The sequence below is a fragment of the Arthrobacter sp. Y3223166 genome, from assembly GCF_059090935.1.
Genome location: NZ_JBNHGE010000010.1, coordinates 1 through 57,671 on the forward strand (window position 1 = coordinate 1; position 57,671 = coordinate 57,671).

Here is a 57,671-nt window from a genome sequence, read left to right on the forward strand (position 1 = left end):
TGCCCACTGGCTGGCTCCAGGCCGTTCGGCAGCCGGTTCCGGCCCGTTAACGAGGGGAAGCCCCATCAGCGTTTCGCCGTTGGTGGGGCTTCGACTCTTTGATCCAAAGGTGACGCTTTGGGTCTCGCGAACTCCGCCGATCTTCAGGTCTTCCGAGCCTCGTCACAGGCTGGCAGTTTGTGGAACTGGTCCACTACTTGTCACTGAATCTTTGGTGTTCGGTCCCGCATCTTTTGGGGGATGCGTATAGATATTTATACTCCTGCGCAAGCCGACACGCCATAGTTTCGCGGATTGTTTTCCGAAACCAGGGCGCGCCGGCCGGCGGCGTCTGGGTCCCGCGGACGACGCCCGCTTGAGGCGTTCGCTCCAGGCCCGAACGGTTAGTCGAACTCGGGGCTGGTGGTCCGGGAGCGCTTGATCTCGTAGAAGTACGGGAACTCGGCCAGGGCCACGGCGCCGTCGAAAATCTTTCCGGCGGTTTCGCCGCGCGGGATGCGGGTCAGCACCGGCCCGAAGAAGGCGGTGCCGTTGAAGGCCACGACCGGGGTGCCGACTTCGTCGCCCACCTTGGAGATGCCTTCTTCGTGGCTGGCGCGCAGCTGCTCGTCATATTCGTCGGACGTGGCGAAACGGGCCAGGTCGGCGGGCAGGCCGACCTCTTCCAGCGCGGCGGCAGTCACGGCCTCATAGTCCTTGTTGCCCTCGTTGTGGATGCGGGTGCCCATGGCGTCGTAGAGCTTCCCCACGTAGGCCTCGCCGTGCAGTTCACGGGCGGCGATGATCACGCGGACCGGGCCCCACGCCTTCTTTAGGAATTCCTTGTACTCCTCCGGCAGCTCGTCGCGACCGTCGTTGAGCACGGCCAGGCTCATCACGTGCCAGTCGACCTTGACGTCGCGGACCTTCTCCACCTCCAGCATCCAGCGGGAGGTGATCCAGGCGAACGGACAGGCCGGATCGAACCAGAAGTCAACGGTGGACGGCGCAGCGCTTTCAGACATACGGCAAGAACTCCTTCTTGAGGACTGGTTATACGTACTGTTGTGGGTAACTGCCGCGCCGGCAGTTTTGTTCCGCCGACCCGGCAGGTGCCCGTGCAACTGCGCCCCCGATACGGGCGGTCAGGCGGAATCGCGGCGGCGGATGGCTTCGACGTCGTGCGGGATGAAGGTGGGGTCCGCCCCGGTCAGGACCGTCTCGGCCGTAATCACGGCGGTGGCGATGTCGTCGCGGCCGGGCAGGTCGAACATGATCGGCTGCAGAGTTTCTTCCATGATGGCCCGGAGGCCCCGCGCGCCGGTTCCGCGTTCCAGCGCCAGGTCGGCAACCGCTTCCAGGGCGTCCTGCTCGAAGGACAGCTCTACGCCGTCCAGTTGGAACATCTTCTGGTACTGGCGGATCAGCGCGTTCTTCGGCTCGGTGAGGATCCGGATCAGCGCAGGCCTGTCGAGCTCGGCCACGGTGGTGATCACCGGCAGGCGGCCGATGAACTCCGGGATCAGCCCGAACTTGAGCAGGTCTTCGGGCATGACTTCGCCGTAGTTGTCCTGCTGGGCGACGGCGTCCTTGAGCGGCGCGCCGAAGCCGATGCCCTTGCGTCCGGCCCGCGAGCCGATGATTTCTTCCAGGCCGGCGAAGGCCCCGGCGACGATGAAGAGGATGTTGGTGGTGTCGATCTGGAGGAACTCCTGCTGCGGGTTCTTCCGCCCGCCCTGCGGTGGCACCGAAGCGACGGTTCCTTCCAGGATCTTCAGCAGGGCCTGCTGCACGCCTTCACCGGAGACGTCGCGGGTGATCGAGGGGCCCTCGCTCTTGCGGGTCACCTTGTCGATCTCGTCGATGTAGATGATGCCCTGCTCGGCCTTTTTGATGTCGTTGCCGGCGGCCTGGATCAGCTTGAGCAGGATGTTCTCCACATCCTCGCCCACATAACCGGCTTCGGTCAGCGACGTCGCGTCCGCCACCGCGAACGGCACGTTCAGCTGGCGGGCCAGCGTCTGGGCCAAGTAGGTCTTGCCGCAGCCGGTGGGGCCGATCAGCAGGACATTCGACTTGGCGATCTCCACATCCTGGAGCCCGCCGGCGGCAGCCAGGCCGGCGCTGCCCGTAGCGGCGTGGCCGGAGCGGATGCGCTTGTAGTGGTTGTACACGGCCACGGCCAGGGCACGCTTGGCGGGTTCCTGGCCGATCACGTACTCCTGCAGGAAGCCGTAGATTTCCCGGGGCTTGGGCAGCTCCAGCAGCTCGGAGGCGGCACCGGCGCCGAATTCTTCCTCCAGCAGTTCGTTGCACAGCCCGACGCATTCGTCGCAAATGTACACGCCGCCGCCGGCGATCAGCTTCTTCACCTGCTTCTGGCTCTTGCCGCAAAACGAGCACGTGAGCAGCTCTGCGCTTCCGCCGGTCCGGGCCATAGTGTGTCCCCTTGTCTGGTCCTCGATCGATCGTCCGGTGGTCCGGAGCAGTGCAGTGTCAGGCCGACTTGTTCCGACGCTTGGCGACCACGTCGTGGGAGATCAGCGCCGGTTCCGCCTTGTTCAGCACCACCTCCGCGGTGATCACGACGGAGGCGATGTCCTCGCGGCTGGGCAGGTCGAACATGACCGGCTGCAGGGTCTCTTCGATGATCGCGCGCAGCCCGCGGGCGCCGGTGCCCCGTTCCAGCGCGAGGTCTGCCACGGCCTCCAGCGCTTCCTGCTCGAAGCTCAGTTCCACGCCGTCCAGCTGGAACATCTTCTGGTACTGGCGCAGCAGGGCGTTCTTCGGTTCGGTCAGGATCTTGATCAAGGCCGGGCGGTCCAGGTTGGACACCGTGGTGATCACCGGCAGGCGGCCGATGAACTCCGGGATCAGGCCGAACTTCAGCAGGTCTTCGGGCATGACCTCGCCGTAGCTGTCCTTCTCCCCCGCCGCGTCCTTGAGCGGGGCGCCGAAGCCGATGCCCTTGCGGCCGGCCCGTGAGCCAATAATCTCCTCCAGCCCGGCGAAGGCGCCGGCGACGATGAACAGCACGTTGGTGGTGTCGATCTGGATGAATTCCTGGTGCGGATGCTTCCGGCCGCCCTGGGGCGGCACGGACGCGACCGTGCCCTCGAGGATCTTCAGCAGCGCCTGCTGGACGCCCTCCCCGGAGACGTCACGGGTGATGGACGGGTTCTCGCTCTTGCGCGAGATCTTGTCGATTTCATCGATGTAGATGATGCCCTGCTCGGCCTTTTTCACGTCGTAATCGGCGGCCTGGATGAGCTTGAGCAGGATGTTCTCCACGTCTTCGCCCACGTAGCCGGCTTCGGTCAGCGCCGTGGCGTCCGCAACGGCGAACGGGACGTTCAGCCGGCGGGCCAGCGTCTGGGCCAAGTAGGTCTTGCCGCAGCCGGTGGGCCCGATCAGCAGGATGTTGGACTTGGAAACTTCCACGTCCTCCAGCGGGCTGGCATCGGAGAGGTTGGCGGTCCCCTTGGGCGCATGCCCGGACTGGATCCGCTTGTAGTGGTTGTAGACCGCCACGGCCAGCGCACGCTTGGCGGGCTCCTGGCCGATCACGTATTCCTGCAGGAAGTCGAAGATCTCCCGCGGCTTGGGCAGTTCGAAGCTGCCCAGGTCCGACACCTCGGCCAGCTCCTCTTCGATGATCTCGTTGCAGAGCTCAATGCATTCGTCGCAGATGTACACGCCGGGGCCGGCGATCAGCTTGCGGACCTGTTTCTGGCTCTTGCCGCAGAAAGAGCACTTGAGCAGGTCAGCGCTCTCACCTATGCGAGCCATATCCGTCCCCTTACTTGGTCTACGTCGGCAGCTGTGCCGCGGCCGCTGCGCCGCCCGAACAATTGCCGGACAGTCGCCGCGCCGCCGAGGCCAGCTGACAACAACTCTAATTCACTGCGCCGACAGTTTCAGTAACAACACTGCCCGCGGTGCGATATGACGCGCCACGGGCAGTGCAGGCATTGAGACTATTTTACGGTACTTACTTGGTGATCGCCGGTTTGTGGATCTTGCGGGAGTCGAGCACCTGGTCGATCAGCCCGTATTCCAAGGCACCCGCGGCCGTGAGGATCTTGTCCCGCTCGATGTCCTTGTTGACCTGCGCGGCGTCCTTGCCCGAATGCATGGCCAGCGCGTCTTCCAGCCACTTGCGCATCCGCATGACCTCGTCGGCCTGGATCTGCAGGTCGGAGGCCTGACCGTGTTCGCCGCCGCCCAGCGCCGGCTGGTGGATCAGCACGCGGGCGTTCGGCAGGGCCAGCCGCTTGCCCGGGGTGCCCGCTGCCAGCAGCACGGCCGCGGCACTGGCCGCCTGGCCCAGGCACACGGTCTGGATTTCCGGGCGGATGTACTGCATGGTGTCGTAGATCGCGGTCATCGCGGTGAACGAGCCGCCCGGCGAGTTGATGTAGATGGTGATGTCGCGGTCCGGGTCCGTCGACTCGAGGACCAGCAGCTGGGCCATGACGTCGTCGGCCGAGGCATCGTCGACCTGGACGCCCAGGAAGATGATCCGGTCCTCGAACAGCTTGGTGTAGGGGTCCTGGCGCTTGAAGCCGTAGGGGGTGCGCTCCTCGAACTGGGGCAGCACATAGCGGTTCTGCGGCATGTTGGCGGCGAAACCGCCGGCAGCGGCACCGAAGTTGTAGTCCATGAGATTCTCCTGCTTGTATTCGGGTCGGTGGCGCGTAGGCTCAGGAATCCTGGGAGGCGGAGCCGCCCTGGGTCCCGCCGCCGCCGGAAACGCCGCCGGCGTGGGCCGAAATCTTGTCGAAGAAGCCGTAGGCCAGGCCTTCCTCGGCCGTGAACCACTTGTCGCGGTCGTTGTCGATCAGGATCTGCTCCACCGACTGGCCGGTCTGCTCGGCGGTCAGTTCGGCCATGACCTGCTTCATGTGCAGGATCAGTTCGGCCTGGATCTTGATGTCGGAGGCCGTGCCGCCGATGCCGCCGGAGGGCTGGTGCATCAGGATGCGCGCGTGCGGGGTGGCGTAGCGCTTGCCCTTGGTGCCCGAGGAGAGCAGGAACTGGCCCATGGAGGCCGCGAGGCCGGTGGCCACGGTCACCACGTCGTTCGGGATGAACTTCATGGTGTCGTAGATGGCCATGCCGGCGGTCACCGACCCGCCGGGCGAGTTGATGTAGAGGTAGATGTCCTTCTCCGGGTCCTCGGCCGAGAGCAGCAGCAGCTGCGAGCAGATGGCGTTGGCGTTCTCGTCGCGCACCTCGGAGCCCAGCCAGATGATGCGTTCTTTGAGCAGGCGGTTGTAGATGTAGTCTTCGCGGCTGGCCGCTTCGACCGAAGCCATTCTCGGAGTGGCGGATTCATTCGACATGCTGAAATACCTCTCGCTTCTTCCCCGGGCGGTACCGTCACCGGCGGCCCTAAGGTCGTTTACCTACTTGGACAGTAACGTGTTCCGCTGCCCGATTCCTCCCGCACGGCGCGCTGTTCGCTGACGGCGCATCAGGCCCGTGAGGGCGCGGGAAAGCGCTCTGCCGGCAGCAGAAAATGACGACGGCGGAGCGACCTTTGGGGCACACTCGCCCGAGGCGGGGGCCCGGTTCCACGGGCACGGCCGCCGCCGGTCAGGGAGGGAAAGGGGCCCGGTTCCGCCGGCTCGGCCGCCGCCGATCAGGGAGGGAAGCCCGCGCACCGGAGCGGGGCACCGTCGTCGTGCGCGGGAATTAAAGCGGCGGACCGCCGGTTCCCCGTAAAGGGGATCCGGCGGTCCGACCTGCGGCAGCGCCGCTACTACTTCTTCGGTGCGTCCTCGGCGGCCTCTTCGGCGGCGTCGGTGTCTTCGATCGACTCGGTGTCGGCCGCGTCAGCTTCGGCTTCTCCGGCCTCGGCGTTGGCGGCCTCGGCCTCGGCGGCCTGGATCATGTCTTCGACGTTGGGCTCTTCTTCGCCGGCGGGGCGGACGAAGTCGCTCAGGTCCACCTCGTTGCCGTTCGTGTCGGTGACCTTGGCCAGCTCCAGCACCTTGGCCAGGGCCTTGCGGCGGCGGACCTCGCCCACCATCATGCCGACCTGGCCGGACTGGTCCAGCAGTTGCGCGAACTGGTTCGGGTCCATGCCGTACTGGCCGGCGGAGGACACGATGTAGTCGATCAGCTCGGCCTGGCTGACGCCCAGCTCTTCCTTGTCGGCCACGGCGTCGAGCACGATTTCGTTGCGGAAGGCCTTCTCGGTGTTCTCGCGGACCTCGGCGCGGTGCTCCTCGGTGTCGTGGTCTTCACCGTGGCTGTTCTCCGGGCGGAAGTGCTGTTCCATCTGCTCTTCGACGACGGAGTCCGGAACCGGAACCTCGACCAGTTCCATCAGCTTGTCCAGCACCTTGTCGCGGGCCTCGACGCCCTGCTCCATGATCTTGGCGTCGGCGGCCTGCTTGGCGAGGTCTTCCTTCAGCTCGGCGATGGTGTCGAACTCGCTGGCCAGCTGGGCGAAGTCGTCGTCGGCCTCGGGAAGCTCGCGCTCCTTGACGGCCTTGACCTTCACGGTGACCGTGGCGTCCTTGCCGGCGTGCTCGCCGCCGGCAAGCTTGGTCTCGAAGGTGGCGTCCTCGCCGGCGCTCAGCGCGGTAACGGCCTCGTCCAGGCCCTCCAGCATGGTGCCGGCGCCCACCTGGTAGGACAGGTCCGCGGCGGAGTCCACCTCTTCGCCGTCCACCTTGGCGGACAGGTCCATGGTGATGAAGTCGTCGGCAACGGCCGGACGGTCAACGCTCTTCAGGGTGCCGAAGCGGCCGCGCAGGTCGTCCAGCGCCTTCTGGATGTCTTCCTCGGAAGCCTCGGTAGCTTCGACGGTGACCTCGAGGCCGGCGTACTCGGGCAGCTCGATCTCGGGGCGGACGTCGACCTCGACGTGGAAGGCGAGCTGGCCCTCGGTGGCGGCCGGGTCGGGGACCTCAGTGATTTCAACCTCGGGGCGGCTCAGCGGGCGGATGCCGGTCTCTTCGACGGCGCCCTGGTAGAAGCCGTTCAGCCCCTCGTTAATCGCCGTCTCGATCACGTAGCCGCGGCCCACGCGCTGGTCGATCAGCTTCGCCGGAACCTTGCCCTTGCGGAAGCCCGGAACCTGGATCTGGCTCGCGATGGTCTTGTACGCCGCGTCGATGCTGGGCTTCAGTTCCTCAAAGGGGACCTCAACATTGAGCTTGACCCGGGTAGGGGTGAGGTTTTCGACAGCGCTCTTCACAGCGTTAGAACTCCTGATTGCTATTGGGGTTAAATCTGCACCAAGAATACAGAGTCGGGGCGACAGGACTCGAACCTGCGATCTCCTGCTCCCAAAGCAGGCGCGCTAGCCACTACGCTACGCCCCGTAGTGCACACGCAAGTCTACGGGCATTCCCGGCCTGCGGCACAATCACCGCGCAACCGGACGCCGCCAGCACACGTCGCATGACTGAATCGGCTGCGAACAGAAAAGGCGGCCCGTGCCGGACCGCCTCCCTGACGCGAGGGGATGACGGGAATCGAACCCGCGTAATCAGTTTGGAAGACTGAGGCTCTACCATTGAGCTACATCCCCGAGGACGTTGAAACTTTAGCACGAGGGCGGGCCCGTTCGACAAATCGGAGGGCGCCCCGACGCGGCGGAAACAGTGCGCCGCGACCCGGGGGAACCATGCGCCCCTACCCCGACTCATCCGTTGCAGGGTAAATCGTCGAGAGCAGGGGCTATGGACCCTGCGTTGGCCGATAAACCCTGCAATGACGAAAATTTGGGTGGCCTGTGTGAACCCGTCGGCGGTGTAGGGAAGGCGGGCGCGCCGGCGGCGCAGGGAGGCAGGCTGCGGCCCGAACGCTTCAGGCCCGCTGGCAGGTTGGGCACCAGTACAGCTTGCGGGCGGCCATGTCCGTGACGGCGACCGGCGTCCCGCACAGCCGGCACGGCATCCCCTGCCGCTTGTACACGTAGTGGGCGTTGTCCGGCCAGACCGGCAGCGAGCGGCCGGCGGCCTCGGCGTCGCGGTGTTCGGGGCGGGTGGTGATGATCTTGCCGTCGCGGACTCCGTCGCGCATGACGGCCTCGATGTCTGCCCACAACAGCGCCGCTTCCGCCGGCGGGACACGTTGCCCGGGCAGCCACGGGTTCAGCCCGCGGCGGAACAGCGTCTCCGCGCGGTAGACGTTCCCGACTCCGGCCACCACGTTCTGGTCCATCAGCAACTGCCCCACCGCGGTGCGCTTCGCGGTCAGCCGGCGGACGAACTCGGCGCCGCGGTCCGCCGCGTCCTGCAGCGGGTCCGGCCCCAGTTTGCCGACGACGGCGGACGCCTCCGCGGGCGTGAGCACCTCGCAGGCGGTGGGGCCGCGCAGGTCGGCCCAGCCGTGGGCCGACACCAGCCGGACGCGCACCTGGCCCACCGGCTCCGGCGGGCCGGAGTACGCGGCCGGCGCATCGTCGTCGTACGTTTCCTGCTCCCCCACCCGGCGCGGCGCCCCGATGCTGGAGGCGCCGCGGAAGCTCTCGTCTCCGCCGAAGCTCCACGCCCCGTAGAGGCCCAGGTGCACGCGCAGGACGAGGCCGTTGTCGAACTCCAGGAACAGCTGCTTGCCGTGTGCCCGGGCGGCCAGCAGCCGCGCGCCGTCGAGCCGGGCGGCGCCGGCGGCGAAGCGGCCCTGCGGGCTGGACACGGCGAGGCGCCGGCCGGCGAAAACGTCCTGGAACTGGCGGGCCAGGCGGTGGACGGAATGGCCTTCTGGCATGACCGGCGGCCGCTAGGCCGGGATGTCGCCGGTGGTCTCGTAGGAGGCGATCTTGCCGATCCGGCGGACGTGGCGCTCGGCGTTGGAGAACGGCTCGGCCAGGAATGCCTCGATGATGGCGGTGGCTTCCTCGACGCTGTGCTGGCGGCCGCCGACGGCGACGACGTTGGCGTCGTTGTGTTCGCGGGCCAGCTTCGCGGTGTCCAGGTTCCAGGCCAGCGCGGCCCGGATGCCCTTGACCTTGTTGGCGGCGATCTGCTCGCCGTTGCCCGAGCCGCCGAGCACGATGCCCAGCGACTCCACGCCGGCGGACTGGTCTTCGACGACGGCGAGCGCGGCGCGGATGCAGAACGAGGGGTAGTCGTCCTCCGGGTCGTACGCGGTGGGGCCGTGGTCGGTGACGTCGTGGCCTTGGCCGGTCAGATGCTTGATCAGGTGGTGGCTCAGTTCCAGGCCGGCGTGGTCGGTGGCAATGTGAACGCGCATGGACGGTCCTTCTGTGGCGTGCGGGAGGGCGAATAACGGCTTCCAGCCTACTGGAGCGGTGCCGGCGGAACGGATTCCGGTGCCGCACCCCTGTCGGGCTTCGGCCGCCGTCGATAGTGTGCCCCTATGGAGCCAGTAATCAGCGACTACCTCGAGTCCGTCCTTGCCGGCCTCGCCGGCAACACCGAGGGGTCGCTGGCCGGTGATCCGGAAGAACTCGGGGTCGAGGATCCGGATTTGTTCGCGCTGAGCATGACGATGGCCGACGGATGCACCTATGAGGCCGGCGATACGCGGTCCGAGTTCTCCATCCAGTCGATCTCCAAGCCCTTCACCTATGCCATGGCGCTGGCCGGGCACGGCTTCGAGGACGTGCGCGAGAAGATCGATGTGGAGCCCTCCGGGGACGCGTACAACGAGATCAGCCTGGAAGCGGATACCGGCCGGCCGCGCAACGCGTTGATCAACGCCGGGGCCATCGCCGCCTCGTCCCTGGTGGTCGACCGCTACGGTGACGACGCCTTCGAGCAGCTCCGACTAAATTATTCGGCCTGTGCCGGACGCGACCTGGTTATGAACCAGACGGTGTACGAGTCCGCGCTCCGTACGGGCGACCGCAACCGGGCCCTCGCCTACCTGCTGAAGAGCCAGGGCGTGATCGAGCACGACACCGAGGCCGCCCTGGACCTGTATTTCCGGCAGAACTCCCTCAGCGTCTCCTGCCGCGATCTGGGGATCATGGCAGCCACCCTGGCCAACCGCGGAGTCAACCCGACGACCCGCGAGGAGGTCCTGACGCCCCGGATCGCTGAGCACGTGCTCAGCGTGATGACGACCTGCGGCATGTACAACGACGCCGGGGACTGGGTGGCGGGCATCGGGCTGCCGGCCAAGAGCGGGGTCAGCGGGGGCATCCTGGCGGTGCTGCCCGGCCAGCTGGGGCTCGCCGTGTTTTCGCCGCGGCTCGACCGGCACGGCAACAGCGTCCGCGGCACCGAGGCCTGCCGCCGGCTGTCGGCGGAGCTGGGACTGCACTTCATCCACGCGGCCCGCAGCGCCCGGTCCACGATCCGCGCCGACTACACCCTGGCCGGGAAGCCCTCACCGCGGGTTCGCCCGGCGCGGGAACTGGCCGTGCTGGCCGAATACGGCCACACGGTGCGGTTCCTCGAGGTCCACGGCGACATGCTCTTTCCCGAGGCGGAAACGGTCATCCGGATGGCCGCCGACCTGGCCCCCGCGCACGAGGTTTTGGTGATCGACATCAGCCGGCTGGACGAGCTCGGCAGCCGCACCAAGACCATGTTCCTGCGGCTGCAGGCAACCTCGGATCCCTGCCTGCTGATCTTCGTGGACCCGGCCGGGTTGCTGTCCGCGGAAGAGGACGGCACGGGCGGCCGGCCGACGGCGTTCCCGTCCCTGGACGCTGCCGCCCGGTGGTGCGAAAACCGCCTCCTCGGCCGGCACGGAGGACAGCCGGCGACCGGCGAACGGCTGCAGTTGCAGGACCACCCTGTGACGGCGACCCTGCCCGCCGGCGAGCGCGAGACGCTCGCGGGCTACCTGGAGCGGCGAACGTACGACGACGGCGCGGCCATCGTACCCGCGGGCGGACCACACCCGGGCCTGGTCTTGGTCATGGAGGGGCAGGCACGCACGGCCGCCAACGCCTCCGGGAACGCCAGCGCCTCCAAGGACGATCACGCCGCCCGGTATTTCTCCGCCGGAACCAGCTTCGGGGGCCTCGGCGGCACTCGGTCCCGGATCCACGTGCGAGCCGAGGGGAAGGTCCTCGTGGAGGTCCTCACGCCAGACGGCTATGCGCGCCTGCGCCGGGACGCCCCGGACACGGCGCTGAGCTTGGCCGAACGGCTGCTGGACATCGCGGCCGAGCAACACGACCTCACCGTGGCGGCCGCGCAGGGGTGACCATCGTCCGCCCCTTTACGAGCGCCCGGCGGGCCGCAACAATGGCGGCATCCCTGACGACAGGATGCCATCGTGCCGCTCACCGTCCACTTCCCCGTCAACACGCTGGCGCTCAAGCGCGGCGGCCTGGTCAAGGCGGTGCGCACCCGGGCCAACACGCTGGCCGGGAACGGCGCGGCAGAACGGATCTGGATCGAGGTGCTGGGCCTGCAGCACCGGCTCGCCCGCGACGTGGCCGGTCTCAAGGCGGACGGCCACCTGCATCCGGAGGTCAGGGTCCGCAGCGTCCTGTACGGGCTGGATCCGAGCCCCGGCACGGATACGCGTCAACCCGTGCAGCCGCCGCCCGAGGACGACTACGACATCGTGCCGGTCGGCAACTCCGGGCTGGCCTTCGGGTACTTCCGCGACGGGATCGAGGAATGCTACGTGCGGTTCCACCCCGAAGGCACGGTGGCCGCCGTCGAACGGCTGGCCCCCAACCGCGCGCGGCTGCGCCGGGAGGAAATGGACGAACAGGGCCGCCTGGTGCTGGTCCAGCATTTCCAGGAATCGTCCAAGACGCCCACCGCCCAGCGACTGATCGGCCGCGACGGCCGCTGCTTCCTCACAATCACGCACCATCCCGGCTCGCCCAAGTGGGGGCGCAGCTACCTGTTCGACGGCGTGGCCCGCGACGACGGCGATGCCCTCACCTTCGCGGACCCGGGCGAGCTTTACCGGCACGCCTTCGAACACCTGCTGGCCGGCGAGGACGCACCGGTGCTGACCTCGGAATTCCGCGAGAACCTGAATAACCTGCCCGGCCGAAATTTGGACGATGTGGTCGGCAGCGTCAGGCATCCGACCCTGCGGCGCATAGCGGCGGTGCACAGCAACCACCTGGAGCCCCCGTACGTTGCAGGGTCCGGCGTCAGCCGCAACTGGCGCCGCCTCCTGGACAACCTGGACACCTGGGACGGCGTGGTCCTGCACACCGATGCGCAGCGCGAAGACATCGCCGCCGAGTTCGGCCACGCCGACCGGCTCCACACCATCGGCCAGCTGGCGCCGCCGGAGCAGCCGGACCCGGGCCCCGCCACCGATCCGGACCGGCTGGTGATGGTGGCCCGGCTGCACCCGAAGAAACGGGTGGACGAGGCGATCCGGGTCTTCGCCCTGGTGCGCGAGGGCAACCCGCGGGCGCGGCTGGAGGTCTTCGGCTTCGGCTACGGCGACGAGGAGGAGGGAGCGGTCAAAGCGCTCATCGACGAACTGGGCGTCGGCGCCGCGGTCAGCTTCCCGTCGTTTACCAACAGCCCGTCGGACATCTACGCCTCCGCGTGCGCCACGGTGCTGACGTCGGCGTCGGAGGGCTTCCCGCTGATCCTGCTGGAGAGCATGTCCTACGGCGTGCCGGTCGCCGCCTATGACGCCAACTACGGCCCCCGCGACGTCATCCGGCACGGCGAGAACGGCTTCTTGGTGCCCTTCGGCGAGCGGCAGGCGCTGGCGGACGGCATCCTGGCGCTGATGCGCGACCCGGAACTGCGCTCGCGGTTCGCCCGCTCCAGCCGCGACACCCTGCAGCGCTTCGACGAACCCGGCTATGTCTCGGCGTGGACCAAGGTCCTCGCGGGTGGCTAGGCACCCCGCCGCGGTGAGACAATGGCCACATTGTGCAAGGGTTGTTTCATATCGCGTCCCGCCACGCACACCATCCGGTCCCGCGCAGCCGGGGCACTAAGTACTTCTGGAGGCGAACTTGCCAGGTTTGAATCTCACCCGTGACGAAGCGCGCGCCCGCGCCGAACTGCTCCGCGTGGAGTCGTACGACGTCACGCTGGACCTCACCCGCGGCGACAAGGTGTTCGGCTCGCGCACCGTGGTGACCTTCACCGCCACCCCCGGCGGCTCCACCTTTATCGACGCCGTCACGGACACCGTCCGCTCGATCACGCTCAACGGCAAGTCGCTGGATCCCGCCGAGGTCTCCGACGGCGTCCGCATCCAGCTGCCGGATTTGGCGGAGCACAACGTGCTGGAGATCGACGCCGACGCGCTGTACATGAACACCGGCGAGGGCCTGCACCGGTTCGTGGACCCGGTGGACAACGAGGTCTACCTGTACAGCCAGTTCGAGGTGCCGGATTCGCGGCGCATGTTCGCCGTCTTCGAGCAGCCGGACCTGAAGGCGGCCTTCCGCTTCACCGTCACCGCGCCGTCGCACTGGGATGTCATCTCCAACTCGCCCACCCCGGCGCCCCGGCACGTCGGATCCACGGACGACGGCGGTGCGGCCGCCACCTGGGCGTTCGAGCCCACCCCGCGGATCTCCTCCTACATCACGGCGCTGATCGCCGGCCCGTACCAGTCCGTGCGCAGCGAGCTGACGAGCTCCGACGGCCGCACCATCCCGCTGGGCGTGTTCGCGCGCAAGTCGCTGATGCAGTACATGGACGCGGAAAACATCTTCACCCTCACCCGGCAGGGCTTCGAGTTCTACGAGAAGCAGTTCGGCACCCCGTACCCCTTCGAGAAGTACGACCAGCTGTTTGTGCCGGAGTTCAACGCCGGCGCCATGGAAAACGCCGGCGCGGTCACCTTCCTGGAAAACTACGTGTTCCGCTCCCGCCCCACCAACGCCATGGTGGAGCGCCGGGCCATCACCGTGCTGCACGAACTGGCGCACATGTGGTTCGGCGACCTGGTGACCATGCGCTGGTGGAACGACCTGTGGCTGAACGAGTCCTTCGCCGAATTCATGTCCACGCTCGCCGCCGCCGAGGCCACCGAGTACAAGGGCGCCTGGACCACCTTCGCGTCGATGGAGAAGTCCTGGGCCTACCGGCAGGACCAGCTGCCGTCCACCCACCCGATCACCGCCGAGATCAAGGACCTGGAGGACGTGCAGGTCAACTTCGACGGCATCACCTACGCCAAGGGCGCCTCCGTGCTCCGCCAGCTGGTGGCCTGGGTGGGCCAGGAGGAGTTCATGGCCGGCGTCCGCGAGTACTTCGGCAAGCACGCCTGGGCCAACACCGAGCTGGCCGACCTGCTGGGCGAACTGGAAACCTCCAGCGGCCGGGACCTGAAGGACTGGTCCGCCAAGTGGCTGGAGACCGCCGGCGTGAACACCCTGCGCGCGGAGATCTCCACCGACGACGACGGCGCCATCACCTCGTTCGCGATCCTCCAGACGGCGCCGGACGGCTACCCGACCATCCGGCCGCACCGGCTCGCCGTCGGCTTCTACAACCTGGACGACGCCGGCAAGCTGGTGCGCACCCACCGCGAGGAACTCGATGTTGACGGCGAGCGCACCGAGGTGCCGCAGCTGGCCGGCCTGGCCCGTCCCGCGCTGGTGCTGCTCAACGACGACGACCTGGCCTACGCCAAGATCCGGCTGGACGACGTGTCCCTGGCCACCTCCAAGAGCCACGTGAAGGACTTCACCGCGTCGCTGCCGCGCACCCTGGTGCTCGGCTCGGCCTGGGACGCCACCCGCGACGGCGAGACCCCGGCCCGCGAATACGTGGAGCTTGTGCTGAACAATATCGCCTACGAGACGGACTCCTCGGTGGTGCTGGTGCTGCTGCGGCAGCTGGCCACCACGCTGACCTTCTACGTGAACCCGGACGACCGCAAGCGGTTGGCCATCGCCGCCGCCGACCGGCTCTGGGAACTGGCCGGAGAGGCGGCCGAGGGGTCCGATTCGCAGCTGCAGTTCGCCAAGGCCTTCGCCGTGCACGCGCAGACCGGCGGGCAGTTGGACACCGTGGCCGCGCTGCTCTCCGGCGAGCGCACGCTGGAGGGGCTGACCGTCGACGCCGACCTGCGCTGGGAACTGCTCACCTCGCTCGTAGCCGGCGGCCGCTTCGGCCAGGCCGAAATCGACGCCGAACTCGAGCGGGACCAGACCGCCACCGGCCAGCGCGCCGCCGCCCTTGCGCAGGCCGCCATCCCCACCGCCGAGGCGAAGGCGGCGGCCTGGGAGTCCGTCGTCGTCAAGGGCGAACTGCCCAACGCCACCCAGCAGTCGGTCATCGCCGGCTTCACCCGCGTCCATGACACCACGCTGCTGGAGCCCTATGCCGCGCAGTACTTCGACGCCATCGAAGACATCTGGAACACCCGCACGCACGAACTCTCGCAGCAGATCGTCGTCGGCCTGTACCCGTCGCAGCTGTCCACGCAGGCCACCGTTGACGCCACGGACGCCTGGTCGGAGTCCCTGGCGGACCGCTCCCCCGCCCTGCGCCGGCTGGTGCTGGAAAACAAGGACGGCGTCGTCCGGGCCCTGAAGGCGCAGGCCGCCGACCGGTAGCCAGCCGAGAATCGTCCAAACCGACTGCTGCCCGCCGAAACGCGCGTTTCGGCGGGCAGCGCAGTCTCGGCAAGGCCCGGAACCAGGAGTGCGTTCTCCCGCCGTTCACCGGCGCGACATCTGCCGCCCCTACGGTTCCATGAGCACGCGGCGGGAGTACTGCACGGCCCGCCCCCGGATCTACAATTCCACAACGGTTGGTGGCGCAAGGGAGTCCTCATGGCAGTTGCCGGACAGCTGGCTGTCATGCTCGCCGTCTTCTACCTGCCCGGCTTCCTGGCCCTCCGGGCGCTGCGCCAGCCCGCCATCCGCTCCCTCGTGTTGGCCCCGGCCGCCGGGACGGCGCTGGCGGCTGTCGGCACCATGGTCTGCCTGGCGGCCGGCGTGCGCTGGAACCTGCTCTCGGCCATCGTGCTGGCGGCGCTCGGCATCGGCGGGTGCTGGCTCCTCGGGCGGGCCATCGCTCCTCCACCCGCGGCGCGCCTCGCCGTCCCGCGCTCGGTGAAGTGGTTGCTGGCGGCGTCGCTCGCCCTCGCGGCGCTCGTCCTCGGCCGGGTGATGCTTGAGGCGATGGGCTCGATCCACCGCGTCTCGCAGGGCTGGGACCCGACCTACCACGTGAACGTCCTGCAATGGATTAAGGACAACGGCCAGGCCAGCCCGTGGAGCATCTGGCCGATCTTCGGCGGGGCGCCGCCGTCGTTCTATCCCGCCGGCTGGCATGCGATGGTGTCGCTGGTCCCGTGCGACGTGGTGACGGCGGGGAACCTGGCCTGCCTGATCATCGGCGGCCTGATGTGGCCGGCCGCCCTGGCCCTGCTGGCCCGCGCGCTGTTCCCCGCCCGGCCGCTCGTGTGGGTCCTCGCGCCGGTGATAGCTTCCTCCATGCTGGCCTTCCCTGTTGTCCAGATGTTCCGTGCCGGGCAGTGGCCCAACGGCTTCGCGGCCGCGCTGCTGCCGGCCATCCTCGCGCTCGGCATCGAACTGCAGTACCGGGTGCCCGTGGAGGCAAAGGCGCATGCGGATGCCGCGGGCACCCGGAGCGCCATTGCTGTCCGTCCCGTTTCTCCGGGCGCGGCCGACCCTGGCGCCGAAACCGCTGTCCGTACTGCCGCTCCGGCCGCGGCAGGAGCCGGCGAAAGTCCCCCGTCCCGCAGCGGGCACCGAAGGACGACGGCGGACCTCACCGCGCTGGCGGTGGTCGCGTTGGGCGTGACGTGGATACACCCCTCCGCCGCCGGCAGCCTGCTGGTGCTCGGCGGGTTTTACCTGGCGCGCTTCGTCGTGCTCCGCCTGGCCCGGCTCTGGCGGAGCCGCCGCGCGCTTTTCTACGCTGCGGCGGGGCTGCTGGCGGCCGCCGCTGGTGCCGCCGGATTCGTCCTGACCACCTCCACCCTCCTGGCCGCCGTCCTGTCGTATCCACGCGGGTCCACCGCGGGCTGGGCCGACGCCCTGGCATGGCTGTTCTTCGACCTGCCGCGCCAGCCGGACAGCGACGACGCCACCCCGGAGAGCTACGCCGTCGTCGTCGGGATCCTCATGGCGGCCGGAACCGTATGGGCCTGCTTCATCCCCCGCGCCCGGCCGGCCATAGCGGGCATGGCGGCGGCCATCGTGCTCTTCATCCTCGCGGCCGGCCCGGAAGAGCGCCCCTTCCGCTGGCTCAGCGGCTTCTGGTACACCGACCCGCCCCGGATCGCCCCGCTGGTCCACACTTTCGGCATCGTCTTCGCTGCCCTGGCCCTGGAGCGGCTGTGCACGCTGCTGGCCGGGCTTATCCAAACCCGCAATCAGGCCCGTCGGCGCCGAGCGGTCGCCGCCGCGTTGGCGTTTGCCGTCCTGGCCGCCGTCTTCGTGACCTCCGGCGGCTTCCGGCACGACGTCCGGGTGGAGGCGGCCTCGGTCCGCTACGGCATCACGGAGCACGGCGACGGGCGCGCGCTGATGGGCGGCGAGCAGGAGTTCATCCGCTCCCTGGAACCGCTGCTGCCCGACGACGCGATCGTCATCGGCGATCCCTTTAACGGCCTGCCCTACATCTACTCCCTCACGGGCCACCGAACCGTCTATTTCCAGAACGTCAGCAGCGCCGGCAGCGCGGACAAGGACTACCTGCGGCACCATTTCCGCGATATCGCATCCGATCCGCGGGTCTGCGACGCGCTGCACGGCACCGGTGCCACCCACCTGTACGACGACCAGCCGATCCGCGGCTACCAGCACAGCGAAAAACACCGTTGGCCGGGGTTCCAGGACATCGACTTCTCCCGGGGCTTCCGCCTGATCGCCTCCCACGGCACGGCGTCGCTCTACGAAATCACCGCCTGCCGCTGAAACGTCTGCGCCGGGCAGAGGCGGTCTCCAAGCAGCTGCGGCACGGCCGGTACCGCCGGTCTGCAGGAGCACGGGGTTTAATGGCGGCATGAACCTTTCCGAGCACCGCTACGCAGTTTCCCTCCACTGGACCGGCAACCGCGGCGAAGGCACCGCGAGCTACCGCGGCTACGGGCGGGACCACGTGGTGCGCGCGGCAGGGCTGCCGGAGCTGGCCGGCACCGCCGACCCCACCTTCCACGGCGACAAGGACCGCTGGAACCCGGAACAGCTGCTGCTCACGGCCCTGTCGCAGTGCCACATGCTCTCCTACCTGCACGTCGCGGTGAAGAACGGGCTGGTGGTGACGGCCTATGACGACGACGCCGAGGGCACCTTGCGCCTGAACCGCGACGGCAGCGGCGAATTCACGTCCGTGACGCTGCGGCCCCGCGTGGCCATCGGCGATCCGGGCCAGGCCGAACTCGCCCAGCGGCTCCACACGGATGCCAACAAGGTCTGCTTCATTGCGCGCAGCGTGAACTTCCCCGTCCACCACGAACCCCGGGTCGTCTCGGGCTGAGACAATGGTCATGACAGCATCAGCGAACAGAGACCATCGATGAGCGAAACACCCCAGACCCCCGAACTGCCCGCCGCGCGCCCCGGTTCGGCACAGCCGGCCGACGGCGCGGCCCTTCCGTCCCGTTTCGGCCAGCCGCTGGCCACGCTGACCCCGGCGCCGGCCGCCGCGAACGCGTTCAGGCAGCCCTCGTACACGGACAACTTCTACGACGCCGTCGGCGGGCACGAGACGTTCGTGAAACTCGTGGACGTCTTCTACGACGGAATCGCGGAGGACGACGTGCTGCGCCAGATGTACCCCGAGGAAGACCTCGGGCCGGCCAAGGTCCGGATGCGGATGTTCCTGGAGCAGTACTGGGGCGGCCCCGGCACCTACAGCGAACAGCGCGGCCACCCGCGGCTGCGGATGCGGCACCAGCCGTTCAAGGTGGACTTCGACGCCCGCGACCGTTGGCTCAAGCACATGCGCCGCGCCGTGGATGCCCTGGAACTGCCGCCGCTGCATGAACAGACGCTCTGGGACTACTTCGAGCGCGCCGCCCACTCCATGGTCAACAGCGCCTGACCTGCTCCTGCGACGCGGCCGGCTCCCGCTACAGTGAGGCGCCGCTGCGCACCAGGACGTGGCCGCGGCCGGTGCTGAGCCGCAGCCAGCGGCCGTTCCGGTACACCGCGGCCGGGTTCCCGTCGAGGAAGCCCAGCGTGAGGGCGGCAAACGCCGCCCCGGCCGGGAGCTCCGCCGATTCGGGCAGCCCGCCGGCCGCGGTCAGCGGCCTGCTCCAGACGGTGCTGCGCGCGTTGTTGACGATGAGCTGTCCCGGGTTGTCCGGCAGGGCTTCGGAAATCTCCCGGATGCCCGCCCGGGCAGCCTCCTCCAACACCTCGTCCTGGAGGCCGCCGACGTGTTCCCACCCGGACCGCGGCGGCAGCACACCCGTCCAGGATTCCGTCACGGTCGTGGGCGGAAGGGCAAGGCCGGTTTCCTCGTTCCCCATCCTGGCCAGCCGGTCTCCGACCGAGGCCAGCGTGACGGTCTCCTCGACGGCGGCCGGCGCCGCCAGCGGCATGACCCGCAGCCCCAGGATCGTCGGCGTCGCCTCGCCCAGAATCCGCGGCCGCATCAGGCACACGTAGGCCGCCAGCACGCTGCCGAAGGCCTGCAGGTGGATGGCGCCGTCACCGGCGGCACGGGACCGGCTGACGAAGGTCTTCAAGTCGGCCGCGACCTGGACATCGGACAGCTGCAGGACGGGTGTTCCGGAGGACATCATTTTGCGGCCTCTTCGGTCGTACCGGCCGCGCCCGCACTGTTGCGGAACGGAACCGGCGGCCCGGCCCACAGCTGCAAGGCGGCGCGGTACGCGTCCGGCAGCGGCACCGGCCTTCCCGTCGCCGCAGCAACTAGCACCATGGTCGAGGCGCCCAGGGCATGCACGGTGCCGCATTCCCCGGTGTCGGCATCCACGACGGCGTAGCCCAGGTCGAAGCTCGAAGAACCGATCCTCGTCACCCAGACGCCCACGTGCACCGGCTCGGTCCGGTAGTCCAGCGGTACGCGGTACTCGACTTCCTGCCGTCCCACCAGCGTCTGGTTCCCGTCGCCGCCCAGTTCACGCAGGGTCGCACCCGGGTCGTGGCCGGCGGTAGCCGGCAGCTCCGGCCGAAGCTGGTGCAGCAGCACCCGGGCCGTTTCCAGATAGCCCAGGTAGGTCACGTTGTTCACGTGGCCGTAGGAATCAATGTCGCTGAACCTCAGCTGGATCGGAAACCTCGGGGCATGGTGCGGAACGGTAGGCATGATGCCATCCTCTCAAAGCACGGGAGCCGCAACTAACCCGCTGCTGGCTCACCGGAGTGCCCCGGCTTCCAAGGGCGCCCCGGAGTTGAGCGGTTGAGCGGTGCCAACTACTGTCGGAGGTGTTCGTACCCGCGGGTAATCGGCAAGGAGACTACATGACCGCCATCGAGGAACACGTCGATCCGACGGCGGTGCTGCTGGAGCTGTTGGACCTCTCCGATGCCGACGGCGCGAACACGGACGAGGAGATTTTCGTCGGCGTTTCCGAAAAGCAGCCGCGCGGCCGGGTCTTCGGCGGCCAGGTGCTGGCACAGTCGGTCATCGCGGCCGTACGGACCGTGGAACCGGACCGGCCCATCCACTCCATGCACGGGTACTTCCTGCGTGCCGGCGACGCCGACCTGCCGATTACCTTCGGCGTCGAACGGCTGCGCGACGGCCGTTCGTTCTCCGCCCGCCGCACCCATGCCTACCAGAACGGCGTGCCGATCCTGTCCATGATCGCCTCGTTCCAGACCCCGGCCGAGGGGCTCGAACACCAGGAAGACTTCCCGGACGGAATCCCGGACCCGGAAACCCTGCCGAGCACCGCAGATCTGCTCGGCAAGGTGGACCACCCGGTGGCCCGGCACATGGCCTACCACCGCCCGTTCGACGTCCGCCATGTCCAGGACGCCCTCTATGTCCAGGCCAAAGGCGAACGCCAGGCGGTCAACGCAGTCTGGATGAAGACCAAAGGGCCGCTGCCCGACGACCAGGGTCTGCACCGTGCCGCGCTGGCCTTCGGCAGCGACTACACGCTGCTGGAACCCATCCTGCGCCAGCACGGCGTCAGCTGGGTCACGCCGGGCATGAGCGTCGCCAGCCTGGACCACGCCATGTGGTGGCACCGGCCGGTGCGGGTGGACGACTGGCTGCTCTACGTCCAGTCCTCCCCCAGTGCCTCCGGCGCGCGCGGCCTCGCGGTCGGCAAGATCTTTAACCGGGCCGGCGAACTGGTCGCCACCGTCGCCCAGGAAGGCATGATCCGGATTCCGTAAGCCGGAGTCGCCCGCCCGACGGGCGACAGCGAACCGGCCAAAGAGAACGGCCGGGCTCCGTAGCGGGGCCCGGCCGTTCTCTTTGTCCGTGCTAGTCGCGGGTCAGGCGGCGGTGCGTGACCCGGTGCGGCTTGGCCGCGTCCGGGCCGAGCCGCTCGACCTTGTTCTGCTCGTAGGAGTCGAAGTTGCCCTCGAACCAGTACCAGTTCGCCGGCTCTTCCTCGGTGCCCTCGTAGGCCAGGATGTGCGTGGCCACCCGGTCCAGGAACCAGCGGTCGTGCGAGACCACCACGGCGCAGCCGGGGAATTCCAGCAGCGCGTTTTCCAGGCTGGAGAGCGTTTCCACGTCCAGGTCGTTGGTCGGCTCATCGAGCAGCAGCAGGTTGCCGCCCTGTTTCAGGGTCAGCGCCAGGTTCAGCCGGTTGCGCTCACCGCCGGAAAGCACGCCGGCCTTCTTCTGCTGGTCCGGGCCCTTAAAGCCGAACGCGGAGACGTAGGCGCGGGACGGCATTTCGACCTGGCCGACCTGGATGTGGTCGAGCCCGTCGGAGACGACCTCCCACAGGGTCTTATTCGGGTCGATGCCGCCGCGGGACTGGTCCACGTAGGAGATCTTGACGGAATCGCCGATCTTCAGCTCCCCGCCGTCCAGCGGTTCGAGTCCGACGATCGTCTTGAACAGGGTCGTCTTGCCGACGCCGTTGGGGCCGATCACGCCGACGATGCCGTTGCGCGGCAGCGAGAAGGACAGGTCCTTGATCAGCTCGCGGTCGCCGAAGCCCTTGAACAGGTCCTTGGCCTCGATGACCAGCTGGCCGAGCCGCGGACCCGGCGGGATCTGGATCTCTTCGAAGTCCAGCTTCCGGGTGCGCTCGGCCTCGGCAGCCATTTCCTCGTAGCGGGCCAGACGGGCCTTGGACTTGGTCTGGCGGCCCTTGGCGTTCGACCGCACCCAGTCCAGTTCCTCGGTCAGGCGCTTGGCCTGCTTGGCGTCCTTCTTGCCCTGGATTTCGAGCCGGGCGCGTTTCTTCTCCAGGTACGTGGAGTAGTTGCCCTCGTACGGGTAGAGGTGGCCGCGGTCCACTTCGGCGATCCATTCGGCCACATGGTCGAGGAAATACCGGTCGTGGGTCACGGCGAGGACGGCGCCCGGGTAGGACTTCAGGTGCTGCTCGAGCCACAGCACGCTTTCGGCGTCGAGGTGGTTGGTGGGCTCGTCGAGCAGCAGCAGGTCGGGCTTCTGCAGGAGCAGCTTGCACAGTGCCACGCGGCGCCGCTCACCACCGGAGAGCACGGTCACGTCGGCGTCGCCCGGCGGGCAGCGCAGCGCGTCCATGGCCTGCTCCAGCTGGGAGTCGATATCCCACGCGTCGGCCGCGTCGATGGCCTCCTGCAGCTTGCCCATTTCCTCGAGCAGCGCGTCGTAGTCAGCATCCGGGCTGGCCATCTCTTCGGAAATCTCGTTGAAGCGCTGGATCTTGCCGTAGATTTCGCCGACGCCTTCCTGGACGTTGCCCAGGACGGTCTTCTCCTCGTTCAGCGGCGGCTCTTGCAGCAGGATGCCGACGGTGTAGCCGGGGCTGAGCCTGGCTTCGCCGTTGGAAGGGGTGTCCAGGCCGGCCATGATTTTGAGGATCGTGGACTTGCCCGCACCGTTGGGGCCGACGACGCCGATCTTGGCGCCGGGGAAGAACGACATGCTTACGTCGTCCAGAATGACTTTGTCGCCAACGGCCTTGCGGGCCTTGGACATCGTATAAATGAATTCCGCCATGCCCTCAAGGCTAGTCGCTGCGCGCCACGATCACATACTCTGCCGCACCGCATCCCCCCTGTCCCGGCGGCTCGGACCCCCTGGCAACACATCAACTCGCCCGGGGTAGCTGTGCCTCCTCCTGCCGGTCCTCGTCGGCGTGTCCGCCGCTGCCGCCCAGGCCTGGCTCGAGGCCGAACTCTCCGTCCGTTGGACCCCCGGCGCCGGCACCGGCCAAGGCCATCGCGCGGTAGTCGGCGCCGCCCTGCCCGGCGTCAGCGGCTTCGCGCGATGCAGCCGGCACAGCGATCTTGGTGAACGAGGCAGAGCCGCGGCGCAGGTCGTGGCCCACCGTGTCGGCGTCGATCTCGGGAGCGGTGCCGCGCCTCCCGTCTTCGGTGGACCACTGCCGCAGCTTGAGCTTGCCGCTGACCACCACCGGATCGCCCTTGGCCAGGCTGCGCCACAGGTTCTCCGCCAGGCCCCGGAACGCTTGAACGGTGTACCAGTTGGTCTGCCCTTTGACCCATTCGCCGGTCTCCCGGTTCAGCCAGTCCCCCGAGCAAGCCAGCCGGAACTCCGCCACGGCATCACCTCCGTGCGTGCGCCGCTGCTGCACCTCGGTACCGACCGTCCCGCGCACCGTAATGTAGTCGCTCATGCTCTTCTCCCGTCCGCTGTAGCGCCGGCGCCCTGCCGACACCATCGAGCCTCGCGGCTCCAGCACCTGCGGTGAAGCGGTCCACGCGGCATGTGCACCGCGGCGCCGGGCGGTGTCCTTGTGGAGGGCGGGTGTGAGCAGCGTCTCCATCAGACGGCGGCCGTGCCGGGAACCGTCCGCGGGCAGGTATCGTTACCTATCCGTAATAATCTCCGACCGGATTAGGTATCAAATGGCTGACGACTCCGCTGCCGACGACAAGCGCACGCCGCTTCTCGGACTAAGTGGCACCCAAACTATTGGCTCGGCGCTGGCCGCGGTAACCTCCGCATTGGTGGGGTCCTTTCTCGGCGTCGCCGGAACGCTGATCGGCGCCGCGGTTGGCTCCGTCGTCGCCACCGTTGGCGCCGCCCTCTATGCCCGGACGCTGAGTTCGGCCGCCACTGTGGCCATGAAGAAAATCCCTAAGGCTCGAATGAGCGCCCTGCGGAACGTCGAAAAGGTGGCCGCCAGCGCCCCGTCCGAACCGATCGAACCGCAGCCTAAACCCGCCCGAAAGCCCATCGCCCCGATGACGTGGGTCAAGGTTGGACTGGCCAGCGCCGCGGCTTTCGCCATCGCGATGGTCAGCATCACCGCGGTGGAGCTCAGCACCAGCCAGCCGATTTCAAGCCTGGTCTCCTCGACTACGGGTATCGACCATGCCTCAAGCGCCCACAAGACGACCCTTGGCACCCTGGGCGGAGACCAGGAGGCCACGGATCAAACGGACAAGCCGGCCAAGCAGGACGAGGAGCCCGCGAAGACTGGAGATGGCGACGCCGACGACGCCGTGACCACGGACGATCCCTCGGTCGGCGGCAACAGCTCAACCGAGAGTGAAGAGCCGGGAAGCGGCGGATCTAACGGCACCGAACAGGGCCCAACTCCTGCCCCGGAAACAAGCCAGACTGCCGAGCCTGCCCCGCAACCGAGTCAGGCACCGGAGCCGAGCCAGACACCGGCACCGGAAGACATCCCGGAACAGGGCTTGGATGGGCAGGGCGGCACGGTCGATGGTGGCGCCGACACCGGAACCGGCCAGTAGCAAGTACCTTCCGCGGCTGGGCGCCCGCCGGACGCCCAGCCGCGGAAGTCTGTGCCCGCCCCGACGGCGCAGCCTGGGCGACGGCGACGGGGCGGAACGGGGATTAGAACAGTACGTCCTTCTTCCCAGTGGCACTGCGTCGCACCTCTAGGCGACGATGGATCCCTACGGCCGCCGCCACCCGCCCATATACGCCTCGTTCAGTGAGGAGTCGACAGTCTACTGATGCAGAGCACAAGCGACGAGACGGTAGCCTTAACTCTTGCTATAGAAAAACGTCCGCGTGCGCACGCGATCACACACGGACTGTAGAAGATGCACAGCAAAGCAGATGCACAGAACCTTCGGAATTTCGCGCAGCGCTATCCTTCTGTCCGACAGCTAGATGTACTGGGTCAGGACGTTGCTTGCACGGAGAATAGGCGGAGATGGTGCAAGCCTTGCTGCAAGCGCTGGCGCTCAAAGCAAGGCTGTCCAAAGGCTCGCGGCCCGGCGATCCGCGGGATACCACTGAAGACATTCGCTCAGGTGTTCGAAGGAGAGCTTCATGGAGGCGCCGCGCCTCGAACGAATTGCTAGACTAAGCATCGGCCGCATTGGTGTCCATGACAGCAGGCACCAACTAGACACGAGATTGGACAACAAACGGCCGCCAGCCTCGGTAGCTCAGCGGATAGAGCAGGAGCCTTCTAATCTCTTGGTCGCAGGTTCGATTCCTGTCCGGGGCGCTTGGAAAGGATGGATCAGTGCAGGGACCCTTTGAACCCAGTCTTGCGTGATGCTCTAATACGTGACGCAGGCGACCGGCGCCCCCCGCGATGGATGGCTTTATACTGTTGTCCGCCCGAATACTTGGTGGCTCTAATCGTGGAGATATGCCTGTCCAAGCCCGTCACCGAATGGCGGGCGCTTCCTCCGGGAACAGCCCGCCATCCATGACATTTACATAGCTGGAAGACAAGTGCCCGATATCTAACGCTTGAATACCAGCCAACGCCAGATCGACCGCGAGGATGGATCCGGCCGGGCCGAGGGAAACGATGACCAAGTCTGGACGGCTGTCGACCACCTTTTGAGTGATGCGCGGCAGGTCAATAAAGGCGTTTGTCGGTGTCGAATGCTCGAAGCTCCACCGTGTGAGGTTGTTGAACAGTGCCGGATGCAAGTCGAATCGCGACCCTTCGCCAGTAACGATGAGCGCATGCCGACCCTCCCATAATGAGCGCCACTCATCCACGATCGCTTGCCCCACAGCCTCAAAAGCGAGGGGCCGAGAAACGTGGCTATCACCTATCCGCTCGAACTGCAACACAAAATTCTTGACCATCGGCCAAGTATCAGCGAGCACGCCAGTCCAGTGAGTGTTCCGGAAGACGTGCGGGAACCCGACAAGGATCTTGTCTTGGTGGGCCGCAGCCCGGCGCAGCGAACCGAACAAGGCGTCCTGCAACTGCGGGGAGTTCCGCTGGAACTTGATGTTGTACTCAAGTTTCTGCATCATCCAGAACTCGCCGTCACCGAATCGGGCGAAACTCAAGCGCTCTTTACGCACCCGTTCAAGCGTCTCGAGGAACGACAGTTGGCGCTTAACCAGCGTCTCTTCAACCTCACCGAAGAGGGACGTTGCGGCGAGTTTCAAGATTGCCTCTGTTGCCGCCTTAGTCTTCATCGTTTCGGCGCGGAGCGTGCGTATCTCGCGAATCAGTTCGTCCGCTTTCTTATCGTCCACTGACGAAACCCGCCTGCCCGAAGTTGGCTGCAAACCCGTTTAGAACCTCATCGGCAACGTGGTCAGCGGCGTCAGTTGCGCGCAGCATTTGCCGCGTTTCTACAAAGTCAGCGATCAGATTCAAAAGTTCGCGGGATTCCATGAGCCATGACTCTACCGCAACAGCCACCTCCGCATTGTTCTCGGACCAGCAATGCAGGCACTACGTATGGGGCCCATGATGATTAACAGCTTGCCGTAAACGTACACTCGAGACACTATCCCCGGTGGGTCTCGTAGCCCTGCTCGTACCCCTGACGTTCTTCGAGCGCGTCGCACTCAAGGCGGAGTCCGCGGGCTGAACGAGGGAAAGCAAAGTGAGGAGTTACACCCGACACTTTCGCTGCTGCCTCGTCAAGCCTGTAGCGAGCTTTCTGGTAGTGCGGCAGGGGAAACAGTTGCGTTGCTCGTAGTCCTTCCACGCAGGTATAGGAGGGTATCCCTTCAGCCCCCCCGCAACTGGCAGGGTTCTGAAGGCGTTGCTCAACTTTCGACCGTCGCTAACAGCCCCCTAATCTCTCTGTCCCAGGTTCGAATCCTGTCGGGGCGCGCACACTGACTCGCTCGACGCTATTGCGACCAGCGTCCCCGAGACGGTATATGAGCGGGGCCATCAGCACCGATTTGTGCGCTTGCGCTGCTGCCCTCTCGCCGCGCCGGTCAACGGCACCGTGCGGCGGCTAGGGAAAGTTGCAAGCGGCACCCGCGGCTTGTCCTAGCCAGACTGACACACAGGCTACGTCGGATAGACGGTGAGCCGAGCCTTCCGGCCTCGCCAGTGCCGCTTCGGCGAACCCTTTGCCGGCTCCGAGGAAACACGCGCGCTCCAGGTCCCTTTCCTCTAGCCTACTGCTAACGTTTAACCCGATCGCCCTTGAGCCAAAGCTTCGGCAATGCTGAACGAACGCCGCGGCTCCCTTGACCAGCCTTACGTGCCCTAGCGTCCGGAGCATTCCATGCCCAGCTTCCGCAGCCCCTCAATATTCCCCGGCAGCCGACAGCAGGCAAAAGCACGCCTAGCCGGTGCCATCGCCCTCGTCCTGGCGGTAGGTCTCCTGATGGCCCCGGCGGCAACTGCCCAGGACCTCCAGCCACCCAATGCCGAGTTAGTGCCGGTGTCCGAGAGGGCCACCTTGGAGTCACCTGTCGCCTCTGGCCTGGAAACGGCGACGCCTTCACCCTCGGTGCGGGCTTCCACAGATGAGAGCGCTACGCCAACGCCGGGCTTGGATATGTCCCTGTCGGATGAAGCCCCCGCGCCGTCCTCCCCGGTTGAGGGCGCCCAAAGTTTGTCAACAGAAACCAGCCAACCCGCGACCCCGGCAGATAAGCCCGAATCCGTCGAAGTCCCCATCGAGGAGCTTAGCCAGGAACAACTCCTTGAGCTCCTGAAGACCCTGCAGGGCGAACACGGCGCCGACATGGGCCAAGGGCTCCAGCAGCGCCGGGAACGCGAGCGGGAGCTGGAACAGCCGGAAGTGCTGGCAGAACTCGACGCCCAACTGGAAGTCCTCGACATCGAACGAACCAGCATTCTGGCACCCGCGGCGCTCCCCTCGTTCAGCCGAACCAAGTGGAAACCCAGCGGGGTCCAGGGCATGGACGTCAGCAGTCACCAGCCCAACGTCAACTGGAAAACCGAGTGGAACTACGGGGCCAGGTTCGCTTACGTGAAGTCAACCGAGGCCTTGTCGTACAAGAACCCGTTGTTCCCGTCGCAGTACGCCGGTTCCTATAACGTCGGCATGATCCGGGGTGCGTACCACTTCGCCATCCCCAACGTCTCGTCGGGCAAGGCGCAGGCTGACTACATGGTCAACAACGGCGGCGGCTGGTCCGCCGATGGAAAGACACTGCCGCCCCTGCTGGACATCGAATACAACCCCTATCCGGAACTGGGCAACACCTGCTACAGCATGTCCCCGACGGCCATGGTCAACTGGATCAAGGACTTCTCGAACACCATCAAGGCCCGCACCGGCCGCCTCCCGGCCATCTACACCACCGCGGACTGGTGGAACAAGTGCACCGGCAACAGCACGGCCTTCAAGAACCACCCGCTGCACGTCGCGCACTACACCACCGGAACGCCCTGGCTGCCGGCTGGATGGAATTCCTACGACATCTGGCAGTACAGCTCAACGGGCCCCTACTCGGGCGACTCGAACGTGTGGCGGGGTTCCTACACCGACCTGCAGAACTTCGCTTACAACCGGACCGTCACGTGGGATCGCACGCAGCGCTACGCTGCACCGGGCGACTTGGACCGGGACGGCAACGGCGACCTGGTTTCCCGCCGGCCGGACGGTTCGCTCTGGTTCTACCCCGGCAACGGCGCTGGCGGTTTCAAGGCGCCGTCCCGCATCGGCGACGGCTGGCATATCTACAATCTCCTGATCGGCACAGGGGACTATAACGGAGACGGACTGAACGACCTGCTGGCTCGCCAGACTGACGGGTCGTTGTGGTTGTACGAGGGCAAGGGGAACGGTGACTTCCAGGCACGCGTGCGCATCGGCAGCAGCGGCTGGAACGGGTTCACCCACATCATCGGGCCCGGCGACCTCAACGCCGACGGCACCAACGACCTGTTGGCACTACGGCCGGACGGCACTGTGTGGCTATACGCTGCTCCCGGCGACGGGAAGCACGGTAGCCGTAGCCAGATCGCTAGCGGTTGGGGTAGCTATACAAAGCTGACCGCACCCCGGGACTTCACGGGTGATGGACGCGCGGACGTCCTGGCAACCAAGGCAGACGGAACCTTGTGGCTGTACGCAGCAACCGGCAAGACCGGCACCGGCACGTTCGCCGCTGCCCGCAAGATTGGTTGGGGCTGGGGGTCCTTCACAGACATCGTCGGCGTATGGGACAACGACCGGGACAAGAAAAACGATCTCCTCACCGTCAGCCCCGAGGGCTCGTTGGGCTTCTACAAGGGCACCCAGATGGTCGACTCCGAGGGCTACAACGCCAGGACGCTGGTCAGCAACACCTGGAAGCAGTTCGACACCGTGGCCACACCGGGCGAATTCACCGGCGACGGCCGCAGTGATTTGATCGGCCGCAAGGCAGACGGCACCCTGTGGCTGCTGCGCGGAACCGGCAAGGGAAGCTTCGGCACGCCCGAGCGGATCGGGCACGGCTGGCACATCTACAGCTCCATCGTCGGGATCGGAGACTACAACGGGGACGGTAAGAACGACCTCGTGGCCCGTCAGACCAACGGAATCCTTTGGTTCTATGCCGGCACCGGCACGGTCAGCAGTTCCAGCGAAGGCTATAAGCGCCGGGTGAAGATCGGCACGGGCGGGTGGAACCAGTTCGCCAGGCTGGTAGGCACGGGCGACGTCAACCGTGACGGCAAGAACGACCTGCTCGGCGTCGGCGCGGACGGAACCGCCTGGCTGTACGCCGGCCCGGGCAACGGCCAGCACGGCTCGCGCACACGTATCGATACGGGCTGGCATTACTCGCAGATTGTCGGCGTCGGCGACTACGACCGCAACGGCACCGTCGACCTCGTGGCCAGCAAGTCCGACGGCACTCTCTGGCTGCGGCAGGGACGCACCGCCAAGACTGCTTCGGGAGCGTGGTTCAACGCCGAGCGGCAGATCGGCAGCGGCGGATGGCAACAGTACAAGCAGATCCTTGGACCCGGTGACACGACCTCCGACAACAAGGTGGACTTGCTGGCCACAACCGGTGCCGGCGCCATGTGGCTCTACCGGGGGACCGCGATGACGAACGACGGGTTGGCCAAACGGCGCAACGTGGGGAAGCTCTAAGCTGTTCAGGTAGGTCCACCCCTCCGACGTCAGGATTCACTGTTGCCCATCGCGTCCCGCCTTCAGCCTCTCGCCGCCCGGATCCTCACCGAGGCCAATAGCGTGCTGACGGAACGCCGCGTGCGAACCCGGCTGGCAGACGCCAACGGGGACGCCGGCAACCGGTTCGACTGCGTCCTGTACTTCGCTGACGGCCCGGACAGTGCCTATCAGGTAAGGCAGTGGCTCGCTCCCATGGCGAAGCTGGCGGAGCGCCACCGGGTAGCGGTTCTGGTCCACCGGCCAGCCACGGCCGCGGAGCTGCTTCCTGATTCCCCGCTGCCGGTGTTCCTTACCAAGGGCATCGCGGAGGTGGAGGCATTCATCGAACGCGCCGGCGTCCGGATGGTGTTCTACGTCAATAACAACCGGGATAACTTCACGGTCCTCCGCCTGCCGGCTCAGGTGCACGTGCACCTGAGCCACGGGGAGAGCGACAAGGTGTCGATGGTCTCCAACCAGCTGAAGGCCTACGACTTTGCCTTCATCGCGGGCCCTGCCTCCCGGGAACGCATCCTCACCGCCCTGCGGCGGTTTGATGAGTCCCATCTGGTGGAGGTGGGACGGCCGCAACTGGACTTCGCCGCTCCTGCCCCGCAAACCAAGAACGACGGCGGACGTCTCACCGTGCTGTACGCCCCCACCTGGGAAGGGGACCGCCCGGCCATGGCGTACGGCTCACTGACCAGCCATGGACGGGAGATTGTCTGCTCCATCCTGGCTGATGCCCGCTACCGGCTGGTCTTCCGGCCGCACCCGCGGACCGGCAGCAGGCTCGCCGCCCACCGTGCGGCTCTGCACGAGATCAAAAAGATGATCGTCTCCGCGGAGAAGGAGGAGCCAGCGGGCCACCGGGTGGACACGGCTGGCGACTTTTCAGCCGCCATGGCGGAAGCGGACCTGTGCATCTGCGATATCTCTGCCATGTCCTTGGATTGGCTTCCCAGCCGGAAGCCCCTGCTCATGACGAGGCCGTCGGACCCCGGCGCCCACATCGACGCACAGGGCGTGGCCGCCAAGACCAGGCTCATTGACCAGTCCGAGGCGGCACGAACGCCGGAGCTGCTGGCCGAGGCCGCAGCGGCCGGAATCAGCCCCGACCAGCTGCAGCTGATCGCCCATCACTTCGGCGATACCACGCCGGGCGCGAGCACGGCTCGGTTCGTTAACGCCGTGGGTAGGATCCTCTCGGAACAGCCGGCGCCCTAAGACAGTAAGCGGTCCACCACGCGTCCCGCGGCGTTGCCGTCGTCGCGCGGTGCGTACTTGGCCACAAAATTCTTGAGCCTTAGCTCGCGCGCAGGGTCGCTCGAACGGCTCTCGTCTATCGCGTCGAACAGTTCATCCTCGGTTTGCGTCACAGGCCCGGGCAGTTCGGTGTTGTAGTCCAGGTAGAAACCGCGCAGCGTGTCGCGGTAGTTTTCCAGGTCGTAGGCATAGAAGATGATGGGCCGCTGCAGGATGGAGTAGTCGAAGAAAACGGACGAATAGTCGGTGATCAGTGCGTCGCTGGCTAGGTAAAGTTCTTGTATATCCGGGAACTTGGAGACGTCGTACACACAGTCGCGGACATCCTCCGGTATTTCTATGGCGTCGCTCACCAGCACGTGCATGCGCAAAAGCAGCACCGTGTCCTGGCCAAAGCGTTCCTTGAAAGTATTTAATTGGAACGGCACATCAAAGCGAAAGTGTCCCATGCCTGTCGGCTGATCATCCCGGAAAGTTGGAGCGTAAAGGACCACTCGCTTACCGTCGGGAACACCAAGTTTGCGGCGGAAAGCGCTCGACCGTCGCTCTACGTCGGGGCCCAGGAGAACGTCATTCCGCGGGTACCCCAGTTCCACAATCGTCCCAGTGAAGCGGAAAGCGCTCCTGAAGACTTTGGTTGCATAGGGACTCGGTGAAAGTAGAGTCGTCCATTGCCGAACAGCAGCGTCCACATGGGCAAGGTAGTCCGGGTCCCTTCCATGGACGGTGCCCACATCGTGGGCCATTTTCTTTAGGGGCGTTCCGTGCCAGGTTTGGATGAAGACCGCATCTTTGCGGCGCCGGATGTAATGGGGAAAATTCTGGTTGTTGATCCAGTACTTCGCCTTGGCCAGGTAGTAGTAGTAGCCGGGAGAAAGCCGTTTCACCACTTTCGTATAAGGGTCGGGCTTTGGCAGCCTACCTTGATAGACCCAAACCTTGCGGCGGGTGTCCCCGCGCCGCACCAGCTCTTCGTAGATATAGCGCGGACTGTCGGCGTACTGCTTGCCAAGCCCTGACTCGAACACAAGCAAATCGTTGTGCAACGGGGTTTTTGAAATCAGCGCGAACATCCGGCGCATCGTCGGGAAATAAAAGCGGCTGCGGCGGAACCTGCTGAACAACCGCTCGGCCAATTCCGGGTCAATGACCTTCTTCCACCCGGGACCGGCGCGACGGGCTTCTACCACCGCCTCAAAAATGCGCCTGCAATTGTCGGTGTCCCTGAACGTAAGGAATCTGCGCGACTTGGCCTTGTCCTCGGTCGTCGGCGTGCAGCCGCGGCCGAGCGTAGACTCTAATTGGTCCAGTAATGTGGATCGGGCAAATGCAATCTGGCCCGGCAGTTCCTCATCCAGGTTCAGATGGGATCCCTGCGGTCCCAAGAAACGCTCACGGTCAAATTGAAAATAGTGCACCGGCTTCTCAAGGAAACTGAAGTCAAATCCCACGCTAGAGTAATCGGTGAGCAAGACCGCGCTTTCCTTCAGCAGATACTGGACGTCAACCTCACCTTGGGATAAGACGCGCGCAGGTGCCCCGGCAAAGTGGTGTCGGAACTGCTGCATGTTCGGATGCAGGCAGAAGACCACCTCTGACTGCGTCGCATCAACAAGAGCGCCCAGCCGGGGATCGTTCAGCAGCGCATCCCACTCTCGAAAATACTCGGACTCTTCGAAGTCATCCGGGTGTTGAAGCCAGTCCCGCCAGGTGGGAAAGATCAGGATTTGGTTTCGCTGCACTGCTACATCACCGGCGAACAAGGCGTCGAAGCGGGACAAACCGGTGACCACGACGTCCTGGGCCGGGTATCCGAAATCGCTGACGATGTACTCTTTCTCCCTCTCGGAGCTGACGAGAAACAGGTCGGTGTCGAATCCGTGTGTGTTTTTCCCGTAGTTGGGCACCATCCATTTGGTTCCCATCACGCCGTGCTGGAGAAATACCTTGACTGCGCCCACTGCTCTGCGAAAGTGCGGTAGCCACGTTGGATAAAGGAAGTCCGGATGATGGGAGCCAATAAACCGTTCTGCCCGCAGTGCGACGTCGAAGTGTTCCTTGGATCGATACTCCACTACGTGGTCCAGCCCGTTTAGGTTGCGAAGGTCCGGCGACGCAGGGTCGATCACGTAGTAGGCGTCGATCTCAGGGTGTTCCCGCCGCATGTAGCGGAAGAAATGGAGTCCGGTGTCTTGGGCCTTGTAAGGCCGCTCCCCCACCAGCCAGACCGGCTTTTGCTCTGCTCCGAGGCCCGGCAACCGCCTCTTGTGGGACTGCCTTAGCAGGAATTCGAAGGCGTCGGTGTCCAATAATTCGATATGGAAGGAAGTGTTCTCAGCCTTGAAGGTGTAGTAAGGCGTAATTGCCAGCGTCTTGTCTCCACGCGCTTGCCAGCCGGGACGGGTGAGCTTCCGGACCACATATCTGGTGCGTCCTATGCGCGCCCGCTGCGGCTCTGTTCCGCCTGGGGCATAGATCGCAAACCATGCATCCAGGATTTGGTCGCGGGCCAGGTCCTGGCTGGAGATGGTGCCCAGGTCCAAGCGGGCGTGCACCTTGTACCGACGGAGCCCGTATTTGCGCCGGGTCGCCTCGGTGTCCAACACGGATACGGCGGTTGACGTGTAGCGGGCTCCACTCTCACGCCCAAGCAGCACCAATTCCACTGCTTCAGCCTCACCGTGTCGGGTGACAAGAGTTGCCCGCAAATCTAATGTGCCCCCCTTGACGCTGAGCCGGTGCACGTAGACGGCGTTGTAGGGTTTAAGCTGCCGGTTTACCGCCAACGAGACCAGGCCACGCCGGTTGACGTACGGTTCAACCGTGAATACCTCAGTGGTGATTCTGCGCAGGGAACCAACTTCGGTGTCAGCAAAGCGCCCTAACGAAGCCCACGCCGTGGTCGTCGCGTCACGGGCCAGCGCACCATCGGTTAGCGCCGCCCGGAACTCTGCGGGGCGCATTCCTGCAGACACCGCTCCAATAGCGGCTGGTCCGCCCTCATGAATGTTGGTGCTGAACCCGGGCAGATCTTTGGCGGAGGCCTCGAACTGAACAAACAGTCCCAAGGTTTCCCCCTCCTCGCGGGGATCAGTTGGAGAGGGCACCGCAGTCGCCAAGTCTAACTGGGCGCTGTAACTCCGAAATTCGCTTCCTGGCTTGTCTACTGCCTCCGACAAGTCGGCCACTTTCGTCCACACGTTGCCTGAATCCCTGCACCACAAGGACGTGGGCTGGATCCGGGCGGAGACCGTGAACCACAGCTGCAGAATACTGCCTCGCTGCTGAAGTTTTAGCGCTCGGAAATCTTCCCGCGCCGATGCATCGCCTCTGCCTGTAAGCCGACCGATGGCAGAGACGGCGTCTCGAATGATGCCGGCTCGTGATTCCATGGGGGTTCGCTCTCGAAAGTACTAGCGACGGGAAAATACGCATTCAGGAAACTGCGGGTCAGCGAGTCCACCTTTCGCGTATCCTTGCCGGTGCTTGCAACCTCGTTGAGGCAGAACACGTCCGCGTCTCTGCGCCGCAACAACCGCAGGAGCTTCGCCTGCGCAGACGGATCGTTGATGTCACAATAGCGGTAAGACAGTTCCCCGGGAACAGCTGCACCGATGGCGAAACCGTAGTAGTGAGCTAGGGACGACGTCACGGAAAGATCAGACGGATCCCTGAATCTACTCCGCTGCGTCCTGAAAAGTTCTTCCGGATGCTCCTGTTCCAGTCTGGAAAGGGTACTGACTCGTTGCGGATGGGCTGCATGTTGAAACTTGCGCTCCACAGTCCTGCCGAAGGCCGCCTCCAGCAGCGCGCGGTTGTTCTTCGCCGCGCTGTCCACGGGCAAGTCGTCCACCGAACTTGGCGCGTAATCCACGGTCTGTTCGGACAGGAAGAATTTGGCCAGCCCATTGCCGTGGAAGAACAGTTCCGGAGTCACCGGCCGCCCAAAGAATACGTCGTCGTTCAGGTAAAGAAAGTGTTCGCTCAGTCCGTCAATGTGGTGCAGCTGGGACTCGATAGCGTGCGAGTTGAAGGTTGGTAACGCGCTCGCGTCAGAAAAGATTTCCCGGTGATCCACCACCGTGATCCGGCTGTTGGACGTGTCCAGCCACGGGGGCGTCTGTCCCGCGGTCACCAAGTACACGTGATTGATCCAAGGGGCGAAGTAATCCAGCGACCTGAGCGAGTAGCGCAGTTCGTCGCGCGACGCGTAACGCGCTTCGTTTGCCGCTGTATCATTCCTGCTCGTAGGATCCGTCTGGGCTAGCATCTGTGCTTTGCTGCGCTGCCACTGGGGGTCATCGCCGTCCACCCATGTGTACACCGCGTCGATCGGGAAGTCGACAGAGGTCAACAACCCCTTTTCTGGCCGTCCCGCTTCGCGCGGCACGATCTTGATGCCCAACTGATGGTCGCCCAGGAGTCGGTTTTTGTGTCCCACCGCTTCAAAAACTGTTGATAACGCTGGCGTCCACTCCGCGGTCACCGGCTTGGTTTCGTCGTTGGTCCTGATGTAAAACGGCCGGGCGCCGGCCGCAGATTTGATCGCGTCAGCTGCGGAAGACCAATGAGCGCTAGGGACGTCCACCACAGTGGGAATGCCAGCTTCAGTACGCAGAACCCGGTGGTCCACTTGGGCCCCCTCGAGCGCTTCCAAGACGATGTCGGTCACTTCCCCAAGCAAGTTCTTCGCGGAGAAACGATCGACACTCCGGACTACTCGAGGCGGGAAGTTACATGAACTACGCCGTAGTCTTGAAGAACAAAACGAAGCCGAGAGGGCGGGGAAGAGACCGCGCGGGGCAGCGCCGCCGCTGTAGGCTTGGAAGACAGCGTGTATCACTCTTTGCGGAACGGCCGATGCCACACGGCCTTTGAGTCCGGTGAGCATGGGCTCCTTCCCGACAGCGTCTTCCGCTGCTACTAAACGACCCCTCGTGCTGCCGCTCCACGGCGCCAACGTCTGCTCTAGCCTAGCAACCCTCTCCGAGTCTCCCGCACAGTGTGGTGGCGCGAATGCGCTCAATCTCTTGGATAGACTGTTCGTTGTTATTCCTATGTGATTGCCAGGAGCCCGACCATCGCTCTAAAAGCCTTGCCTAGAACCGTCAACCTGCCAGCGAAGGCCGGCACCGGGCTTCGTCTGGACATCCAGGGCCTACGTGCCATTGCCGTGGCCCTGGTGGTTGTCTACCACCTGTGGCCCGACCGGTTGACCGGCGGGTTTGTCGGTGTGGATGTCTTCTTCGTCATCTCGGGCTTCCTGATTACCTCCCATCTGGTGAGGCGACCGCCAATGGACTGGCATGGGCTGACTGCGTTTTGGGGGCGCAGGATCCGCCGGCTCCTGCCGGCAGCGTTCGTCGTCCTAGCGGCCACCGCTGTCGCTTCGAGACTGGTGGCGCCGCCGACGCAATGGGGCGCGATGGCCAAAGAGATCATCTCCTCGGCACTGTATGTGCAGAACTGGGTGCTGGCCGGCAGTTCGGTCGACTATCTGGCCGCGGAGAACGCCCCGACTCCCACCCAGCATTTCTGGTCCTTGTCGGTAGAGGAGCAGTTTTACCTCCTCTGGCCAGTTCTGGTGCTCGTCGTGTTCTGGTTCGCGGGAAAGCGGTCGTTGAACGCCCGGCGCCTGCTTCTGGCGGCAGTTGCCGCCGTCGTGGCCCTATCCCTTGCCTTCTCGGTAACCGCCACTGCTGCTGAACCCGGCAGCGCTTACTTCATCACGCCCACCCGGATGTGGGAATTGGGAATGGGCGGACTGGTGGCACTGGTGGCCCCGGCCGTAGCAGAACACCTGCCCGGTACCGCGCGTGCAGCCCTGGCGTGGGTCGGCATCGCTGCAATTGTTTGGGCGGGAGTGTTCTACACCGGAGCAACACCGTTCCCCGGTTATACCGCTTTGCTGCCTGTCCTGGGCAGCGCGCTGGTAATCTTTGCCGCTGCTGAGGGAAGGTTTTCCCCCACCCGCCTTGTGCGAAATCGCCCGGTCCAATGGCTGGGCGCGGTTTCCTACTCGGTTTACCTATGGCATTGGCCCTTAATCGTTCTTCTGCCGTACGTCAGCGGCGGTGAACTCGGCTGGCTCGACAAGTCGCTGATTCTGGTTGCGACGCTGGTGCTGGCAGGACTCAGCAAGACGTTCGTTGAGGACCGCTTCCGGTTCCCCTCGGGCAACAATGGTCTGGCGCCCACGTACCGATTCGCTGCAGTGGGCATGGTGCTCCTCACGGCAGTGGGCGGCGCGCAATTAGCAGAGGTTAACCACCGCACCTCACAGGCTGAACAACAGCTCGCTGCCATGGTGAATAACGGTGATCCTTGTTTTGGTGCCGCCGCCATCGCCAAGGGGTTTGACGAATGCGTCCCGGATTCCAATGCGCCGGTAGTGCCCGAGCCAGCGCTGGCCAAAGACGACAAATCCGACGCCTACGCCGACGGCTGCTGGTCGAACCAGCCGTTTACGGATCGCCCTGTATGCACGTATGGGGACGGGCCCACCAAAGTCGCGCTTGTCGGAAATTCGCACGCGGGACAATGGCTACCCGCGCTGCAATTGCTGGCTGAGCGCAATGACTGGACAGTCTCAACCTTTTTAATCTCACAATGCAACCCGACATCTGTCCTCCTGCAGTTTGACACTGCAGAGAAGACCGCCAATTGCGCCGCCTACGGCGATTGGGTCATGGACCAAACGAAGGGGAAATCCTTCGACTTGATCATAACGTCGGAACGGCAGTCGGTCCCAGTCCTGAACGAATCGTGGGACCGTACGGAAGAACTAGCGATTGCTGGCTACCGAGATTATTTGTCGCAGTGGGCTGACAGCGGCGCTAACGTCCTAGTCATTAAGGATCCGCCGTTCCCCGGAAATACAATCGATTCCATTCCTGATTGTTTAGCTGAACACCAGAGGAACCCACATAAATGTTCGGGCACACCGGATGAATGGCATTGGATGGACCCGATCACGACGGCAGCATTGCAACTAGAGGATCCCAAGATCAGTACTGTGAATATGGATCGATACTTCTGCGCGGACGGAAGGTGTCCGGCAATCGTTGGATCTGTGGTCACCTATTTCGATGCCTCGCACATCACTGCGACGTACGCAGAGACGCTTGCACCGTATTTAGAGCGCCCAATACTGGCGGCTATGCAGCGATAAATACGCTTAATGCTCACTGTCGTGCAAGGTGAGGGGGTTTTTCATGCTGTCCTCTTCTTCGGCCGCGTATCAGCACGGCACCGGCACGCCACTGGCTTGCCATGATGACGTGCAACGACGGTTCTAAGCCGGGGCCTCGGACTTGGAAGAACTGCACGCTTTGCCTTGAAAACGGCCCGCAGAAAGCGGGCCGCGCGAGCGGCGCGAGCTTAACCCCTAAGCGGTCAGTGGGAGCGTCACTCTGTGCCCGTGCCTATCCCGGGCTGCTCTTTCACTTCGATGAAAACACTCTCTACCGCAGGTGGGGCACCAGGGCCCTGCGCCTGTAGTGCCATAGCAACACCCCGTTGTACCGCACCGTGTCGTTGGCCAGGGTGCAAGAACCGTAGGAGAATGAGCGCGGGGTCTCCGAGCACTTCCGGTGGCTGCATGCCCATTTCGCTCGTGACTTGATCCCGGGTCGGGCGCCCCGGACCGCGGCAAATTTGGGCTGGTTCCCGACCCGGGGACGCCGCACCGTACCGCTGGGGAGCCGCTCACACAGCCTGATATCCAGATGTTGTAGCCCAGCCCGCTCCGGCATGTTAATACAGAAGCCACCGACTTGATAGCGCATGGGTCGCTACGGTTCTCCGTTTGATCGGAAGCTAGGCCGGATTCGGGGCTAGGATTCCGAGGCTTGCCATGATATCCGCGCTCTTTGGTAGCACACCGCCACCCCTTACCTAATGGGATGTGAGGGAGCCAGATGAGGACTTCCCGTTAATGGGCAGATGGACACCACGACATCGCACTCGTAGATCAACAGGGCCGTGGCCTCGCAAAGGATTGAAGATACGGCCGCTGGTCTGGCGGAACTACTGGGCCTGCTCTGCACCCACGGAGACCAAGTTGGAAACCGCGTCCCGATGGCCATCGAAACCACACGCGGCCTCCTCGTCGCGGCTCCGCAATCAAGCGGTCGGGACGTCTACGTTATCAACCCCCTGGCCGTGGCCCGCTACCGCGAATGGCGCACAGTCTCTCGCAAGGAATCCGACGCCCAAGAGGCCGCGGCACTGGCCAACATCCTGCGCACCGACCGCCACTCCCACCGGCCTATGCCTCGGGGATTTGGAACTGGCCCAGGCCATTGCCGTACTGGCACGAGCGCAACAGGACGCAATCTGGTACCGGCAGCAGCAGGCCAGCCGCATCCGTTCCCTCCTGCGCGAATACTATCCGTCGGCACTGAAGGCCTTCCCCCACGCTGCAGACCTCAGCATTCCGGCCGCCAGGCTCCTGCTCCGCACCGCACCGCACCGCACCGCACCGCACCGCACCGACACCGTCGCAGGCCGCCGGCCCGACCCGGCTCGGCTGATGCGGATCCTCCTCAAGTCCGGCCGGACCCGGAACATCGATGCCACCGTCGCCCGTCTCCTCCCGATCCTCCGCGAAGACGCGATGCACCACCGTGCCCCGGCGATTGGTTCGAGGCCGCGGAAGCTGGTGAGGATTCCTGCATCCGGATGCCTGCCAAAGAGTTCTTCGACGGCCAGGGGCAGGGCGTCCAGGCCGTCGCAGGCGGCGTCGAGCTGGCCGAGCAGGGCGGTGAGCTGGGCTTCGGAGGCGGCTTCCACGCCGGGCGGTCGGCGGCGGCGAGCCTGTTGTTCTTCACCCGTCTGGCCAAGACGGTGAGTGACTTACTTCGGGCACGGGTCACCGGCGCTGCCCCGGCGTTGGCCTTGTGCGCGCCTGCGCTGGCGAACCGGGTGCGGTCATCGCCGATTTCGGCCAAGATGGTGATGGTCTTTGATCACCCTGCCTCCATACATCAATCCAGCACGAAAGCTGACATGTCCTGCGGCGGCAGAGTTCGGCATCCACGTTACGGCCGGCCTGCCGTGGTCAAAGCTTCGGCTGGTCTTGTCCCCATCAGCGATCCTCTGGCGCCCATCGGATCCCATGGCAACACCCCCAGACCATGGAACGGCTGGGGGCAGGCATCCTGCCGGGGCCGAGAGACCAGCACCAAAATCCCGGGCTGCGAGAAATCGTCGACGTGTTCATCGGCCTTGACGTCGGCAAGAGCAACCTTCACGCCGTCGCGCTAAACCGTGACGGCAAGAAACTGCTAAACAAGGCACTACCCCAGGACGAGGGCAAACGGCGCGAGATCATCGCCTCCCTTACACGGCACGGAATTTTGCAGCTGGTGGTGGACCAGCCGGCCACAATCGGTGCCCCGCCGGTCGCCGTGGCCCAAACCGAAGGCATCGTGGTTGGTTTCCTGCCCGGGCTGGCGATGCGCCGTATCGCTGGGCTGCCTCCGTGCGAGGCCAAGACCGACACCCGGGACGCGGCCATCATCGCCGATGCTGTCATGCCACACATCCTGCGCGCCATCGCCTTAGCCGATGAAGAGGGCCCGCCGAGCTGTCGATGCTTTGCGGCTTCTACGATGACCTGGCGCAGCAGGCCACTTCCAATCGGATTCGGGGGCCTGATGACCCAGATCCGCCCTGCGCGTAGATGTGGAAGGCGAAGCTGTCCCCGCGGCCTGAGCTGTCCGCTGCTAGACAACTGTCCGCGGACCGTCACGCGGCGGGCCAGCCTGTTCAGGCGCTCACACCAGGACTGTCAACAGTCATCAAGAACGAAGGAGCGGCCGATCCCGTCCGTTGGAGCGGGCGATCGGACCATATCAGGACCATCCGGCGATGGCCGAATTGCTGGTTAAATATCCCCACCCCCGATGCCCTGCGAAAGGCCGGCCGGACCCTGGTGGCCGCGCTGCTGGCAAAGTTCGCACCGCGGGCCGACAAGCGCTGGCCGCGCAACTGGTGCAGCTGCAAACTTCCTGCGCCCAGTTACTGACTCGCGTCGAACAACTCGTGGAGGTCCACCCTCTTTCGTCCTAACCTCCATGCCGGCGGTCGGAGTCAGGACGAAGCACGGATCATCACCGAAATCATCGGCAAGGAATTGCCTCAAAAGGGCATCTGGCTTCGTACTCCGGGTTCGCACCGGTGACCTAGAGATCGGGCGCATCAATCCGCGGAGACCATCCGTCGAAGACGGGCAACAAAGTCATCAAACGCGCACTGTTCCTCTCCGCCTTCGCCGCGCAGAAGGACCCGTTTCACGCGACTACTACGACCGGAAACGCACCGAGGGTTAACGCCATAACCAAGCCTTGATCGCTTGGCTAGGCGCCGCTGCCATGTCCTCTCCGCCGCGCTCGGCGACATGACCCTCTACGAAACACCCCAGCTCAAGGCAGCCTCACCCCTTGATGAAGAACATAGGGCCCCCACACAGTCAAATGTCACCTAGATACGGCTTTGTTCGGGCCATGACGTTTGACACTCTTACACGAGGCGAACTTACGCAACCGCACGAAGTCGGTCGGAACGAACTACTAGGACAGCTCCTTCACGATCTGGCTGATGCTGTCCAATGTGCGCTTGAGTTCCTCCACGTGTCGCTCATCGAAAGCGCTCAGCACACGCTTCAATTCAGTCGTGGAGATGCCAGAAGTTCGCGGAAGATAAACGACTTCTACTTTGTCTTCCAGATCGTCGAACTTTCCCTTCCAATCCTCTCCGATCCCAAAGACGTTCGCCCCGTACTTCTCGATGTCCGAGCGCTTTTGCTCCCAGTTCTCCTCCGGGATCGCTTCGGAGACGTATCGGATGGAGCTAACGATTGCGATGCGCTGCTCGAACGGCACTACGGGCTTCTTACCCTTGATGGCATTGAACTCGTCGGTGGAAACGCCCACGATCAACCGATCCCCCAGCCCACTGAGCCGCTTGAGGATGTTCAGATGTCCAATGTGGAAGAGATCAAAGGTGCCGTACGTGAGTACTGTCTTGCCCAAAGTGATCCTTGTCTCGGGTCAGGGGGTGGGAACTAAGCTCCATACTAGACGCCTCGGTTCATACGCTGTTAGGCAGGAAGCTGGCCAATGTCGGCCTGCTAGCATTGACTGCTGGACTCCGGTTCACCAGATCTCGAAAATTCGAGCCCTACCGAGCGAAGGAACAACCGAAGGTAACCATGTCTTTCAGTGGAAGATACTTCATGCGGCCGCAGGAATCGTCAAACAGGCAGCATCACCCAGATCCTGCCGAAACTGCCCTCTCTACCCCCGCTACCCCACTCGAGACACGATGAGCTCCACCAACACCGAGGCCATACGAAAAATCATTCGAAAGTCAGGAGCGACTCGGACGCTTCGTGGTGCGCTTGGACCGGAAGTATACCGACATTTTCGCAAATCGGTATCCGGGATTGCATCCTCAGTCGTAGTACGGCGCGTACCCAGGCAGCGAATCATGGCAGAGAAGCGACTGCTGCAACTGGACGAGACTTTGTTCCGGTCCGAGGGTGTCCTTCGGAGACCGCTCGGCTCACGCATGCCCCTGCGTATCCGAAAGTTTCACCTCGACATGGTCTCGGAAATCTTGTCCTCTGCCGGCATCGAGTGGTTCGTGGTCAGGAACGATTCCCGTACACGCTTCACCATTGCTGTTCAGGAATCCGACCGAAGCAAGGTCGTTGATTCCCTCAGTCGCGGGCTGCGGGACCAAGCTGTATACGTACAAGACAGCAGCGAGCCGGTGACCGACCGCAGATTGCATCTGGCTGGTAGTCTCAACCAGGTCGACATCGCGCACAGCGCCAAGGTTTTACGATTTGCAAGCTTCTTCGAAGACCGCAAGACGAAGTTCCGGACGGCCATGGGCTACGGGTGCGACGTCGAGTTCTGGCTACAGGACTCCTTCAACCCAGCTAATATGCTCGCCCCGCGAAGAAATGCCGCAGCGCAGCTCATTACGGTCAACGAGCTGCGTCCGGAAACCGTCACGATTGATGGCGACAACTATCCCACGTACTCGATCTTCAATCAGCGTATGCTCGACGACGTCACTTTCCCCATAGATGCCGTATATACCTGGGTGGACGGCGATGATCCCGACTGGATCGAATCTAAACGCCGATTAGAGGCGAAGCTGCAAGGCGTTGAGTACCACGAGGAAGCAAACCACGCCGCCCGCTTCAGGTCTCGGGACGAGCTGAAGTATTCGCTTCGATCCTTGGAAATGTACGCCCCGTGGTTCAGGAAGATTTTCCTCGTAACGAATGGCCAAAAACCGACTTGGCTCCAATTAGAGCACCCCCAGATCGAACTGGTAACGCATGAAGAGATCTACGACGACAAGTCGTGTCTGCCCACATTTAACAGCAACTCGATCATCTCTCGCCTTCACCACATCCCTGATCTTAGCGAACACTACGTGTATATAAACGATGACGTTTTCTTTGGGCGGCCGGTATCACCTGATCAGTTCTTTTTGCCCAGCGGACTTGCTAAAGTTTCCCCCGCGAATAACCGCCGCCCATTTGGCGAACCGAGCGTGTTGGATGAACCGCACATCAACCTAACACGGAACATGCGGGTACTTCTACAAGACGCGTTCGGCATCACCGTCTCGAGGGCTATTAAGCACACTCCACACCCCCAATTACGGAGCGTCCATCTGGAGATGGAGGAGCGGTTTGGAAAACATTTTAGGGAGACTTGGTCAAGCCACTTCCGGCACCACGACGATATCGTCGCAGACCAACTGTTTCATTATTATGCCCAGATCACGGGTAAGGCTGTCCCTGGGACATTGCGGTATAACTACATAAACGTGCTAGACGACGCTTATACCGGGGTCCTCAAATCAACGCTCGCGTACCGCGACAGGGACACCTTCTGCCTCAACGACGCGCCGGTACCCAACGCCACTCCCATCCCCGACACGACCGTCATGGAGTTTCTCGAGAATTATTTTCCCATTCAAAGTTCTTATGAGATCTCCGAGTCGCGGCGAACCTGACTGTCAGAGCGGCACCCAAGGGGGAGTGAACCTCTCCCCCGAGCTCAAACATGCGACGGCTTTGCAATGGAAAGGATGCTATGGTCCCATATTGCTCCAGCCGATTCATGCCGGATCGTAGCCTGTCACCACATGCAGCAAACTCGTCCGGGCACGCGTCGCTAGCGATTTTATCCGTACAGCCGCGAGCTCCTCGACTTCCCTGTGGTCGGGACGGGTAAGAATCAGGGCTTCGATTTCCTTCCAACAACGCAAAACTGTGCGCCAGAGCCTTGTTGTCTCAGCCTGGGCAGTTTGTTCGACCAGTTCCTGGAGCCGATTCTTCGCCGCCGCAGCGTCCTTGAGAGCCAGTGTGGAGTAACGCGCCCAGAAGGTGTCAGCGGTGCATCGTTCGCGCTAGCCTTTTGATTTCCCGGGTCATCCGTTCCCGGGTTCGAGGAGCATGTTCTTCCGAGCAGGACAGGTGGAAGGCGTGCGTCTACTGATCGGTGCGAGGCAGCCACATCCGCAGGGCCTTGTGGGACGCCCCAGACTGGCTCTACTTGGTTGTGTGATTCACGCCCATGATGGATGAAAGTACCAGACAACGACACCACTGATCGCATCTGATCGAGGATGCCTGTCAGCCCTGCCCAGGATTCCTTGGCCATATACCGCGTGGTTCGTAGCAGTAACGCGGCTTCCAAAGTAAAGAATCGTCAAGATTACGGTAAATCACCTAACCGCACAAATGTCGAGAGCCGACGCAATCCGTCGCCGACCGTCAAGTGACAATTCATGGCATGAGGACCGAAAAGTGCGACGATGTGTTCGCCGCCACCCTGGAAGCATGAAGCATGGTATGGACGCAAACAGGCAGAGCAAGCAGGATAGGCCTTCGTAATCACGATTCGCCATTCTCGTCGCGGGAATGCCAATTTAGATGATCGTCTCTATCCTTCGTGCGCCCTTCCGCTCTCGAGCCAAATATCTACAATTCCGCGGTTGCCGCCTTGGGCTTAGTGCCAATAACAGACGCAACTTCCGCGAAGCCTCGAGGAGTCTGCAAGTTACGCATCTCATTGAATACTCTCAAAGAGTTATTTTGGTCCCGCGCGGGGAATGTTCGGCGCCTGCGCTGTTCATACACCTGATGCTCACCATCTTCCAGATTTTTTAGGACCGCAGCGCGTGCAGCCTCATGCGTCATGGTCAGAGGCCCAAACCCGTCACTCGCGTAGTCAAAGTATCCAGGGTTGTATGTATGCCCTCCTCTTAACACTCGTTCGCTATCAAATTGGTAATAGACAACCGGAATATCGACGTATGCAGCATCAAAAGCGGTTGAGGAATAGTCGGTAACCATCAATCGTGTCTCAGCAAGCAAATCCGCAAATGGCATGTCGTCCCAGCCGATCACTTCAACTTGTGAAGGAAGAGACATGTGCTGCACCAGATGCGCCAGATTCGGATGAGGCAGAAATGTGACTGTCAGGCGTTCACCATCGATAACGGAGGACTGACTGAGTGCGCTGCAAATTCGGCGCCAAAGGGCAACATACTCTGAATTGAAAAATTCGGCATTGGCCTCCTCGATTGCACCCGGACGACTCGGAGGAACCAACCAATTCCGCCAAGTCGGTGAGATGAGAACGCGGTGAGGCCGTGCTACGCGTTTTCGCGACTCGATTAAAGCGTCATGCCGCGGGAACCCAGTCAACTTAACCTCTTTGCCGGAGAACTTATAAGGGGAAGAATCTCCTGCTATGGATTCGTACTCGGGATGCGTTGCCGTAATCAGCAAATCGATGCGCTTGGTGTTGAACCACTGCGAGAGGTCATCTTTGGTGATTCCATGCTGCAGGAAGGTAAATTTCCAAGGCATGACTCCGTATAGCTTTTGGGGAAGAGGGTTAGTGACGAACTGATCCAAATGCGAACTTGCATAATGGGCGGCGTTCAGGAGGGCAACCTTCCACTCCAAAGTCCCATATGCAAGAAGGTTAAATCCTTCCGCTTCCAGCCTGTCCCAATCTGAAGAAGACCGTTCGAGTATGAAATAAGCTTTGACTTCTCGATGATTCCGCAGCACGAACCGGTATAAATGTTCCGCGTTGTCATTGGCTCTGTCTGTCCTATCCATGAACAGCCATGATCCTGCGAACTTTTTTCGATTTTTCGCGGAACCGGCTATATTCCGGACTAGCACGGGGTTAGGCTCCTTGGAATCCCGTTGGCTCCGAAGAACAACCGGGGATAATACCGCTTCAGAAAATCTGCGCAGAGCGGTGATAGCGCTGGATGCGGCCAGCGGGGAGCGATACTTGGAGCTCACTGCTTCACTCACTTTAGGTGGAGACGCCAGCGCGCCGAACTCCCTCTTTACCGAGTACGGCCGCATCACATACGTTGGGTAGGAAGCTGATCGCAGGACAAGGGGCATTGCGGTGCCGGCGACCTGGAGACTAAACACACCCGTCGACGGGATCCATATGTAACGCCGATAGAACAGGGTGCGCCCGAAGTACTTGACGCTCTGAGATTTCGACCAAATCGGATCAATGAGAAGGCCTTTGACTCGAATCTCTTCTGCTGGTGCCTCTCCGGAGTACTGGTACTGCAGGAGCGTGAGGTGTTGGTCTGAGTCGAGGCGCTCAACCACCACCTCCGTAGGACGACTTTGAGGATTCTTGTAGCCTAATAGCAAGAGATCCCGTAGCTCCCGGTCAGTTGGCATTACGTCAAAACCAAATACGGCCTCTTCGGAAACCTCCTGCATGATCGTTTGAATCAAACCGTGGAACCGCCTTGTTACTCCTTCGGACAGAAGCTTGGACGGCGAACCGGCGCGACGGTATCCCCGAAAATACCACAGAATATCGTATAGAAGCATTAGTTGTAGCCAGAGGGGAACGTACCCGATAAGCCGGTTGGCAATGCTGAGGAGATCTAGGTGACCTTTCTCCAAAACCTCGGTGTATTTCTCGGGACGAAGCGCGCTTAGTTGGACAGAAGAATTTCCTGCTTCGCGCTTCCGGTAGTAGTAAATCGCCTCAGAGATATACCCGATCGTCGGCTTTTCCTGATGCAATAAGTAGCTGGCCACGAGATGGGCGTCCTCGAAGCTGAACCGCAGATCCTCGTTGAACGCTAGCCCACTCTCGATAAGCCTAAGTCGGTTGACAACAGCCGTTGCTCCACTCAAGTGGAAAAAGTCCGGTGACCTGTCGAGGTCAACAGTTCTCGTACCATCCCTGAATCTCTTTCTCAAAGGATGACTGTCGGAAATTTTTCCAGCTATCTCATTGTTGACCATCAGTCGGGTGGCGAACATCGAGGCGGTACCCTTTTTGTCTGCATTGATGCGATCGACAATGACCTTTAAATAATCATCGTTGAAGTAATCGTCGGGGTCCGGAAACGTAACCCACGGCCCAGTGGCGACCTTCATTCCAAGGTTACGAGCACTGGCCTGGCCGCCATTGTCCTTCTCAAGCACCAGCACGTTATGATCCGTGTTCTCGGCCCAATCCTTCAGGATCTGTAGCGACTCATCAGTTGAACCGTCGTCAACGAGAATGATTTCGACAGAACCCCTAAGAACTGTCTGTCGGTCTAAAGATGCGAAGAAATCTACGAGATAATTCTCGACGTTGTATACGGCACTAACTACGGAGAGTAAAGGATTCATACAGAGGTTCCTGATTTTATTTGTTGGAAATGCGCTCGGACCCATGCGGGCCAGACGATGGGTGTCTGAAGTTTGGCGTTGATTTGACTTCCTGATTGACTAAACGACCACAAGCCTACCGTTTCGAGCCATGAGCCATATCGTCTTCCATTTCACCTTGGTTTGCGTCTCATCGTTATGCCAAGGACTCGTTCCCCATCCAGCCAACCAACCAGCGAACCATGGTCGAAGGTTTCGGCAATCAGACCGAGAACGATAGATCTGGAGTATGGTCCAAGAGATGACGTAGATCCAAGAGATTGGCCAAGGAAGATTTCTCCTGGCCAGCCAGACTCGATTTCGGGCGTTGAGACGGTAGAACTCTTCGTGCCGGCGGGGATCGATGACTGGATGCCCTGCGCGGAGGTTTCCCGCGTACCACGTCCGGAATCCCGTGTCCCAGACGCGCCATGCAAACTCGATGCCTTCGTGGGCATACCAGAAGGTCGACGGCCACCCGGGGGTCTTATCGAACACGTCTCGACGCATGGCAATCGCCATCTCCACCACCGAGAAGACGTTGCTCGAGTGGTAAGGGCTGCCCTTGCGCAGCCTGGGAATCCAGCGCTGCGGCGCATCAGGACTCTCGGGATCCTCGATCCGCGGTTGGATCATACCGATGTCCGGTTGCTCTTTGAACAGCTTGGCGCATTGGGCAAGGAAATCGTCATCAAGGAGCCAGGCGTCGTCGTCGAGGAAGAAGAGGTACTCCCCTTTGACGTGGGGAACGCCAGCGTTCCGCCCAGCGGGGATGCCGATGTTCTCCTCGATATGCAGCGTTTTGAAACCGGCCGGCACGTCTTCCGGATCCCAGCCATTGCCCACCACTACGACATCCAGCTTCACCCCTTGCTGCCGTTGCAACGTTTCATATCCTCGTTGCAGTTCGGCAGGGCGTGTGCCTTGGGTAAGAATGACCACCCCGAAGGTCGGTTCCTGGGGGTTCATGTCTTGTTGCATGCCGCTCACTTCCGCAGCCTAGGCGAGGCCATGATGGCGACGAAATGGCCGATATTTACGAACAGGACCGCGGGCACCAGGACGAAGAGCAGCCAGCGCTCCCCCGTTACCTGCTGACCGGCTGCTACCGACACGATGGAGGCGGCCAGGACCAACAGACTCATCTCCACCGAATGCAACACCCGGTGGAAGGGCAGGAACCGGGCAAGCCGACGGAGCCTGCCGACGAAGGACGTGGCGGGAACGGCTTTCGCCTCTGCCGTATCTGGGAGCTTGTCCATCCCTGCCAACGCCCGGGAGGCGTGCACCATCTCGTTTTGAGCCTTATTGAGGACGATCAGGAACGCCAGCAGCGCACCGAGGAACAGATAGAGGTAGGCCTGCCCCGGATCGCGGCTCAGCAGGCCCAACTCTCCCAGGCACCGCAGCCCGAGTGCGATGGGAATCAGCCCCTCGGTCGTGTAGTGGCCGATTTTGTCAAGGAAGATGCCTTTGGGGCTTTGAGTGCCGCGCCACCGCGCGACTTCCCCATCGCTGCAGTCGAAGTACAACTGCAGTTGCGAGAAGAAGACCGCGAGCAACGGCCCCCAGATTCCCGGAACCAGCAGCGATGCGGAAATTGCCCACCCCGACAGAATCATCAGGCCTGTGACACCGTTCGCGGAGATCGGGGTGCGGACGAGGACGCTGGTGAGGTAGATGGAGATATGCCTTAAGTAGAGCTCGGCGGTCCAATGCTCAGCGTTTTTTCTGCTCCGGACCTCTGGCGGCTGGGCCACAGAGCGGAGCTGCTCCAGGGTAGGGCGCGCCGGCCGCTGAACGGCCGTCACGACTTCCTCCGGCTGGTATCTACGGCGCCTGCCGCTCCGAACAGCCGTCCGCGGAGATATCCCAGCCCCCAGCTGATGTGGATTCCTGGCAGCACCGCCAGCAGCCGCAGTCGTTCGGGTCGGCCAAGGTCGCCTGGCATGCTTGCAGAGGCGAAAGTGACACCCGCCCCGTAAAACGCGGGGACGGCGGCCGCTGCGCCCGCCAGAAGCCGCAGGCTTGCCGGCCACGTCTTGGCCGTGCCGGTGGCGAGCATGCTGGCGGAGGCAACGCCGACGCCCAACGCGGCCACCAGTACTGGCGGCAGGAAGTGCCTGACGGATTTTCCTTCCTTGTGCCGGTTAGCCAGCTCTGCCCGCCAGATGCCCGCGGCGTAGAACTGCCGGACCAGTTTTCCCCACTGCGCGCGCGGCCAATAGACGACCTTCAGCTCCGGGTCGAACCAGACCGTGTAGCCGGCTTGGCGCAGGCGCAGGCACATGTCCCAGTCCTGGCCCCGCCACAGCGTCTCCTCGAAAAATCCGACCTCGTCGAAGACCTCGCGTCGGAAGACGCCGAGATAAGCGGATTCTGCCGGTCCCTCGGGTGCCCCGCTGTGATACGCAGCCCCACCAAGTCCCAAGGGCGATACATAGGCAGCTGCGACTGCCCGCTGAAAGGGAGTCTTGCCTCGGGCGTCCATGAGCCCCCCGACATCAGCCGCACCGGTCCGCCGCAGCGTTGCCACCCCGCGCTTCGTGTAGTGAGGCTCTAGTTCCGTGTGTGCGTCCACCCTGACAACGACCGGATGACTCGAGGCTTGAAGGGCAAGATTCAGTCCGGCCGGGGTACGGCCGGTGGGGCTGTTGACGCTGCGTAAGCGCGGTTCCCGCGCCTGCAGGTCCGCCACGATCCGGTTAGTCTCATCCGTTGAAGGCCCCAGCGCCAGAACCACTTCCTTTGGCCCGGGGTATTCCTGGTTTAGGATGCTGCGGACCGCGTCCTCGATATGCGCCGCTTCATTGAGGACGGGCATGATGTAGGACACGCCAGGGTACTCCTCCAGCGGAGGCAAGACGGATGCCGAAGTCACTATTTCCTGGACTCCTTGTAGGCGTCCACGACTTCTCTCGGGTCGCCGTCCATTTCCAGCACGCCTTTATTGATCCAGATGACCCTGCTGCAGGTATCCAGTATCGATTTCATCGAGTGCGAGACAAGGAAAACGGTACCGGCGTTCTCGCGTATCTCACGGATGCGGGCCTCGCTTCTCTGCCGGAATCGTTGGTCACCGACCGCAAGTGCTTCATCCACGATGAGGATCTCGTGCTGCTTGGAGGCGGCGATGGCGAATTTCAGCCGCGCCTGCATGCCGGATGAATAGGTCCGCATGGGAAGGTCGATGAACTCTTCCAACTCGGCAAACTCGACGATGTCGTCCCGGAGCCCGTTGATCTCCTGCTTGGAGAACCCCAGCGCGAGTCCGCCCAATTGGATGTTCTTCTCCCCCGAGAGGTCCGGGATCAAGGCCGCCCCCACGCCCAGCATGTTCGGACGGGAGGAGGCGTAGACGGCACCCTGTGCTGGAGGCGTCAGCCCGACGAGCGTGCGCATCAGCGTGGATTTGCCGGATCCGTTCGAGCCAATGACCCCGATGGATTCATTTTCGTAGGCGGTGAAGGAGATTCCCTTCAGGGCGTGGACTGTACGGAGCCTGCCGGCTCCCCGCTGCAGCAGCGATCGCCCGGTGCCCTTGACCGGCTTTCCGCCGGCATGGACGTAGTACTTCACATGCAGATCATCGACGACGACCACGGGTTTACGGGCGGCGCCGGCCGCATCTGTGCCCATCAACGCTTCTCCAGTCTTAGTCGACTCGGCCATACCGCTCCTCAGCTACCCAAAAGAACAAGACTCCGGCAACGAAGACCGCTACGGACCAGACGGAAAAGTAGAGCCAGTAGATCGGATCGTAGTCCATAGCCGGCATGAGAATCCCCCGGGCGATGGAGAGGATTTCATGCAGCGGGTGGAAGTCGAACAGCGCGATGGCCCAAGGATGCGATGCCAGGATGCGGTCGATGGAAAACAGAACGCCCGAGGTGTAAAAGAGGATCCGGGTGACGAGCGGGAGTAACTGGGTCAGGTCCCTGACGTGGACCGTGAGTCTGGCGCCGATCAAAGCTACGCCCAGGTTGAACACCGTGAAGATAGCAACCAGCGGAATGATCAGCAGCCATTCCACACTGATCGGCGCACCCAAGATCAGGATGTACACGAACATCACGGCGAGCATTGGCACGAGTGTCATCAGCTGCTGGATCACGGTGGAGACGGGCAGCGTTATCCGTGGGAAGGCCAGGGACTGCACCAAGGCGCCGTTCCCTGTGATCGATTTGGCGCCGTTGTTCATCGAGGTGGAAAAGAACTCGAAGAGGAACACGCCGATCACCACATACATCGGGAAGTTCTCCGGCCGGCTGGCCCCCTGCAAGATACCGAAGATCGCGCCGTACAGGAGAGCGTTCAGTGTGGGTTTGATGAACACCCAGAGCATGCCCAGTCGGTTGCGCTGGTTTGACGCCTCGATCTTGTACCTCGCCATGGCGATGGCGAAGTCACGACGGGTCCATGCTTCCGCGAGATAGCGGAAAAGCGAAGGGCGGGCACCGACTCGGTGGAGGCGGTTCTCGCTCGCATATTCGGCAAGGCTCATGCCAGGTAGTTTCCCTTACTTACAGGTGGACGGTGGCGTCGCCACCCCTGAGGGACCGGCGGTGCACCTACCGAGTTTAGATGATTCAGCCCCGAACCGCGGATTCGCCCTCCCGGAAGAAAAGGCGCAGTTCAAGGCTGTGCTGGCCCGCGGCGTCCTGGACGTAGATGGCTTTCCCCCCAATTCCCTCCAGCGCTCCCGTGCCCGAGCCCGGAATGATGTGCCCGTCGCTCGCGGCAGCCTCGCCCTCCGCGAGGCCCCAGTGCTGGATCACCATCGTGCCTTCGCGGCCATCGACGGAGCCGGTGAAAACTTCGGAGGCAACGTATCCGGCTCCGGTGCTGTTGCCGGCCATCAGCAGTTCTGCGCGGCTGGTGCCTGTGATCAATCCGTCAAATACTTTGGTCACGCGGACCCGGCTCAGGTCCGAGCTTGTTCCCTCGACTTCGTAGGGTTCCGGCACCCAATCGGTGACGTCGAAGTCGGCGGCGATGATGTGTTCGGCGTCGGTCATGATGCCCTGTTTCTCCTAGATCGGTTGCCGAGCGCGTCAGAAGAGTCGCTGGTCATGAGAGTCGGCGTATTTCTTGCGGAAGAGCTTGCGGGTTTTCGGATCCAGAAACACCAGATACAGCGCGAAGGCCACGGCAACGATGCAGGCGAGGAGCCGCGCCATGTCGAGGTCGAATTCGATGTAGGGGAAGATGTCCAGCTGATCGGTGATCGCGTAGATCATGAGGAAGGACGTTACGGCGTAGACGGTCTGTACCTGCCAGTCGTTCCGGATCCCGGTGGCCGCAAACAGCGGCAGCAGCCACACGATGTACCAAGGCTGGATCATCGGACCAAGCAACACCACGGCGGCCAGCGCCAGCGCGAGCCGACGAACAATCCGGTCGTAACTGCCGCGGAACATGGTGTAGAGGACAATCAGCACGGCCACGATCCGGCCGCCCGTGTAGACGGCGGACTGCACCATCGCGCCGTCGAATCCCAAGCCGCCGGAGATCAGTCCCAGGAAAATCCCCAGCAGCCCGACCGGGGCGTACCAGATCATCAGGCCGGCTCCCTGCTGGCTGAGGGCCCCGACCCAGCCGAATCCCAGTCCGTTGATCATCCCGAGTATCGCCAGCAGCCCGAAGGAAATCCCGGCGGTCAGGGCCCAGTAGCCGAATTTGCGCGGCCAACTGGCCCCCTTGCCCGCCCACAACAGGCCGACAAACGGCAGGAAGATCAGGGTGATCGGTTTGATGCCAATGGAGAGGGTCACCAGCAGGATGCCCAGCAGGACCCGTCGGTTCGCCGCGTAGTAGAGACCTGCAAGTGCCAGCCCCAGCATCAGGGCGTCGTTGTGGATGCTGGCGATGAAGGTGGTCAGGAACAACGGATTCGCGCAGGCCAGCCACAACGCCCGGTTGGGATTGATGCCGTGCAGTTCGGCGAGTTTCGGTCCGTAGTAGACGCACATTGCGGCACCGGCGATGGCGAGGATCCGGAACATGATGATGGAGTATTCCGGGTGGCCGCCGGTGAGCCAGACGATAAATTCTTCCATCCAGAGAAAGATCGGCCCGTAAGGCGTGGGGCTGCGTGCCCAGAGGTCGTCGGCTCCGGTCTGCAGATAGTTCTGCAGCTGGTCGTACCCGTCCACGTACGGATTGAGGTTGTTGACCATGACTTTGCCTTGGGCAATATAGGCGTAGACGTCACGGCTGAAAAGCGGGATACACAGTGCCAGCGGGGTGCCCCAGGCAACGATGGCGGTGAGCGTTGCCCGCCGCGCGGACTCGCCCCAGACGGTGAACTGCTGGCCGAGCCGCAGCCAGGCCCTGACCAGGATCATGCCTCCGAGGGCGAGCAGGATTACCGAGAGGATCACACCGACCAGTTCCACCCGCAGGAAGATCAGCAGCGGCCAGCGCCGCAGTTCGGACACCGAGGCCAGCCACCCCACGCCCAGCGACCCGAGGAACATCATGATCGAGCCGATGGCGCCCTCGAGGATGCTCCGGGTAGACCGTTCCTTGACTACACTTCCGCTGCGTGAGCTGGAAGGTTCAGTCGCGGGTCTTTGGGCAGTCATCTTCTCGGCGGTCCAATCACTCCGGGGTCAGTACACCTGGTCCGGTGCGGCGCGTGCCGCGGGGGTGGTCTGCACGCCTCGGAACGGTCAGTCGAAGGCAGCGTGGGAGGCACGCCTGCTTGAGGTGCTCTCTGCATGTTAGCACCGGGCCGGCGGCATTCCCTGCCGCCTGTCCCGCGCGCCAGCACGCCGACGCGATACATTTATCGGGTGCCAATCTCTAATGAACATATTGTCTGGATCGACTGCGAAATGACCGGACTGGATCTCGAAGCCGACGCGCTCATCGAGGTCGCCGTCCTGGTCACCGACTCGGAACTCAACATCCTTGGGGAGGGAGTCGACGTCGTCATCAAGCCCACCGCTGAGGCCCTCGCCCAGATGAACGACTTCGTCCGCACCATGCACACCACCTCCAAACTGCTGGACGAACTCCCGCACGGCATGACGATGGCCGAGGCCGAAGACAAAGTGATGGAATACATCACCGAGTGGGTTCCCGAACCCCGCAAGGCGCAGTTGGCGGGCAACTCCGTTGGCACGGACCGGACCTTCCTGGCCCGCGACATGCCCCGCGTCATTGATCACCTGCACTACCGGATCATCGACGTTTCCACGATCAAGGAACTCTCGCGCCGCTGGTTCACCCGGGCCTACTTCCAAGCGCCGGCCAAGAGCGGCGGACACCGGGCATTGGGCGACATCAAGGACTCCATCAATGAGCTCCGTTACTACCGGCAGGCCGTCTTCGTCCCCTCCCCCGGCCCGGATTCGGCCACCGCGAAGAAGATCGCCGCAAGCATCGGCGCCACGTCCGGGGACTAGGATGTTAGCTGCGCCACTTTCGCTGCGGGAATCGCCTAAAGTGGCAAAAGCCAGATGAAAAGCATGTAAACTAGTCTGCGTTGCCTTACTGGTTGGAGACCGGCAGGAACCGCTGGAGCGGGGCCCGTCGGGAGGAACAAGAGGGCACGTGGTGGGTATAGCTCAGCTGGCAGAGCGCCTGGTTGTGGTCCAGGAGGTCGCGGGTTCAATCCCCGTTACTCACCCCGAAGGTCCGGCAGCAGCCGGCAGGCAGAGCCGTCCCGACGCCGGGGCGGCTCTTCGCATGTCCGGCCGTGACGGCGGCGCCTCGCGCCGACATCCTGAGCGAAGGAGAGAAATGACCGTCCGCCCCGTCACTATCACCGGCGAGCCCGTGCTGCACCGCCGTGCAGCCGAGGTCGAAAATTTCGACGACGAGCTCCACGCGATCATCGCAGACATGTTCGAGACGATGGACGAGGCCCACGGCGTAGGACTGGCGGCTCCGCAGATCGGGGTGGGACTGCGGATCTTCACCTATGAATTCGCGAACGACGACGACGTCCCGCCGCGCGGCGTCCTGGTCAATCCCACACTGGTTCTCGGCAAGGTCTCGGGTGCGGAACCCGACCCCGACGAGGAAAACGAGGGCTGCCTGTCCGTGCCCGGGCACAGCTATCCCCTGAAGCGGGCCGAGTGGGCCCGCGTCCGGGGGTTCAACGCAGACGGCAGCCCGGTGGATTTCGAGGCGACCGGCTGGTTCGCCCGGGTGATGCAGCACGAGTACGACCATTTGGACGGCAAGCTGTACATCGACCGGCTCAACGACCGGTGGGGCAAGCGCGCCCGCAAGAACATCAGGAAGGAAGGCTGGGGTGTCCCCGGCAATACGTGGTTGCCGGGAGTCGATCCGGACCCGTTCGGCCACTAGCGTCCGCGCTGTGGGGAAGCGAGATCTTTTTCCTTCGAGGTCTCAAGTCCCCAGCGGCACGATTCGGGTCAGCTGTCCGTGAGACTGGACCGGTGATCCTTTTCGCAGCGGTGCAGGTCTTCCAGCGCGATGTCCCGAAGCCGTTTGAGTTCGTCGACTCGCTTCGACGTCACATTGCCGCGGGCGTAGGCGTCGTGCGCCGCGTCCAGCAGCCGCTGGGCCTCCTTGTAATTGACCTGCGCCCGTTCCCAACGCGTCATCTCTACCATGCGGCCATTGTAGGAACGGCGTCCCCGCAAAGCCATAGCGGCGGCGGCAGTGCGGGCGCCCGCAGCCGGCATGGCCATTCCGATCGCTAACTTAGAAGCGTTCCCGAACCCACCGGCCGGTTAACGACGGAAGCCGGCGGCATTCGCATGCCGCCGGCCCCGCCGTCGTTATTGCCGTCTGAGGGCGATCAGACCGTCTCGGCCACCGGTTCCAGAACGGCCGGGAAGATCTTCGGGTTGACGCCGGCAATCTCCTCAAGCACGCGGACCACCTGGCAGCTGTAGCCGAACTCGTTGTCGTACCAGACGTAGAGCACGGCGTTCTTGCCGCTGGCAATCGTGGCCAGGCCGTCCACGATCCCCGCACGGCGGGAGCCGACGAAGTCGGTGGAGACGACCTCGGGAGAGTCGATGTAGTCGATCTGCTTCCGCAGGTCCGAGTTCAGCGACATGCCGCGCAGGTACTCGTTCAGGCTTTCCTTGGTGGCCTCCTGTTCCAGGTTCAGGTTCAGGATGGCCATGGAAACATCCGGGGTGGGGACGCGGATGGCGTTGCCGGTGAGCTTGCCTTCCAGCTCCGGCAGGGCCTTGGCCACGGCCTTGGCCGCGCCGGTCTCGGTCAACACCATGTTCAGCGCGGCGGAGCGGCCGCGGCGGGAACCCTTGTGGAAGTTGTCGATCAGGTTCTGGTCATTGGTGTAGGAGTGCACCGTTTCCACGTGGCCGTGGGCAATGCCGAACTTGTCGTTCAGCGCCTTGAGGACCGGGGTGATGGCGTTGGTAGTGCAGGAGGCAGCGGAGACGATCTTGTCCTCGTCGGTGATGTCTGCATGGTTCACGC

Annotated in this window: 42 protein-coding genes, 4 tRNA genes and 2 pseudogenes (1 of these 48 running past the window's edge); 19 read left to right on the plus strand and 29 right to left on the minus strand. The window is 63.6% G+C overall.

The window, feature by feature from the left end:
- Window positions 1–383 precede the first annotated feature (383 nt).
- The 10 genes from AC5RUH_RS06870 to AC5RUH_RS06915 all read right to left on the minus strand — a co-directional run bounded on the left by AC5RUH_RS06870 (window position 384) and on the right by AC5RUH_RS06915 (window position 9,192).
- The gene (locus tag AC5RUH_RS06870) at window positions 384–1,004 is read right to left on the minus strand and encodes a mycothiol-dependent nitroreductase Rv2466c family protein (RefSeq protein WP_493999877.1); all 621 of its coding nucleotides are present in this window, start codon (window positions 1,002–1,004) and stop codon (window positions 384–386) included.
- Window positions 1,005–1,124: 120 nt separating this feature from the next.
- Window positions 1,125–2,417, minus strand: a complete 1,293-nt coding sequence (gene clpX, locus AC5RUH_RS06875; protein WP_494128216.1) for an ATP-dependent Clp protease ATP-binding subunit ClpX — start codon at window positions 2,415–2,417, stop codon at window positions 1,125–1,127.
- A 58-nt stretch (window positions 2,418–2,475) separates the two neighbouring features.
- On the minus strand, window positions 2,476–3,768 hold the full coding sequence (gene clpX / locus AC5RUH_RS06880) for an ATP-dependent Clp protease ATP-binding subunit ClpX (protein ID WP_494049859.1): 1,293 nt from the start codon (window positions 3,766–3,768) through the stop codon (window positions 2,476–2,478).
- A gap of 202 nt (window positions 3,769–3,970) precedes the next feature.
- Window positions 3,971–4,642: an ATP-dependent Clp protease proteolytic subunit gene (locus tag AC5RUH_RS06885; protein WP_493977440.1), complete on the minus strand. Its 672-nt coding sequence runs from the start codon at window positions 4,640–4,642 to the stop codon at window positions 3,971–3,973.
- 40 nt (window positions 4,643–4,682) lie between these two features.
- Complete coding sequence (locus tag AC5RUH_RS06890; RefSeq protein ID WP_494128217.1) at window positions 4,683–5,324, minus strand: ATP-dependent Clp protease proteolytic subunit; 642 nt, start codon at window positions 5,322–5,324, stop codon at window positions 4,683–4,685.
- A 419-nt stretch (window positions 5,325–5,743) separates the two neighbouring features.
- Window positions 5,744–7,189 (minus strand): trigger factor, encoded by a 1,446-nt coding sequence (gene tig / locus AC5RUH_RS06895; RefSeq protein ID WP_493999880.1) that lies wholly within the window; start codon window positions 7,187–7,189, stop codon window positions 5,744–5,746.
- Between the two features lie 54 nt (window positions 7,190–7,243).
- Window positions 7,244–7,316: transfer RNA gene (locus tag AC5RUH_RS06900), tRNA-Pro, on the minus strand.
- A 138-nt stretch (window positions 7,317–7,454) separates the two neighbouring features.
- Window positions 7,455–7,525, minus strand: a tRNA-Gly gene (locus AC5RUH_RS06905).
- Between the two features lie 278 nt (window positions 7,526–7,803).
- Window positions 7,804–8,706 (minus strand): Fpg/Nei family DNA glycosylase, encoded by a 903-nt coding sequence (locus AC5RUH_RS06910; RefSeq protein ID WP_494128218.1) that lies wholly within the window; start codon window positions 8,704–8,706, stop codon window positions 7,804–7,806.
- A 12-nt stretch (window positions 8,707–8,718) separates the two neighbouring features.
- A complete protein-coding gene (locus tag AC5RUH_RS06915) occupies window positions 8,719–9,192 on the minus strand; it encodes a ribose-5-phosphate isomerase (protein WP_493999882.1) in 474 nt (157 codons plus the stop codon).
- A gap of 126 nt (window positions 9,193–9,318) precedes the next feature.
- Between AC5RUH_RS06915 and glsA the strand changes: the two genes are divergently transcribed.
- From glsA to AC5RUH_RS06945, 6 genes are all read left to right on the plus strand, one after another.
- Window positions 9,319–11,121, plus strand: coding sequence for a glutaminase A (glsA, locus tag AC5RUH_RS06920; RefSeq protein ID WP_494128219.1), 1,803 nt, complete (start codon window positions 9,319–9,321; stop codon window positions 11,119–11,121).
- Window positions 11,122–11,193: 72 nt separating this feature from the next.
- Window positions 11,194–12,747: a glycosyltransferase gene (locus AC5RUH_RS06925; protein ID WP_494128220.1), complete on the plus strand. Its 1,554-nt coding sequence runs from the start codon at window positions 11,194–11,196 to the stop codon at window positions 12,745–12,747.
- A gap of 127 nt (window positions 12,748–12,874) precedes the next feature.
- Window positions 12,875–15,427 (plus strand): aminopeptidase N, encoded by a 2,553-nt coding sequence (gene pepN / locus AC5RUH_RS06930; protein WP_494128259.1) that lies wholly within the window; start codon window positions 12,875–12,877, stop codon window positions 15,425–15,427.
- Window positions 15,428–15,646: 219 nt separating this feature from the next.
- On the plus strand, window positions 15,647–17,761 hold the full coding sequence (locus AC5RUH_RS06935) for a DUF6541 family protein (RefSeq protein ID WP_494128221.1): 2,115 nt from the start codon (window positions 15,647–15,649) through the stop codon (window positions 17,759–17,761).
- 88 nt (window positions 17,762–17,849) lie between these two features.
- Complete coding sequence (locus tag AC5RUH_RS06940; protein ID WP_494049854.1) at window positions 17,850–18,323, plus strand: OsmC family protein; 474 nt, start codon at window positions 17,850–17,852, stop codon at window positions 18,321–18,323.
- A gap of 39 nt (window positions 18,324–18,362) precedes the next feature.
- Window positions 18,363–18,890, plus strand: a complete 528-nt coding sequence (locus tag AC5RUH_RS06945) for a globin (protein ID WP_494073839.1) — start codon at window positions 18,363–18,365, stop codon at window positions 18,888–18,890.
- A 28-nt stretch (window positions 18,891–18,918) separates the two neighbouring features.
- Here the strand turns inward: AC5RUH_RS06945 and AC5RUH_RS06950 are convergent, their stop codons facing one another.
- Together AC5RUH_RS06950 and AC5RUH_RS06955 are read right to left on the minus strand one after the other, a co-directional pair.
- Window positions 18,919–19,596 (minus strand): DUF8185 domain-containing protein, encoded by a 678-nt coding sequence (locus AC5RUH_RS06950; protein WP_494109305.1) that lies wholly within the window; start codon window positions 19,594–19,596, stop codon window positions 18,919–18,921.
- The gene (locus tag AC5RUH_RS06955) at window positions 19,593–20,123 is read right to left on the minus strand and encodes an acyl-CoA thioesterase (protein ID WP_494128222.1); all 531 of its coding nucleotides are present in this window, start codon (window positions 20,121–20,123) and stop codon (window positions 19,593–19,595) included. The genes AC5RUH_RS06950 and AC5RUH_RS06955 overlap by 4 nt, the downstream gene beginning before the upstream one ends.
- A 155-nt stretch (window positions 20,124–20,278) precedes the next feature.
- Here AC5RUH_RS06955 and AC5RUH_RS06960 point away from each other — a divergent pair, with 155 nt between their 5' ends.
- Window positions 20,279–21,163, plus strand: a complete 885-nt coding sequence (locus AC5RUH_RS06960; RefSeq protein ID WP_493999890.1) for an acyl-CoA thioesterase — start codon at window positions 20,279–20,281, stop codon at window positions 21,161–21,163.
- 91 nt (window positions 21,164–21,254) lie between these two features.
- Here AC5RUH_RS06960 and ettA read toward each other — a convergent pair whose 3' ends face one another.
- Both ettA and AC5RUH_RS06970 read right to left on the minus strand, forming a co-directional pair.
- Window positions 21,255–22,937 (minus strand): energy-dependent translational throttle protein EttA, encoded by a 1,683-nt coding sequence (gene ettA, locus AC5RUH_RS06965; protein ID WP_493999891.1) that lies wholly within the window; start codon window positions 22,935–22,937, stop codon window positions 21,255–21,257.
- A gap of 91 nt (window positions 22,938–23,028) precedes the next feature.
- Window positions 23,029–23,577 carry a single-stranded DNA-binding protein gene (locus AC5RUH_RS06970; protein ID WP_494128223.1) on the minus strand — a complete coding sequence of 183 codons (549 nt, stop codon included), beginning with the start codon at window positions 23,575–23,577 and terminating at the stop codon, window positions 23,029–23,031.
- A gap of 232 nt (window positions 23,578–23,809) precedes the next feature.
- On the opposite strand from AC5RUH_RS06970, the gene AC5RUH_RS06975 reads away from it, so the two are divergent.
- Both AC5RUH_RS06975 and AC5RUH_RS06980 read left to right on the plus strand, forming a co-directional pair.
- A complete protein-coding gene (locus tag AC5RUH_RS06975) occupies window positions 23,810–24,664 on the plus strand; it encodes a hypothetical protein (protein ID WP_494128224.1) in 855 nt (284 codons plus the stop codon).
- 655 nt (window positions 24,665–25,319) lie between these two features.
- Window positions 25,320–25,392: transfer RNA gene (locus AC5RUH_RS06980), tRNA-Arg, on the plus strand.
- Window positions 25,393–25,556: 164 nt separating this feature from the next.
- Here AC5RUH_RS06980 and AC5RUH_RS06985 read toward each other — a convergent pair.
- Both AC5RUH_RS06985 and AC5RUH_RS06990 read right to left on the minus strand, forming a co-directional pair.
- Complete coding sequence (locus AC5RUH_RS06985; RefSeq protein WP_494128225.1) at window positions 25,557–26,393, minus strand: GT-D fold domain-containing glycosyltransferase; 837 nt, start codon at window positions 26,391–26,393, stop codon at window positions 25,557–25,559.
- Window positions 26,383–26,535 (minus strand): hypothetical protein, encoded by a 153-nt coding sequence (locus AC5RUH_RS06990; protein ID WP_494128226.1) that lies wholly within the window; start codon window positions 26,533–26,535, stop codon window positions 26,383–26,385. Before AC5RUH_RS06990 ends, AC5RUH_RS06985 begins: the two co-directional genes overlap by 11 nt.
- Before the next feature lie 1,186 nt (window positions 26,536–27,721).
- Here AC5RUH_RS06990 and AC5RUH_RS06995 point away from each other — a divergent pair.
- Window positions 27,722–30,220, plus strand: coding sequence for a GH25 family lysozyme (locus AC5RUH_RS06995; protein WP_494128227.1), 2,499 nt, complete (start codon window positions 27,722–27,724; stop codon window positions 30,218–30,220).
- A 42-nt stretch (window positions 30,221–30,262) separates the two neighbouring features.
- A complete protein-coding gene (locus tag AC5RUH_RS07000; RefSeq protein ID WP_494128228.1) occupies window positions 30,263–31,468 on the plus strand; it encodes a CDP-glycerol glycerophosphotransferase family protein in 1,206 nt (401 codons plus the stop codon).
- Here the strand turns inward: AC5RUH_RS07000 and AC5RUH_RS07005 are convergent.
- Together AC5RUH_RS07005 and AC5RUH_RS07010 are read right to left on the minus strand one after the other, a co-directional pair.
- Window positions 31,465–34,575 (minus strand): CDP-glycerol glycerophosphotransferase family protein, encoded by a 3,111-nt coding sequence (locus AC5RUH_RS07005; RefSeq protein ID WP_494128229.1) that lies wholly within the window; start codon window positions 34,573–34,575, stop codon window positions 31,465–31,467. The two genes, AC5RUH_RS07000 and AC5RUH_RS07005, sit on opposite strands and share 4 nt — an antisense overlap.
- 224 nt (window positions 34,576–34,799) lie before the next feature.
- The gene (locus tag AC5RUH_RS07010; protein ID WP_494128230.1) at window positions 34,800–36,179 is read right to left on the minus strand and encodes a stealth conserved region 3 domain-containing protein; all 1,380 of its coding nucleotides are present in this window, start codon (window positions 36,177–36,179) and stop codon (window positions 34,800–34,802) included.
- Between the two features lie 423 nt (window positions 36,180–36,602).
- Here AC5RUH_RS07010 and AC5RUH_RS07015 point away from each other — a divergent pair, with 423 nt between their 5' ends.
- The 4 genes and pseudogenes from AC5RUH_RS07015 to AC5RUH_RS07030 all read left to right on the plus strand — a co-directional run bounded on the left by AC5RUH_RS07015 (window position 36,603) and on the right by AC5RUH_RS07030 (window position 41,996).
- A complete protein-coding gene (locus AC5RUH_RS07015) occupies window positions 36,603–38,678 on the plus strand; it encodes an acyltransferase family protein (RefSeq protein WP_494128231.1) in 2,076 nt (691 codons plus the stop codon).
- Window positions 38,679–39,490: 812 nt separating this feature from the next.
- Window positions 39,491–39,775 (plus strand): annotated as a pseudogene (locus AC5RUH_RS07020) (IS110 family transposase); the annotation flags it as partial.
- Window positions 39,776–40,189: 414 nt separating this feature from the next.
- Window positions 40,190–40,774, plus strand: coding sequence for a hypothetical protein (locus AC5RUH_RS07025; RefSeq protein WP_494128261.1), 585 nt, complete (start codon window positions 40,190–40,192; stop codon window positions 40,772–40,774).
- Window positions 40,723–41,996, plus strand: a pseudogene (locus AC5RUH_RS07030) (IS110 family RNA-guided transposase). Before AC5RUH_RS07025 ends, AC5RUH_RS07030 begins: the two are co-directional and overlap by 52 nt.
- An 85-nt stretch (window positions 41,997–42,081) precedes the next feature.
- Here the strand turns inward: AC5RUH_RS07030 and AC5RUH_RS07035 are convergent.
- A complete protein-coding gene (locus tag AC5RUH_RS07035; RefSeq protein WP_494128232.1) occupies window positions 42,082–42,543 on the minus strand; it encodes an FAD synthase family protein in 462 nt (153 codons plus the stop codon).
- Between the two features lie 457 nt (window positions 42,544–43,000).
- Between AC5RUH_RS07035 and AC5RUH_RS07040 the strand changes: the two genes are divergently transcribed.
- Window positions 43,001–44,551: a stealth family protein gene (locus tag AC5RUH_RS07040; RefSeq protein ID WP_494128233.1), complete on the plus strand. Its 1,551-nt coding sequence runs from the start codon at window positions 43,001–43,003 to the stop codon at window positions 44,549–44,551.
- 970 nt (window positions 44,552–45,521) lie between these two features.
- On the opposite strand, the gene AC5RUH_RS07045 is transcribed toward AC5RUH_RS07040, so the two are convergent.
- The 8 genes from AC5RUH_RS07045 to mptB all read right to left on the minus strand — a co-directional run bounded on the left by AC5RUH_RS07045 (window position 45,522) and on the right by mptB (window position 54,826).
- Window positions 45,522–48,221, minus strand: coding sequence for a glycosyltransferase (locus AC5RUH_RS07045; RefSeq protein WP_494128234.1), 2,700 nt, complete (start codon window positions 48,219–48,221; stop codon window positions 45,522–45,524).
- Window positions 48,222–48,320: 99 nt separating this feature from the next.
- Window positions 48,321–49,220: a glycosyltransferase family 2 protein gene (locus AC5RUH_RS07050; protein ID WP_494128260.1), complete on the minus strand. Its 900-nt coding sequence runs from the start codon at window positions 49,218–49,220 to the stop codon at window positions 48,321–48,323.
- Between the two features lie 5 nt (window positions 49,221–49,225).
- The gene (locus AC5RUH_RS07055) at window positions 49,226–49,999 is read right to left on the minus strand and encodes a CDP-alcohol phosphatidyltransferase family protein (protein WP_494128235.1); all 774 of its coding nucleotides are present in this window, start codon (window positions 49,997–49,999) and stop codon (window positions 49,226–49,228) included.
- Between the two features lie 47 nt (window positions 50,000–50,046).
- A complete protein-coding gene (locus AC5RUH_RS07060; RefSeq protein ID WP_494128236.1) occupies window positions 50,047–51,120 on the minus strand; it encodes a glycosyltransferase family 2 protein in 1,074 nt (357 codons plus the stop codon).
- Window positions 51,120–51,911, minus strand: coding sequence for an ABC transporter ATP-binding protein (locus AC5RUH_RS07065; protein WP_493999919.1), 792 nt, complete (start codon window positions 51,909–51,911; stop codon window positions 51,120–51,122). Before AC5RUH_RS07065 ends, AC5RUH_RS07060 begins: the two co-directional genes overlap by 1 nt.
- On the minus strand, window positions 51,895–52,743 hold the full coding sequence (locus AC5RUH_RS07070) for an ABC transporter permease (RefSeq protein WP_494022955.1): 849 nt from the start codon (window positions 52,741–52,743) through the stop codon (window positions 51,895–51,897). The genes AC5RUH_RS07065 and AC5RUH_RS07070 overlap by 17 nt, the downstream gene beginning before the upstream one ends.
- Before the next feature lie 85 nt (window positions 52,744–52,828).
- Window positions 52,829–53,257, minus strand: a complete 429-nt coding sequence (locus tag AC5RUH_RS07075; protein ID WP_494128237.1) for a DUF3224 domain-containing protein — start codon at window positions 53,255–53,257, stop codon at window positions 52,829–52,831.
- Between the two features lie 36 nt (window positions 53,258–53,293).
- A complete protein-coding gene (gene mptB, locus AC5RUH_RS07080; protein ID WP_494128238.1) occupies window positions 53,294–54,826 on the minus strand; it encodes a polyprenol phosphomannose-dependent alpha 1,6 mannosyltransferase MptB in 1,533 nt (510 codons plus the stop codon).
- 210 nt (window positions 54,827–55,036) lie between these two features.
- On the opposite strand from mptB, the gene orn reads away from it, so the two are divergent.
- The 3 genes from orn to def all read left to right on the plus strand — a co-directional run bounded on the left by orn (window position 55,037) and on the right by def (window position 56,561).
- Window positions 55,037–55,651 (plus strand): oligoribonuclease, encoded by a 615-nt coding sequence (orn, locus tag AC5RUH_RS07085; protein ID WP_493999923.1) that lies wholly within the window; start codon window positions 55,037–55,039, stop codon window positions 55,649–55,651.
- A gap of 151 nt (window positions 55,652–55,802) precedes the next feature.
- Window positions 55,803–55,875 (plus strand) — tRNA-His (locus AC5RUH_RS07090).
- A 113-nt stretch (window positions 55,876–55,988) separates the two neighbouring features.
- The gene (def, locus tag AC5RUH_RS07095) at window positions 55,989–56,561 is read left to right on the plus strand and encodes a peptide deformylase (protein ID WP_494073824.1); all 573 of its coding nucleotides are present in this window, start codon (window positions 55,989–55,991) and stop codon (window positions 56,559–56,561) included.
- Between the two features lie 68 nt (window positions 56,562–56,629).
- On the opposite strand, the gene AC5RUH_RS07100 is transcribed toward def, so the two are convergent.
- A complete protein-coding gene (locus AC5RUH_RS07100; protein ID WP_493999925.1) occupies window positions 56,630–56,830 on the minus strand; it encodes a hypothetical protein in 201 nt (66 codons plus the stop codon).
- A 188-nt stretch (window positions 56,831–57,018) separates the two neighbouring features.
- Window positions 57,019–57,671 carry the final stretch of a glyceraldehyde-3-phosphate dehydrogenase gene (locus AC5RUH_RS07105; RefSeq protein ID WP_494001266.1) on the minus strand. Its footprint extends 808 nt past the window's final position, so the window shows 653 of its 1,461 coding nt (coding positions 809–1,461); its start codon lies beyond the right edge, outside the window; the stop codon is at window positions 57,019–57,021.

Excerpts from the sequence above, each read along its gene's own strand:
- AC5RUH_RS06870 (WP_493999877.1), bottom strand. The coding sequence starts at position 1,004 with ATGTCTGAAAGCGCTGCGCCGTCCACCGTTGACTTCTGGTTCGATCCG.
- clpX (WP_494128216.1), bottom strand. The coding sequence starts at position 2,417 with ATGGCCCGGACCGGCGGAAGCGCAGAGCTGCTCACGTGCTCGTTTTGC.
- clpX (WP_494049859.1), bottom strand. The coding sequence starts at position 3,768 with ATGGCTCGCATAGGTGAGAGCGCTGACCTGCTCAAGTGCTCTTTCTGC.
- AC5RUH_RS06885 (WP_493977440.1), bottom strand. The coding sequence starts at position 4,642 with ATGGACTACAACTTCGGTGCCGCTGCCGGCGGTTTCGCCGCCAACATG.
- AC5RUH_RS06890 (WP_494128217.1), bottom strand. The coding sequence starts at position 5,324 with ATGTCGAATGAATCCGCCACTCCGAGAATGGCTTCGGTCGAAGCGGCC.
- AC5RUH_RS06910 (WP_494128218.1), bottom strand. The coding sequence starts at position 8,706 with ATGCCAGAAGGCCATTCCGTCCACCGCCTGGCCCGCCAGTTCCAGGAC.
- AC5RUH_RS06915 (WP_493999882.1), bottom strand. The coding sequence starts at position 9,192 with ATGCGCGTTCACATTGCCACCGACCACGCCGGCCTGGAACTGAGCCAC.
- glsA (WP_494128219.1), top strand. The coding sequence starts at position 9,319 with ATGGAGCCAGTAATCAGCGACTACCTCGAGTCCGTCCTTGCCGGCCTC.
- AC5RUH_RS06935 (WP_494128221.1), top strand. The coding sequence starts at position 15,647 with ATGGCAGTTGCCGGACAGCTGGCTGTCATGCTCGCCGTCTTCTACCTG.
- AC5RUH_RS06940 (WP_494049854.1), top strand. The coding sequence starts at position 17,850 with ATGAACCTTTCCGAGCACCGCTACGCAGTTTCCCTCCACTGGACCGGC.
- AC5RUH_RS06945 (WP_494073839.1), top strand. The coding sequence starts at position 18,363 with ATGAGCGAAACACCCCAGACCCCCGAACTGCCCGCCGCGCGCCCCGGT.
- AC5RUH_RS06950 (WP_494109305.1), bottom strand. The coding sequence starts at position 19,596 with ATGATGTCCTCCGGAACACCCGTCCTGCAGCTGTCCGATGTCCAGGTC.
- AC5RUH_RS06955 (WP_494128222.1), bottom strand. The coding sequence starts at position 20,123 with ATGCCTACCGTTCCGCACCATGCCCCGAGGTTTCCGATCCAGCTGAGG.
- AC5RUH_RS06960 (WP_493999890.1), top strand. The coding sequence starts at position 20,279 with ATGACCGCCATCGAGGAACACGTCGATCCGACGGCGGTGCTGCTGGAG.
- ettA (WP_493999891.1), bottom strand. The coding sequence starts at position 22,937 with ATGGCGGAATTCATTTATACGATGTCCAAGGCCCGCAAGGCCGTTGGC.
- AC5RUH_RS06970 (WP_494128223.1), bottom strand. The coding sequence starts at position 23,577 with ATGAGCGACTACATTACGGTGCGCGGGACGGTCGGTACCGAGGTGCAG.
- AC5RUH_RS06975 (WP_494128224.1), top strand. The coding sequence starts at position 23,810 with ATGGCTGACGACTCCGCTGCCGACGACAAGCGCACGCCGCTTCTCGGA.
- AC5RUH_RS06990 (WP_494128226.1), bottom strand. The coding sequence starts at position 26,535 with ATGGAATCCCGCGAACTTTTGAATCTGATCGCTGACTTTGTAGAAACG.
- AC5RUH_RS07025 (WP_494128261.1), top strand. The coding sequence starts at position 40,190 with ATGCCTGCCAAAGAGTTCTTCGACGGCCAGGGGCAGGGCGTCCAGGCC.
- AC5RUH_RS07040 (WP_494128233.1), top strand. The coding sequence starts at position 43,001 with ATGGCAGAGAAGCGACTGCTGCAACTGGACGAGACTTTGTTCCGGTCC.
- AC5RUH_RS07045 (WP_494128234.1), bottom strand. The coding sequence starts at position 48,221 with ATGAATCCTTTACTCTCCGTAGTTAGTGCCGTATACAACGTCGAGAAT.
- AC5RUH_RS07050 (WP_494128260.1), bottom strand. The coding sequence starts at position 49,220 with ATGCAACAAGACATGAACCCCCAGGAACCGACCTTCGGGGTGGTCATT.
- AC5RUH_RS07065 (WP_493999919.1), bottom strand. The coding sequence starts at position 51,911 with ATGGCCGAGTCGACTAAGACTGGAGAAGCGTTGATGGGCACAGATGCG.
- AC5RUH_RS07070 (WP_494022955.1), bottom strand. The coding sequence starts at position 52,743 with ATGAGCCTTGCCGAATATGCGAGCGAGAACCGCCTCCACCGAGTCGGT.
- AC5RUH_RS07075 (WP_494128237.1), bottom strand. The coding sequence starts at position 53,257 with ATGACCGACGCCGAACACATCATCGCCGCCGACTTCGACGTCACCGAT.
- mptB (WP_494128238.1), bottom strand. The coding sequence starts at position 54,826 with ATGACTGCCCAAAGACCCGCGACTGAACCTTCCAGCTCACGCAGCGGA.
- def (WP_494073824.1), top strand. The coding sequence starts at position 55,989 with ATGACCGTCCGCCCCGTCACTATCACCGGCGAGCCCGTGCTGCACCGC.
- AC5RUH_RS07100 (WP_493999925.1), bottom strand. The coding sequence starts at position 56,830 with ATGGTAGAGATGACGCGTTGGGAACGGGCGCAGGTCAATTACAAGGAG.